45 protein-coding genes, 2 tRNA genes and 6 pseudogenes (1 of these 53 running past the window's edge) are annotated in these 57,671 nt (G+C 68.2%); 29 read left to right on the top strand and 24 right to left on the bottom strand.

Going from position 1 to position 57,671, the window contains the following annotated elements:
• Window positions 1-574, top strand: the final stretch of a protein-coding gene (locus tag AB0H32_RS04600; protein WP_361114116.1) for a serine/threonine-protein kinase. Its footprint begins 1,577 nt before the window's first position; the window shows 574 of its 2,151 coding nt (coding positions 1,578-2,151); its start codon lies beyond the left edge, outside the window; its stop codon occupies window positions 572-574.
• Between the two features lie 172 nt (window positions 575-746).
• On the opposite strand, the gene AB0H32_RS04595 is transcribed toward AB0H32_RS04600, so the two are convergent.
• Window positions 747-817: transfer RNA gene (locus tag AB0H32_RS04595), tRNA-Gly, on the bottom strand.
• Between the two features lie 162 nt (window positions 818-979).
• Between AB0H32_RS04595 and AB0H32_RS04590 the strand changes: the two genes are divergently transcribed.
• The 5 genes from AB0H32_RS04590 (at window position 980) to clpX (ending at window position 5,807) form a co-directional block, all read left to right on the top strand.
• Window positions 980-1,056 (top strand) — tRNA-Pro (locus AB0H32_RS04590).
• A gap of 179 nt (window positions 1,057-1,235) precedes the next feature.
• Window positions 1,236-2,630 carry a trigger factor gene (gene tig / locus AB0H32_RS04585; protein ID WP_361114113.1) on the top strand — a complete coding sequence of 465 codons (1,395 nt, stop codon included), beginning with the start codon at window positions 1,236-1,238 and terminating at the stop codon, window positions 2,628-2,630.
• 378 nt (window positions 2,631-3,008) lie between these two features.
• Window positions 3,009-3,614 carry an ATP-dependent Clp protease proteolytic subunit gene (locus AB0H32_RS04580; RefSeq protein ID WP_361114310.1) on the top strand — a complete coding sequence of 202 codons (606 nt, stop codon included), beginning with the start codon at window positions 3,009-3,011 and terminating at the stop codon, window positions 3,612-3,614.
• Window positions 3,615-3,684: 70 nt separating this feature from the next.
• Complete coding sequence (locus tag AB0H32_RS04575; RefSeq protein ID WP_361114307.1) at window positions 3,685-4,350, top strand: ATP-dependent Clp protease proteolytic subunit; 666 nt, start codon at window positions 3,685-3,687, stop codon at window positions 4,348-4,350.
• A 170-nt stretch (window positions 4,351-4,520) separates the two neighbouring features.
• Window positions 4,521-5,807, top strand: coding sequence for an ATP-dependent Clp protease ATP-binding subunit ClpX (clpX, locus tag AB0H32_RS04570; RefSeq protein WP_361114110.1), 1,287 nt, complete (start codon window positions 4,521-4,523; stop codon window positions 5,805-5,807).
• A gap of 195 nt (window positions 5,808-6,002) precedes the next feature.
• Here the strand turns inward: clpX and AB0H32_RS04565 are convergent, their stop codons facing one another.
• A complete protein-coding gene (locus AB0H32_RS04565) occupies window positions 6,003-6,998 on the bottom strand; it encodes a hypothetical protein (protein WP_361114107.1) in 996 nt (331 codons plus the stop codon).
• 137 nt (window positions 6,999-7,135) lie between these two features.
• Here AB0H32_RS04565 and AB0H32_RS04560 point away from each other — a divergent pair, with 137 nt between their 5' ends.
• The 12 genes and pseudogenes from AB0H32_RS04560 to AB0H32_RS04505 all read left to right on the top strand — a co-directional run.
• On the top strand, window positions 7,136-9,760 hold the full coding sequence (locus AB0H32_RS04560) for a valine--tRNA ligase (RefSeq protein ID WP_361114104.1): 2,625 nt from the start codon (window positions 7,136-7,138) through the stop codon (window positions 9,758-9,760).
• A gap of 215 nt (window positions 9,761-9,975) precedes the next feature.
• Window positions 9,976-11,490, top strand: a complete 1,515-nt coding sequence (locus AB0H32_RS04555; RefSeq protein WP_361114100.1) for a folylpolyglutamate synthase/dihydrofolate synthase family protein — start codon at window positions 9,976-9,978, stop codon at window positions 11,488-11,490.
• A gap of 9 nt (window positions 11,491-11,499) precedes the next feature.
• Entirely contained in the window at window positions 11,500-11,871 is a 372-nt protein-coding gene (locus AB0H32_RS04550) for a DUF4233 domain-containing protein (protein ID WP_361114097.1), read from the top strand.
• 62 nt (window positions 11,872-11,933) lie between these two features.
• Window positions 11,934-12,347, top strand: a complete 414-nt coding sequence (gene ndk / locus AB0H32_RS04545) for a nucleoside-diphosphate kinase (RefSeq protein ID WP_361114094.1) — start codon at window positions 11,934-11,936, stop codon at window positions 12,345-12,347.
• Window positions 12,348-12,668: 321 nt separating this feature from the next.
• On the top strand, window positions 12,669-13,688 hold the full coding sequence (locus AB0H32_RS04540; protein WP_086693298.1) for a rod shape-determining protein: 1,020 nt from the start codon (window positions 12,669-12,671) through the stop codon (window positions 13,686-13,688).
• Window positions 13,689-13,852: 164 nt separating this feature from the next.
• Window positions 13,853-14,800, top strand: coding sequence for a rod shape-determining protein MreC (mreC, locus tag AB0H32_RS04535; protein ID WP_361114089.1), 948 nt, complete (start codon window positions 13,853-13,855; stop codon window positions 14,798-14,800).
• A gap of 14 nt (window positions 14,801-14,814) precedes the next feature.
• Complete coding sequence (gene mreD, locus AB0H32_RS04530; RefSeq protein ID WP_361114086.1) at window positions 14,815-15,492, top strand: rod shape-determining protein MreD; 678 nt, start codon at window positions 14,815-14,817, stop codon at window positions 15,490-15,492.
• Between the two features lie 143 nt (window positions 15,493-15,635).
• The gene (mrdA, locus tag AB0H32_RS04525; RefSeq protein WP_361114083.1) at window positions 15,636-17,885 is read left to right on the top strand and encodes a penicillin-binding protein 2; all 2,250 of its coding nucleotides are present in this window, start codon (window positions 15,636-15,638) and stop codon (window positions 17,883-17,885) included.
• On the top strand, window positions 17,882-19,078 hold the full coding sequence (gene rodA / locus AB0H32_RS04520) for a rod shape-determining protein RodA (RefSeq protein WP_361114080.1): 1,197 nt from the start codon (window positions 17,882-17,884) through the stop codon (window positions 19,076-19,078). The genes mrdA and rodA overlap by 4 nt, the downstream gene beginning before the upstream one ends.
• Window positions 19,079-19,168: 90 nt before the next feature.
• Complete coding sequence (locus AB0H32_RS04515; RefSeq protein WP_361114077.1) at window positions 19,169-20,668, top strand: CYTH and CHAD domain-containing protein; 1,500 nt, start codon at window positions 19,169-19,171, stop codon at window positions 20,666-20,668.
• 70 nt (window positions 20,669-20,738) lie between these two features.
• On the top strand, window positions 20,739-22,700 hold the full coding sequence (locus AB0H32_RS04510) for a TIGR03960 family B12-binding radical SAM protein (RefSeq protein ID WP_361114074.1): 1,962 nt from the start codon (window positions 20,739-20,741) through the stop codon (window positions 22,698-22,700).
• A 419-nt stretch (window positions 22,701-23,119) separates the two neighbouring features.
• Window positions 23,120-23,230, top strand: a pseudogene (locus AB0H32_RS04505) (IS5/IS1182 family transposase); the annotation flags it as partial.
• A 52-nt stretch (window positions 23,231-23,282) separates the two neighbouring features.
• Here the strand turns inward: AB0H32_RS04505 and AB0H32_RS04500 are convergent.
• On the bottom strand, window positions 23,283-23,990 hold the full coding sequence (locus AB0H32_RS04500) for an SDR family oxidoreductase (protein ID WP_361114070.1): 708 nt from the start codon (window positions 23,988-23,990) through the stop codon (window positions 23,283-23,285).
• Window positions 23,991-24,122: 132 nt separating this feature from the next.
• On the opposite strand from AB0H32_RS04500, the pseudogene AB0H32_RS04495 reads away from it, so the two are divergent.
• Window positions 24,123-24,260, top strand: a pseudogene (locus AB0H32_RS04495) (IS5/IS1182 family transposase); the annotation flags it as partial.
• Window positions 24,261-24,472: 212 nt separating this feature from the next.
• Here AB0H32_RS04495 and AB0H32_RS04490 read toward each other — a convergent pair.
• Complete coding sequence (locus tag AB0H32_RS04490) at window positions 24,473-25,432, bottom strand: AraC family transcriptional regulator (RefSeq protein ID WP_361114067.1); 960 nt, start codon at window positions 25,430-25,432, stop codon at window positions 24,473-24,475.
• 82 nt (window positions 25,433-25,514) lie between these two features.
• Between AB0H32_RS04490 and AB0H32_RS04485 the strand changes: the two genes are divergently transcribed.
• Window positions 25,515-26,351, top strand: coding sequence for an SDR family oxidoreductase (locus AB0H32_RS04485; RefSeq protein ID WP_361114064.1), 837 nt, complete (start codon window positions 25,515-25,517; stop codon window positions 26,349-26,351).
• A gap of 206 nt (window positions 26,352-26,557) precedes the next feature.
• A pseudogene (locus tag AB0H32_RS04480) lies at window positions 26,558-26,860 on the top strand (transposase); the annotation flags it as partial.
• A 376-nt stretch (window positions 26,861-27,236) separates the two neighbouring features.
• Here AB0H32_RS04480 and AB0H32_RS04475 read toward each other — a convergent pair.
• The gene (locus AB0H32_RS04475; RefSeq protein WP_361114061.1) at window positions 27,237-28,124 is read right to left on the bottom strand and encodes a hypothetical protein; all 888 of its coding nucleotides are present in this window, start codon (window positions 28,122-28,124) and stop codon (window positions 27,237-27,239) included.
• A gap of 737 nt (window positions 28,125-28,861) precedes the next feature.
• Window positions 28,862-29,080, bottom strand: coding sequence for a hypothetical protein (locus AB0H32_RS04470; RefSeq protein ID WP_361114058.1), 219 nt, complete (start codon window positions 29,078-29,080; stop codon window positions 28,862-28,864).
• 485 nt (window positions 29,081-29,565) lie between these two features.
• Here AB0H32_RS04470 and AB0H32_RS04465 point away from each other — a divergent pair, with 485 nt between their 5' ends.
• On the top strand, window positions 29,566-29,922 hold the full coding sequence (locus tag AB0H32_RS04465) for a hypothetical protein (RefSeq protein ID WP_361114055.1): 357 nt from the start codon (window positions 29,566-29,568) through the stop codon (window positions 29,920-29,922).
• A 61-nt stretch (window positions 29,923-29,983) separates the two neighbouring features.
• Here the strand turns inward: AB0H32_RS04465 and AB0H32_RS04460 are convergent, their stop codons facing one another.
• The 8 genes and pseudogenes from AB0H32_RS04460 to AB0H32_RS04425 form a co-directional block, all read right to left on the bottom strand.
• Entirely contained in the window at window positions 29,984-30,808 is an 825-nt protein-coding gene (locus tag AB0H32_RS04460; RefSeq protein WP_361114052.1) for an IS5 family transposase, read from the bottom strand.
• A gap of 579 nt (window positions 30,809-31,387) precedes the next feature.
• The gene (locus AB0H32_RS04455; protein ID WP_361114304.1) at window positions 31,388-31,858 is read right to left on the bottom strand and encodes an NUDIX domain-containing protein; all 471 of its coding nucleotides are present in this window, start codon (window positions 31,856-31,858) and stop codon (window positions 31,388-31,390) included.
• Window positions 31,859-31,860: 2 nt separating this feature from the next.
• Window positions 31,861-32,295: pseudogene (locus tag AB0H32_RS04450) on the bottom strand (XRE family transcriptional regulator); the annotation flags it as partial.
• 20 nt (window positions 32,296-32,315) lie between these two features.
• Window positions 32,316-33,275 carry an IS481 family transposase gene (locus AB0H32_RS04445; RefSeq protein ID WP_361114049.1) on the bottom strand — a complete coding sequence of 320 codons (960 nt, stop codon included), beginning with the start codon at window positions 33,273-33,275 and terminating at the stop codon, window positions 32,316-32,318.
• Window positions 33,276-33,676: 401 nt separating this feature from the next.
• Window positions 33,677-34,816 (bottom strand): cytochrome P450, encoded by a 1,140-nt coding sequence (locus AB0H32_RS04440; protein WP_361114301.1) that lies wholly within the window; start codon window positions 34,814-34,816, stop codon window positions 33,677-33,679.
• 132 nt (window positions 34,817-34,948) lie between these two features.
• A pseudogene (locus AB0H32_RS04435) lies at window positions 34,949-36,319 on the bottom strand (FAD-dependent oxidoreductase); the annotation flags it as partial.
• A complete protein-coding gene (locus AB0H32_RS04430) occupies window positions 36,316-36,543 on the bottom strand; it encodes a ferredoxin (RefSeq protein WP_361114046.1) in 228 nt (75 codons plus the stop codon). The gene AB0H32_RS04430 and the pseudogene AB0H32_RS04435, both read right to left, overlap by 4 nt.
• A gap of 1,046 nt (window positions 36,544-37,589) precedes the next feature.
• Entirely contained in the window at window positions 37,590-37,874 is a 285-nt protein-coding gene (locus AB0H32_RS04425; RefSeq protein WP_361114043.1) for a hypothetical protein, read from the bottom strand.
• 298 nt (window positions 37,875-38,172) lie between these two features.
• On the opposite strand from AB0H32_RS04425, the gene AB0H32_RS04420 reads away from it, so the two are divergent.
• Together AB0H32_RS04420 and AB0H32_RS04415 are read left to right on the top strand one after the other, a co-directional pair.
• Window positions 38,173-38,661 (top strand): hypothetical protein, encoded by a 489-nt coding sequence (locus AB0H32_RS04420; protein ID WP_361114040.1) that lies wholly within the window; start codon window positions 38,173-38,175, stop codon window positions 38,659-38,661.
• 197 nt (window positions 38,662-38,858) lie between these two features.
• On the top strand, window positions 38,859-39,101 hold the full coding sequence (locus tag AB0H32_RS04415) for a DUF3761 domain-containing protein (RefSeq protein ID WP_361114037.1): 243 nt from the start codon (window positions 38,859-38,861) through the stop codon (window positions 39,099-39,101).
• A gap of 273 nt (window positions 39,102-39,374) precedes the next feature.
• On the opposite strand, the gene AB0H32_RS04410 is transcribed toward AB0H32_RS04415, so the two are convergent.
• Window positions 39,375-39,650 (bottom strand): hypothetical protein, encoded by a 276-nt coding sequence (locus AB0H32_RS04410; RefSeq protein ID WP_361114034.1) that lies wholly within the window; start codon window positions 39,648-39,650, stop codon window positions 39,375-39,377.
• 1,043 nt (window positions 39,651-40,693) lie between these two features.
• Between AB0H32_RS04410 and AB0H32_RS04405 the strand changes: the two genes are divergently transcribed.
• A complete protein-coding gene (locus AB0H32_RS04405) occupies window positions 40,694-42,304 on the top strand; it encodes an MFS transporter (RefSeq protein ID WP_361114031.1) in 1,611 nt (536 codons plus the stop codon).
• 659 nt (window positions 42,305-42,963) lie between these two features.
• On the top strand, window positions 42,964-43,764 hold the full coding sequence (locus tag AB0H32_RS04400) for an FkbM family methyltransferase (RefSeq protein ID WP_361114028.1): 801 nt from the start codon (window positions 42,964-42,966) through the stop codon (window positions 43,762-43,764).
• A 537-nt stretch (window positions 43,765-44,301) separates the two neighbouring features.
• On the opposite strand, the gene AB0H32_RS04395 is transcribed toward AB0H32_RS04400, so the two are convergent.
• A complete protein-coding gene (locus tag AB0H32_RS04395; protein ID WP_361114025.1) occupies window positions 44,302-44,772 on the bottom strand; it encodes a glyoxalase in 471 nt (156 codons plus the stop codon).
• Window positions 44,773-45,904: 1,132 nt separating this feature from the next.
• On the opposite strand from AB0H32_RS04395, the gene AB0H32_RS04390 reads away from it, so the two are divergent.
• The gene (locus AB0H32_RS04390) at window positions 45,905-47,134 is read left to right on the top strand and encodes a PP2C family protein-serine/threonine phosphatase (RefSeq protein WP_361114022.1); all 1,230 of its coding nucleotides are present in this window, start codon (window positions 45,905-45,907) and stop codon (window positions 47,132-47,134) included.
• 302 nt (window positions 47,135-47,436) lie between these two features.
• Here the strand turns inward: AB0H32_RS04390 and AB0H32_RS04385 are convergent.
• The 4 genes and pseudogenes from AB0H32_RS04385 to AB0H32_RS04370 form a co-directional block, all read right to left on the bottom strand.
• Window positions 47,437-47,583, bottom strand: a pseudogene (locus AB0H32_RS04385) (SAM-dependent methyltransferase); the annotation flags it as partial.
• Between the two features lie 125 nt (window positions 47,584-47,708).
• Entirely contained in the window at window positions 47,709-48,089 is a 381-nt protein-coding gene (locus AB0H32_RS04380) for a hypothetical protein (RefSeq protein ID WP_361114019.1), read from the bottom strand.
• A gap of 1,037 nt (window positions 48,090-49,126) precedes the next feature.
• Entirely contained in the window at window positions 49,127-49,663 is a 537-nt protein-coding gene (locus tag AB0H32_RS04375) for a hypothetical protein (RefSeq protein WP_361114016.1), read from the bottom strand.
• A gap of 310 nt (window positions 49,664-49,973) precedes the next feature.
• Window positions 49,974-51,509, bottom strand: coding sequence for a serine hydrolase domain-containing protein (locus AB0H32_RS04370; RefSeq protein WP_361114013.1), 1,536 nt, complete (start codon window positions 51,507-51,509; stop codon window positions 49,974-49,976).
• A gap of 380 nt (window positions 51,510-51,889) precedes the next feature.
• Between AB0H32_RS04370 and AB0H32_RS04365 the strand changes: the two genes are divergently transcribed.
• Window positions 51,890-52,504, top strand: a complete 615-nt coding sequence (locus AB0H32_RS04365) for a hypothetical protein (RefSeq protein WP_361114010.1) — start codon at window positions 51,890-51,892, stop codon at window positions 52,502-52,504.
• 292 nt (window positions 52,505-52,796) lie between these two features.
• Here AB0H32_RS04365 and AB0H32_RS04360 read toward each other — a convergent pair whose 3' ends face one another.
• From AB0H32_RS04360 to AB0H32_RS04350, 3 genes are all read right to left on the bottom strand, one after another.
• Window positions 52,797-53,591 (bottom strand): alpha/beta hydrolase, encoded by a 795-nt coding sequence (locus AB0H32_RS04360; protein WP_361114007.1) that lies wholly within the window; start codon window positions 53,589-53,591, stop codon window positions 52,797-52,799.
• 77 nt (window positions 53,592-53,668) lie between these two features.
• Window positions 53,669-54,574, bottom strand: a complete 906-nt coding sequence (locus AB0H32_RS04355) for an NADP-dependent oxidoreductase (RefSeq protein ID WP_361114004.1) — start codon at window positions 54,572-54,574, stop codon at window positions 53,669-53,671.
• Window positions 54,575-54,658: 84 nt separating this feature from the next.
• Window positions 54,659-55,729, bottom strand: coding sequence for an alkene reductase (locus AB0H32_RS04350; RefSeq protein WP_361114001.1), 1,071 nt, complete (start codon window positions 55,727-55,729; stop codon window positions 54,659-54,661).
• A gap of 250 nt (window positions 55,730-55,979) precedes the next feature.
• Between AB0H32_RS04350 and AB0H32_RS04345 the strand changes: the two genes are divergently transcribed.
• Complete coding sequence (locus AB0H32_RS04345; protein ID WP_361113997.1) at window positions 55,980-56,531, top strand: MarR family transcriptional regulator; 552 nt, start codon at window positions 55,980-55,982, stop codon at window positions 56,529-56,531.
• 647 nt (window positions 56,532-57,178) lie between these two features.
• Here the strand turns inward: AB0H32_RS04345 and AB0H32_RS04340 are convergent.
• Window positions 57,179-57,671 (bottom strand): DNA-directed RNA polymerase subunit alpha C-terminal domain-containing protein (locus AB0H32_RS04340; protein WP_361113994.1); only part of this gene is annotated, 493 nt, incomplete at its 5' end.

Raw genomic sequence — 57,671 nt, 5'->3', positions numbered from 1 at the left:
CAAGGGGTACGAGGTCATCCGCACGAGCATCGCCCAGCTCGACCCGGCAACCGGCAGGCCCCGGTGGTCGGTGTCCGCCAAGGGTGCGCTGAACCTCCTGGGCGAGAGCGGCGGCCACCTCGTGCTGTCCGACTCGGACGGCAAGCTGCGCACCCTGACCCTGCTCGACATCTCCTCGCACGTCCTGACGGTCGTGAAGCTGTCCCACACCGAGTCCGCCATGAGCGGCGTCTACCTGGAGAACGGGACCGTCTACCTCACCTTCACCAGCGGCAGCGTCCACGCGTTCTCGCCGCGCACCGGCCGGCTGCTGTGGCGGAGCAATTCCACCGTCGAGCAGCCCGGCGCCCCGACGGCCACGTCCACCCGCCTCTACCTGGCCTCCCCGACCGGCCGTCTGGCCGCCCTCGACGCCGCCACCGGCAAGGTCCTGGCCACCCTCCCGGGCCGCGACGACGGCGGCACCGCCGACTCGACCGGCTCGGCCGGCGCGCCCCTGGTCCGCGTCGGCGACGCCCTCTACGTGCCCTACGGCCTCCGCTCCGTGTTCACGGTGAACATCAGGGACCTGTGAGTCCGCCGGGGCGTGCGAGGCCGGTGGGGCAGGCCCTGCGAGGTCCGAGAGAGCCTGTGAGGTCCGGGAGAGCCTGTGAGGACCGCGGGAACCTGTGACGTCCGCGAGCCCCGGAAAAACGGCCAGGGGCCCGGCTCCGCCGAAGCGTAAACCGGGCTCCCGGGCCGTACAGAGCGGGCGACGGGAATCGAACCCGCGTAGCTAGTTTGGAAGACTAGGGCTCTACCATTGAGCTACGCCCGCAGCAGCGCACCGCAGGTCGGTGACCGCGGCACTGCAGAGCATCGTAGCGGGTCGCCCGCCGCGGAGGCCAACGTGTTGGACTGCGGGGATGCCGTGTGCGCGGCGGTGGACAAAGCGGCCGACGGATACGGCCGGGGCATGTACCCTACGTGTCGCACCAGACGGGGTGTGGCGCAGCTTGGTAGCGCGTCCGCTTTGGGAGCGGAAGGCCGTGGGTTCAAATCCCGCCACCCCGACCACCGGCTCACGTCACTGTCATGATCGCCTTTTGGGGCGTTGAGCGGCTGCGGTTACTATGCAAGCTGCGCGCCCGTGTGTCCCGGCCCACTCGGCCTACGAACTCCTCCGGGCGGCGAAATCCGCCGGACCAGTCTGGCTCCGGCAGAAACCAAGAAGTCAGCCACAAGGAGACCGAACCGTGAAGAGCGCCGTGGAGACCCTGAACCCGACCCGGGTTCGGCTCACTGTCGAGGTGCCCTTCGAGGAGCTCAAGGACAGCCTCGACGCGGCGTACAAGAAGATCAACCAGCAGGTCACGGTGAAGGGCTTCCGCAAGGGCAAGATCCCGGCCCGCGTCATCGACCAGCGGTTCGGCCGCGGTGCGGTGCTGGAGGAGGCCGTCAACGACGCGCTTCCGAAGTTCTACACCGAGGCGGTCAACGAGGCCGAGCTGAGCCCGCTGGGCCAGCCCGACGTCGACATCACCGAGCTGAAGGACGGCGAGACGCTGAACTTCACCGCCGAGGTCGACGTCCGCCCGGCCCTGGAGATCCCGGACTACTCCGGCATCGAGGTCGAGGTCGACGCCGTCGAGGTCACCGACGAGGACATCGAGAAGTCGGTCGAGCAGCTCCGTGAGCGCTTCGCCTCCACCTCCCCGGTCGAGCGCGCCGCCGAGGACGGCGACGTGGTCACCGTCGACCTGGAGGCCAAGGTCGACGGCGAGGTCCTGGAGGACGGCATCGCCAACGGCGTCTCCTACACCATCGGCTCCGGCGAGCTGCTGGACGGCATCGACGACGCCGTGAAGGGCCTGGAGGCCGGTGGCGAGGCCACCTTCGCCTCCGAGCTGAAGGGCGGCTCCGCCGCGGGCAAGGAGGCCGAGGTCTCCGTCAAGGTCACCCAGGTCGCCGCCCGTGAACTGCCCGAGCTGGACGACGAGTTCGCGCAGCTCGCCTCCGAGTTCGACACCCTGGACGAGCTGAAGGCCGACAGCCGCAAGCGCCTGGCCAACATGAAGCAGTACGACCAGGCCACCCAGGCCCAGGAGCGCGTCCTGGAGAAGCTCCTCGAGCTGGTCGAGGTCCCGGTCCCCGAGAAGCTGCTCGAGGACGAGATCAACACCCGCAAGCACAACCTGGAGCACCACCAGCTCGGCCAGATGGGCCTGACCCTCGACAAGTACCTGGAGATCCAGGGCAAGACCGCCGAGGAGTTCGACACCGAGACCCGCGAGGCCGCGGTCAAGGGCATCAAGACCCAGTTCGTCCTCGACGAGCTGGTCAAGAAGGAGAACCTCAACGTCAGCCAGGAGGAGCTCACCGAGCACCTCATGCGGCGTGCGGCCTCCTCCGGCATGTCCCCCGACCAGTTCGCCCAGGCCGTCGTCGAGGGCGGCCAGGTTCCGCTCCTGGTCGGCGAGGTCGCCCGCGGCAAGGCCCTGGCCGTCGTGGTCGAGGCCGCCACGGTGAAGGACACCAACGGCGAGGTCGTCGACCTGGAGGACGAGGACGAGACCGAGGCCGCCATCGAGACGGTCGAGGCCGCCGAGGGCGCCACCGAGGGCACGGACGAGGAGAAGGCCGAGGGCTGAGCCCTGCGGCGCCTCTGACGACGTACACGGGCCCCGGGGACTTCCCCGGGGCCCGTTCGTCGTACCGGCCCGGCACGGCCGACCTCGGGGGGCGGGGCCGTATCGACGGGCGGCTCCGCCGCGGGGGGCGCGACCGGCCACCGCGCGCCCGCACCCGGCGGTGCGCCGCACCTCGACGGCGCTACGCCCCCGGCGAACACCCGCTTCTCCGGGATTCCCCGAAGGGACCCGCGCGTTAGGGTCCATGAATACGGGGGCAGGGGAGTCTCCTGAAGCCCCCCGGCAGGACCTCGCGGGGAACACGCAGGACCCCGCGGGGAACAGGTGAGACGGCCCGGCGCCGTCGCAAGACGAGCAGGTGGATACGTGACGAATCTGATGCCCTCCGCCGCCGGCGAGCCCTCCATCGGTGGTGGCCTCGGCGACCAGGTCTACAACCGGCTGCTCAACGAGCGGATCATCTTCCTCGGCCAGCAGGTCGACGATGACATCGCCAACAAGATCACTGCACAGCTGCTGCTCCTTGCCGCCGACCCGGACAAGGACATCTACCTGTACATCAACAGCCCCGGCGGCTCGGTGACGGCCGGCATGGCGATCTACGACACCATGCAGTACATCCCGAACGACGTGGTCACGATCGGCATGGGCATGGCGGCCTCGATGGGCCAGTTCCTGCTCACCGGCGGCACCGCCGGCAAGCGCTTCGCCCTGCCGCACACCGACATCATGATGCACCAGGGCTCCGCGGGCCTGGGCGGTACGGTCTCGGACATCAAGATCCAGGCCCAGTACCTGTTGCGCACCAAGAAGACCATGTCCGAGCTGACCGCGCTGCACTCCGGCCAGACCGTCGAGACGATCGTCCGCGACGGCGACCGCGACCGCTGGTTCACCCCGGAAGAGGCCAAGGAGTACGGTCTCATTGACGAGATCATCACGCACGCCTCGGGTGTTCCGGGAGGCGGCGGCACCGGTGCCTGACCGGCCCGGCCACGCCATGCACCGCCACGACCCCAGCCCCCAGAACGCCACCAGGACGGTGAACACCCTCATGAACAACTTCCACGGCGCCGCCAGCGGCATGTACGAAGGGCCCCGGCCCGACAGCCGCTATGTCATTCCGCGTTTCGTCGAGCGCACCTCCCAGGGCATCCGCGAGTACGACCCGTACGCGAAGCTCTTCGAGGAGCGCGTGATCTTCCTGGGCGTCCAGATCGACGACGCCTCCGCCAACGACGTCATGGCGCAGCTGCTGTGCCTGGAGTCGATGGACCCCGACCGGGACATCTCGATCTACATCAACAGCCCCGGCGGCGACATGACCGCCCTCACGGCGATCTACGACACGATGCAGTTCGTGAAGCCCGACATCCAGACGGTGTGCATGGGCCAGGCGGCCTCCGCCGCGGCCATCCTGCTCGCCGCCGGTACGCCGGGCAAGCGCATGGCGCTGCCGAACTCGCGCGTGCTGATCCACCAGCCCGCCGGCTCCACCGGCCGCGGTCAGCTCTCCGACCTGGAGATCATCGCCAACGAGTTCACCCGGATGCGTGACCAGCTGGAGACCATGCTGGCCAAGCACTCCAACCGGCCGATCGAGAAGGTCCGCGAGGACATCGAGCGCGACAAGATCCTCACCGCCGAGGAAGCGCTCGAGTACGGCATCGTCGACCAGATCATCTCCACCCGGAAGATGAACAACGAATCCGTCCGCTGACTCTGAGCGGCGACTCGCGGGACCCCTTGGCAGGGTCCACGTCAAAGTGAACCCTGCCAAGGGGGACCCGAACACAGGCCCCGGCAAGGTACCGTCGGACATAAGGCAGCACCAGGAGCCGCTGGACTCGAAAGCGTCCGGGCGTCTCCCAGGCGAAGGGGAAGCACACCGTGGCACGCATCGGTGACGGCGGCGATCTGCTCAAGTGCTCGTTCTGCGGCAAGAGCCAGAAGCAGGTCAAGAAGCTCATCGCAGGGCCCGGTGTGTACATCTGCGACGAGTGCATCGATCTCTGCAACGAGATCATCGAGGAGGAACTCGCCGAGACGAGCGAGGTGCGCTGGGAGGAACTCCCCAAGCCCCGCGAGATCTACGAGTTCCTGGAGGGCTACGTGGTCGGCCAGGAGCCCGCCAAGAAAGCCCTCTCGGTCGCGGTGTACAACCACTACAAGCGGGTCCAGGCGGGCGAGAACGGCGGCGCCCAAGGCCGCGACGACGCCATCGAGTTGGCGAAGTCCAACATCCTGCTCCTCGGCCCCACGGGCTCCGGCAAGACCCTGCTCGCGCAGACCCTGGCCCGCATGCTGAACGTCCCCTTCGCGATCGCCGACGCCACCGCGCTGACGGAGGCGGGCTACGTCGGCGAGGACGTCGAGAACATCCTGCTGAAGCTGATCCAGGCGGCCGACTACGACGTCAAGAAGGCCGAGACCGGGATCATCTACATCGACGAGATCGACAAGGTCGCGAGGAAGAGTGAGAACCCTTCCATCACCCGCGACGTCTCGGGCGAGGGAGTCCAGCAGGCCCTGCTGAAGATCCTGGAGGGCACCACGGCCTCCGTCCCGCCCCAGGGCGGCCGCAAGCACCCCCACCAGGAGTTCATCCAGATCGACACGACGAACGTCCTGTTCATCGTGGGTGGCGCCTTCGCGGGCCTGGAGAAGATCATCGAGTCCCGGGCGGGCGCGAAGGGCATCGGCTTCGGCGCCACGATCCGCTCCAAGCGCGAGCTGGAGTCCAAGGACGTCTTCGAGGACGTCATGCCGGAGGACCTGGTCAAGTTCGGCATGATCCCGGAGTTCATCGGCCGCCTGCCCGTGATCACGAGCGTCCACAACCTCGACCGCGAGGCCCTGCTCCAGATCCTCGTCGAGCCCCGCAACGCGCTCGTCAAGCAGTACCAGCGCCTCTTCGAACTCGACGGCGTGGAACTGGACTTCGAGCGTGAGGCCCTGGAGGCCATCGCCGACCAGGCCATCCTCCGCCAGACCGGCGCCCGCGGCCTGCGCGCCATCATGGAGGAGGTCCTCATGTCGGTGATGTACGAGGTCCCGTCCCGCAAGGACGTCGCCCGAGTCGTCATCACGGCGGACGTGGTCCACTCCAACGTCAACCCGACCCTGATCCCGCGGGACGCACGGGGGCGGGGGGCGGGGGAGCAGAAGACGGCATAAGCGGTCCGAAACGAAGAGGAAGGGGCGCCCCGTGAATCCGGGCGCCCCTTCGGCTGTCACTCCCCTATGACGTGGCAGCTAATGGATCACCACAGGCCACGTCGCCCCATGCCGGCCAACGCAGTTGTCGCGGGGCTGCAACAGAGGGAGCCCCGGTCGTTGACCGACCGGGGCTCTGTCCGAGTGCGAGAGGCGCTACGCCTTGACGCGAACGTCCTTGCGGAGTTTGGCGGTGATCTCCGCGGCGTCGCTGATGGACATGCCCTTGCCCGTCATCGCGCTGGCCACGTCTGCGTTGATGGCCACGCCGATGGTGCTGTGGTCGCCCCAGATGCACACCGGCATGATCATCTGCTTCGGGCCCGAGGAACTGGCACCGGATCCACTCATGTCCAGCTTCACGGACTGGCACTTCATGACGGCGCCTCCGAGGTCCGCCGGCTCCTGCTTCTCGGGGCTGCCGACCAGCGTGCCCTTGGTGCCGTCGCCGCTCTGGTCCTTCTCGGACTCCTCCTTCATGTGGGCGAACATCGCGTCGACGACGGCCGCGGGGTCGTCGATCTGGCCATAGACGCCGCCGAACTTCAGCATCTTCATGGTGAGCGGGCTGTTCTTGTCGCCGGACTGGTATTCCGCGCCCACCGACTTGGCGTTCTTGACGCCGGCCTTCCGGGCGGCCGACACATCGCTGTCCGTCATGGCGTCATCGCCGGAGCTGGCACCCTTCTTGTACTCACCGTTGATAACGGCAGCAGGGGTGATCAGCTTGTGCGGGCCGTCGTCCGCGACATTGCTGCCCCCGCTTCCGCTGACCACGAAGTACACGCCCACCGCCACGGCCGCCACCACGGCCACCGCGCCGATGATCAGGCCCGTCTTCTTCTTGCCGCCGCCCGGCGCCGGCGGCTGCGGGACGCCGTAGGGCTGCTGGCCGTAGGGGGCGGGCTGTCCCGGCTGGCCGTAGGGGGCCTGCTGCTGCCCGTACGGGCCCGGCTGCTGCGGTGCGCCCTGCTGCGGGTAGCCGTACCCGGGCTGCGGCGGGACCGGAGGGGCCTGCTGGGGGTAGCCGTAGCCGGGCTGGGGTGCCTGCGGCGGCTGGCCGTAGGGACCCGGCTGGCCGTAGGGACCAGGCTGCCCCGGCTGACCGTAGGGCGGCTGCTGGCCGTACGGGCCCGGCTGGTTGTTGCTCATTTCGGGGTTCCCCCTTGGACGCTTATGTGTCCCTGACATCCTGGCTCAGGCCCGGAAACCACGCGGCACCGGGGGCCGCACCGTTACAGAACAAACGCGTTTCGGGACCACCCCGTGACACCTCTAAACTGACCCCCGTGACCGAGAACGCTCATCAGCAGCCACCCGCGCCCGACTCCGAACTGCCGACCCAGTACGCGCCGGCCGATGTAGAGGGCCCGCTGTACGAGCGCTGGGTAGAGCGTGGTTACTTCGAGGCGGACGCGACGAGCGACAAGCCTCCGTACACGATCGTCATCCCGCCGCCGAACGTCACCGGTTCGCTGCACCTCGGCCACGCCTTCCAGCACACGCTGATGGACGCCCTCACCCGCCGCAAGCGCATGCAGGGCTTCGAGTCGCTGTGGCTGCCGGGCATGGACCACGCCGGTATCGCCACCCAGAACAAGGTCGAGCAGCAGCTCGCCGAGGAGGGCAAGTCCCGCCACGACCTGGGCCGCGAGGGGTTCGTCGAGCGGGTCTGGCAGTGGAAGGAAGAGTACGGCGGCAAGATCCTCGGCCAGATGCGCCGCCTCGGCGACGGCGTCGACTGGTCGCGTGAGCGCTTCACCATGGACGAGGGCCTGTCCAGGGCCGTCCAGACCATCTTCAAGAAGCTCTACGACGACGAGCTGATCTACCGCGCCGAGCGCATCATCAACTGGTGTCCGCGCTGTCTGACGGCCATCTCCGACATCGAGGTGGAGTACCAGGACGACGCGGGCGAGCTCGTCTCGATCAGGTACGGCGAGGGCGAGGACTCGCTGGTCGTCGCCACCACCCGCGCCGAGACGATGCTCGGTGACACGGCGGTCGCCGTCCACCCGGACGACGAGCGCTACAGGCACCTCATCGGACGGCAGATCAAGCTGCCGCTGACCGACCGGACCATCCCGGTCGTCGCCGACACGCACGTCGATCCGGAGTTCGGCACCGGCGCCGTCAAGGTCACCCCGGCCCACGACCCGAACGACTTCGCCATCGGCCAGCGCCACGACCTGCCGGCCATGACGATCATGGACGAGCACGGCGTGATCACCGTCCACGGCCCGTTCCTCGGCCTGGACCGCTTCGAGGCCCGCTCCGCGGTCGTCGGTGCTCTGCGCGAGCAGGGCCGGATCGTCGCCGAGAAGCGCCCGTACATGCACTCCGTCGGCCACTGCTCGCGCTGCAAGACCACCGTCGAGCCGCGCCTGTCGATGCAGTGGTGGGTCAACGTCAAGCCGCTGGCCAAGGCCGCCGGTGACGCGGTCCGCGACGGCCGGGTCGCGATCCACCCCGCCGACATGTCGAAGCGTTACTTCGACTGGGTCGACAACATGAACGACTGGTGCATCTCGCGCCAGCTGTGGTGGGGTCACCGGATCCCGATCTGGTACGGCCCGGACGGCGAGATCGTCTGCGTCGGCCCCGACGAGCAGCCGCCGACGGGCGAGGGCTGGACCCAGGACACCGACGTCCTCGACACCTGGTTCTCGTCCGGCCTGTGGCCCTTCTCCACCCTCGGCTGGCCGGAGAAGACCCCGGACCTGGCGAAGTTCTACTCCACCGACGTCCTGCTCACCGGCCACGACATCATCTTCTTCTGGGTCGCCCGGATGATGATGTTCGGCCTGTACGCGATGGACGGCGAGGTCCCGTTCAAGACCATCGCCCTGACGGGCCTGGTCCGCGACGAGCGCGGCAAGAAGATGTCGAAGTCCTTCGGCAACGTCGTCGACCCGCTGGACTGGATGGACAAGTACGGCTCCGACGCCGTCCGCTTCACCCTGGCCAAGGGCGCCAACCCGGGCACCGACGTCCCGATCGGCGAGGACTGGGTCCAGGCCTCCCGCAACTTCGCCAACAAGATCTGGAACGCCACGCGCTTCGCGCTCATGAACGGCGCCACGATCGAGGGTGAGCTGCCGCCGGCCGAGCAGCTCTCGGCCACCGACCGCTGGATCCTCTCCCGCCTGAACAAGACGGTCGCTCAGGTCGACGCGTACTACGAGGACTTCCAGTTCGCCAAGCTCAGCGAGGCCCTCTACCACTTCGCGTGGGACGAGGTCTTCGACTGGTACGTGGAGCTGTCGAAGACGACGTTCTTCGCGGGCGGCGAGGCGGCCAAGGCCTCCGGCCGCGTCCTCGGCGAGGTCCTGGACGTCCTGATGCGCCTGCTGCACCCGGTCGTCCCGTTCGTCACCGAGACCCTGTGGACCACCCTCACCGGCCGCGAGTCGATCGTGGTCGCCGAGTGGCCGAAGGACTCGGGCTTCCGCGACGAGGCCGCCGAGGCCGAGATCGAGAACCTCCAGCGGGTGGTCACCGAGGTCCGCCGCTTCCGCGCCGACCAGGGCCTGCAGCCGGGCCAGAAGGTCCCGGCCCGCCTGGACCTGGCGGGTACGCCGCTGGCCGCCCACGAGGGTGCCATCCGCCAGCTGCTGCGCCTCCAGCCGGAGGGCGAGGGCTTCAGCGCCACCGCCACCCTGCCGGTGGCCGGCGCCACGGTCGCCCTCGACCTCTCCGGCACGATCGACGTGGCGGCCGAGCGCAAGCGCCTCGCGAAGGACCTGGCCGCCGCCGAGAAGGAGAAGGCCCAGGCCACCGCCAAGCTCGGCAACGAGGCGTTCCTGGCGAAGGCCCCGGACAACGTGGTGGACAAGATCCGCACGCGTCTGTCCAAGGCCGACGAGGACATCGCCCGCCTCCAGGCCCAGCTGGACCGGCTGCCCCCGGCGTAAGGGTCTGTACGGCGTCAAGGGTTTGTACGTGGATGAAGGCCCCCGGTGCGAAGCAGGCACCGGGGGCCTTCGCCGCCCCTCAGGGGCGCGGGGAACTGCGCGGTCGACCACGGACGCCCCGCACCCGCCCGCCGGGACAAGCCAGCCCACCCCTTGGGCGCACGACCCCCCAAGCCACCGCACCCTTTGTCACCCCGGCTCCGTAGACTGGCCCCGTGAGCGACCTCCCGGACGACAACGACCAGCCCGACCCTCTCGACCCCTTCGAGGACATCATCGCGGCCGAGACCGACCGCGACCCCGACCTCGCGGTGATCGAGGCCGGCAGCCGCACCCTGCGCACGCAGGGCGGGCCGCAGCAGGCCGACGTACCCGCGCGCCCGGAGGACCCGGAGGTCGACAAGGCCCTGCGCGAGGTCGAGGCGGAGCTGGCCACCCGCTGGGGCGAGACCAAGCTGGAGCCGTCCGTCAGCCGGATCGCCGCGCTCATGGACGTGCTGGGCGAGCCGCAGCGCTCGTACCCCTCGATCCACATCACGGGGACCAACGGCAAGACCTCCACCGCCCGCATGATCGAGGCCCTGCTCGGTGCCTTCGAGCTGCGCACCGGCCGGTACACCAGCCCGCACGTGCAGTCGATCACCGAGCGGATCAGCCTGGACGGCGCCCCGATCTCCGCCGAGCGGTTCATCGAGACGTACCAGGACATCAAGCCGTACGTCGAGATGGTCGACGGCCTGCAGGAGTACCGGCTGTCCTTCTTCGAGGTGCTCACCGGCATGGCGTACGCGGCCTTCGCGGACGCGCCGGTCGACGTCGCCGTGGTCGAGGTCGGCATGGGCGGCAGCTGGGACGCGACGAACGTGATCGACGGTGATGTCGCCGTGGTCACCCCCATCGGTCTCGACCACACCGACCGGCTGGGGGAGACGCCGGGGGAGATCGCCGGTGAGAAGGGCGGCATCATCAAGCAGGACGCGACCGTGATCCTGGCGCAGCAGCCGGTGGACGCGGCGCAGGTGCTGCTGAAGAAGGCCGTCGAGGTGGACGCGACCGTGGCCCGGGAGGGGCTGGAGTTCGGCGTCGTGGCCCGGCAGGTCGCGGTCGGCGGGCAGCTGGTCACCCTGCGCGGCCTGGGCGGCGAGTACCCCGAGGTGTACCTGCCGCTGCACGGCGCGCACCAGGCGCACAACGCGGCCGTGGCGCTCGCCGCCGTCGAGGCGTTCTTCGGGGTCGGCGCGCAGCGTGCGGAGCGGCTGGACATCGACAGCGTGCGCAGGGCCTTCGCGGCCGTGTCCTCGCCGGGCCGCCTGGAGGTCGTACGGCGGTCTCCCACGGTCGTCCTGGATGCCGCGCACAACCCGGCGGGCGCCGAGGCCGCCGCCGAGGCCGTGCGCGAGGCGTTCGATTTCAGCCGGCTGATCGGTGTGGTCGGGGCGAGCGCCGACAAGAACGTGCGAGGGCTGCTGGAGGCCTTCGAGCCGATCTTCGCCGAGGTCGTCGTCACGCAGAACTCCTCGCACCGGGCGATGGACGCGGACGAACTGGCCGCGATCGCCGTCGAGGTGTTCGGCGAGGACCGGGTCCAGGTCGAGCCGCGACTGCCCGACGCCCTGGAGGCCGCGATCACGCTGGCCGAGGAGGAGGGCGAGTACGCGGGCGGCGGCGTGCTGGTCACGGGGTCGGTCATCACGGTGGGCGAGGCCCGCCTGCTGATGGGGAAGGGCTGAGATTCCGTCGTGCGTACGCTCTGTTCATCGACGCTGATCGGTGAGTTCTGCATCATCGGGTTCGCGGGGCTCGTGGCCATGAAGGACCCGGACCTGTCCGCGTCGACGGTGTGGCTGGTCAGCGGCATCGCCATGGTCCTGTGCGTGCTGCTGTGCGGCATGGTGACCCGGCCGGGAGGCGTCGCCCTCGGCTGGGCCCTGCAGCTCGCCCTGATCGCCTCCGGCGTCTTCGTTCCCACCATGTACTTCATGGGCGCGGTCTTCGGTGCCCTGTGGTGGGCGTCGGTGCACTTCGGGAGGAAGGTGGACGAGGCGAAGGCCAGGTTCGCGGCGCAGGCCGAGTCCTCTGCGTCTTCCTCCACCACACCTGATGCTGTGTGACAGGTGCACGGACACGCCCTGTAGCCTCGTTTCACCGCACACGTCAGTCGTAAGGAGCCCCCGTGACTCAGCGCACCCTCGTCATCCTCAAGCCCGACGCCGTCCGTCGTGGCCTGACGGGCGAGATCATCAGCCGGATCGAGCGCAAGGCCGGCTGGCAGATCACCGCGCTGGAGCTGCGCACCCTGGACCGGGGGACGCTGGAGCAGCACTACGCCGAGCACGTCGGCAAGCCGTTCTACGAGCCGCTGGTGGAGTTCATGTCCTCCGGCCCGGTGGTCGTCCTGATCGCCGAGGGCGAGCGGGTCATCGAGGGTGTGCGTGCCCTGGCAGGCCCGACCGACCCGATCGCGGCCGCCCCCGGCTCCATCCGCGGTGACTTCGGCGTGATCGTCCGCGAGAACCTGATCCACGCGTCCGACTCCGAGGAGTCCGCCGAGCGTGAGGTGAAGATCTTCTTCCCGGGCCGCGGCTGAGTCCGGCGGACAGATTTTCGCTAAATTTTCTGACGGGTCGTCAAGCCTTCTCGGGCCTTCCGGGCGACCCTGACCTGGGGCGGCCGCACGTTTTCGGCCGTCCTTTGGCATATGCGTTGCCGATCGGGGGAACGTGTGCCCCCGATGGGCCGTCTCCAGAAGCGAGGCGGAGCGCCATCTGATGACAATGGCGAAGACCCTCGCGCAGTGTTCGTGCAGGCGCGTTTACGATGGAAGCCTTCACGTCACAGCACCCGCCTCGCCGTCCTGACATGCCCTCAAAAGTTCGGGAAGGCCCGATGAATCCGGATGGGGAACTCAATGTCGTTCATCGGCCGTGACATGGCTGTCGACCTCGGGACCGCCAACACGCTGGTGTACGTCAGGGGTCGCGGAATCGTTCTCAACGAGCCGTCCGTCGTCGCGATCAACACCAACACCGGTGGCATCCTCGCGGTCGGTGCCGAAGCGAAGAAGATGATCGGCCGGACGCCGGGCAACATCGTCGCGGTGCGTCCGCTGAAGGACGGCGTGATCGCCGACTTCGAGATCACCGAGCGGATGCTCCGTTACTTCATCCTGAAGATCCACAAGCGGCGGTACCTCGCCCGGCCGCGGGTCGTCGTCTGCGTGCCCTCGGGCATCACGGGCGTCGAGCGCCGTGCGGTCATCGAGGCGTCCTCCCAGGCCGGCGCCCGCCAGGTGCACATCATCGAGGAGCCCATGGCCGCGGCCATCGGCTCCGGCCTGCCGGTCCACGAGGCCACGGGCAACATGGTGGTGGACATCGGCGGCGGCACCACGGAGGTCGCGGTCATCTCGCTCGGCGGCATCGTCACCGCCCAGTCCATCCGCGTCGCGGGCGACGAGCTGGACAACGCGATCATCCAGTACATCAAGAAGGAGTACAGCCTTCTGCTGGGTGAGCGGACCGCCGAGCAGATCAAGATCACCATCGGTTCGGCCTACGAACTCGACTCCGACGAGCACACCGAGGTCCGTGGCCGGGACCTGGTCTCGGGACTGCCGAAGACCGTCGTCATCTCGGCCGCCGAGGTCCGCAAGGCGATCGAGGAACCGGTCAACGCGATCGTCGACGCGGTCAAGACGACCCTCGACAAGTGCCCGCCGGAGCTGTCCGGCGACATCATGGACAGGGGAATCGTTCTGACCGGCGGCGGAGCGCTGCTGCGCGGCCTGGACGAGCGGCTGCGCCGGGAGACCGGCATGCCGATCCACATCGCCGAGGACCCGCTGGACAGCGTGGCGCTCGGCTCCGGCAAGTGCGTCGAGGAGTTCGAGGCACTCCAGCAGGTGCTGGACGCCCAGCCGCGCAGATGACACAACTCTTCGGTTCCGCCGTACGGGATGATCTCCTCTCGTACGGCGGATCGTTGATATAGAGGCATAAGCTCCCACAAACGGGCCCCCAGGACTTGCGTCTCGCGAGTGGCGCCTTGAGGGGTCCCCGAATTCCTACTTGAGGAAGGGCACGGCCGCCGCACGTGAGGGACACGAAAGAGAGCCGGCTGCTCCTGGTCCTGCTGATCGCCATCGCGTTCGCGCTGATCACGGTGGACATCCGCGGAGGCCGGAACTCACCGGTCGACGGCGCCCGGCAGGCCGCGGCCACGGTGTTCGGCCCGATCGAGAACGGGCTGTCCTCGGCGGTCGACCCGGTCGGCAACGCCGTCTCCGCCATCCGCGACTCCGGCAGCCGCCACGACCGGCTCGCCACGCTGGAGAAGGAGAACGCGGCCCTCAAGGCGAAGCTCGGCAGCGACGACCGCAACCGCAGCCGGCTGGCCCAGCTCGACAAGATGCTGAAGATCGCCGGAGAGGGCCAGTACGGCATCAAGGGCGCCCAGGTCATCGCCATAGGGTCGGCGCAGGGCTTCTCCTGGACCATCACCATCGACGTCGGCGCGAACGACGGCATCAAGCGGGACATGACCGTGCTGAACGGCGACGGCCTGGTCGGCCGGGTCACGACGGTCGGCCCGGACACCTCCACCGTGCTCCTCGCCAACGACCCCGACTTCACCGTCGGCACCCGCATGGAGGGCAGCGACGAACTCGGCTTCGCCTCCGGGCAGGGCGACCGCCCGCTGCGCGTGGAACTCCTCAACGGCAAGGCCGAGGTGAAGAAGGGCGACCGGCTCGTCACCTTCGGCTCCCAGGCGGACAAGCCGTTCGTGCCCGGTGTGCCGGTCGGCGTGGTCTCCCGCGTCGACCCGTCCGGCGGCGGCCTCACCCGCACGCTGTACGTCACGCCGTACGTCGGCTTCACCAAGCTCGACATGGTCGGCGTCGTCGTCGAGGCCCCGAAGAAGGACCCGCGTGACGAGGTACTGCCGGTCAAGCCCAAGCCGACCCCGACGCCGACGGTGACCGTCACGGTCACCCCCTCGGCCAACGCGACCGCAGACGACCAGCAGCAAGAGCAGCAGTAGGAGCTGACTTCCCCATGCGTGTCAACCGGATCCTGCTCTCCAGCGCGCTGGTCGTCGTCGCCCTGGTGATCCAGGTCAGCGTCCTGGCCCGGCTGCACCTGCCGGGCGCCGTCCCCGACCTGATGCTGCTCACCGTCCTCGGCCTCGCCATGGTGTACGGCCATGTGGGCGGCGCCCTCGTCGGCTTCGGCGCCGGCCTGCTCGCCGACCTGGCCCCGCCCGCCGACCACGCGGCCGGCCGCTACGCGCTCGTCCTGTGCGTCATCGGCTACTTCGCCGGACTCATCAGGCCGGAGAACGGCCGCCTGAAGTCGGCGACCGGCCCGATGGCCGTCGTGGTCGCCGCCGCCGTCGGCTCCACCCTGCTGTACGCCGCCGTAGGCGCCCTGGTCGGCGACACGGCGGCCCGCCACGTCGGCCTGACCGGCCTGCTGTTCTCGGCCGCCCTGTACGACCTGCTCCTCGCACCGTTCGTGGTGCCGGCGATCATGTGGGTGGCCCGCCGCTCCGACAACGACCCGCTCGCCGGGGCAGGTTCGTCCACCAAGGCCGGCGACATCTCCTCCGGGTGGCTCTCCTCGGGCACCGGCCTGCGGATCGGCAGCCAGCGCGGCGGCCTCGGGGCCCTGAGGGCCAAGGCCCGCACGCGCTCGACCCGGGTCGGCCGCATCAAGGGGGTCAAGCGGCTGTGAGCAGGGGCGCCCACGCGCGGAGCGCGCTTGTGGACACAAGCACCCGAACGGGGAAGCTCCGGCGGAACGAGGCCTCACAGGCTGGTCGTTCATCATTCGTACGCGCACACGCATCCGCGCACTGAGAGGGGGAGACAGCCGCAGTGACCAACATTCCCGAGACCGGACGGACCCCACGGGTCCAGATTCGTCTCGTCGTGATCCAGATCCTCGTCCTCTCCCTCCTCGGCACGCTCGGCGGCCGTCTGTGGTACCTCCAGATCCGCCAGGGAGCCGAGTACCAGAAGGAGGCTTCCGGCAACCACGTCCAGCAGGTCGTGGACCCGGCCGTGCGCGGTGACATCCTGGACGCCCGGGGCGTGCCGCTCGCGGACAACGAGACCCGCCTGGTGGTCTCCGCGTCCCGCACCGACCTGCTGAAGCAGAAGGACGACGGCAAGGCGGTCCTGACCAAGCTGGCCGGCGTCCTCGGCATGAAGCCCGAGGAGGTCAGGCAGAAGGTCCGGCTGTGCGACGCCAAGACCCCCCAGCCCTGCTGGAACGGCTCGCCCTACCAGCCGATCCCCATCACCGACGAGGCCACCCCCAAGCAGGCCCTGCAGATCCGCGAGCGCTCCGAGGACTTCCCCGGCATCACCGCCGAGCCGGAGGCCGTGCGCCGCTACGCGGGCCCGGGCAAGTCCAACACCGCCCAGGTCCTCGGCTATCTCTCGCCGGTCACCGACGACGAGATCCAGAAGGCCAAGGACACCGAATCGCCCTATCTGCGCTCCGACATGGTCGGCCGCTCCGGCCTCGAGCGCCAGTACGACAAGGTGCTGCGCGGCAAGGCAGGCGTGACCCGCTACGAGGTGGACAACCTCGGCCGGGTCATCGGCAAGGCCAGGTCGGACGCCGCCGAATCCGGATCCAACCTGGTCACCAGCATCGACTCCCGGGTGCAGCGCGTCGCCGAGTACGAGCTGAACAAGGCCATGAAGAAGGCCCGCGAGCAGTTCGACAAGATCACCGGTGAGAACTACAAGGCCGACTCCGGTGCCGTCGTCGTGATGGAGGCCAAGACCGGCCGGATCGTCGCCATGGCCTCCGCACCCACCTACGACCCGAACGTGTGGGTCGGCGGCATCTCCGCCAAGGACTACAAGGCCCTCACCGGCAAGAACTCCGACTACCCGCTGCTCAACCGGGCCATACAGGGTCAGGCGGCCCCCGGTTCGACCTTCAAGGTGGTCTCCACGGCCGCCGCGGTCCAGGCCGGCTACGTCTGGGACGGTGGCTACCCGTGCACCAGCTCGTACTCGGTGGGCGGCCAGGTCTTCAAGAACTTCGAGGGCGAGAACTTCGGCCCGATCTCCCTCGGCCGCGCCCTTGAGGTCTCCTGCGACACCGTCTTCTACGGCCTCGCCGACAGGGAGTGGAAGAGGGACGGCGGCATCAACCCCAAGAAGGGCCGGCCCAAGGACTACTTCTTCAAGACCGCCCACCAGTTCGGCCTCGGCAAGGAGACCGGCATCGACCTGCCCAACGAGGTCACCGGCCGGGTCCCCGACCGCCAGTGGAAGCTGGACTACTGGAAGGCCAACAAGGACGCCTGGTGCAAGTCCGGCAAGAAGGACGGCACCTACGTCGAGAAGATCGCGTACGAGAACTGCCTCGAAGGCAACAAGATGCGCGAGGGTGACGAGATCAACTACTCCATCGGCCAGGGCGACACCCTCGTCACCCCGATCCAGGAGGCAGTGATGTACGGCGCCGTCGCCAACGGCGGCACCATGTACCAGCCGACCATCGGCAAGGCGGTCGTCAGCGCGGACGGCAGGACCGTACGGGAGATCAAGCCGACGAAGACCGGCAGGCTGCCGGTCAGCCAGGCCACCCTCAAGGGCATGAACGACGCCTTCGCGGGCGTCATCACCCGCGGTACCGCCGCATGGAAGTTCGGCGGCTGGCCCCAGGACAAGATCCCGCTGCACGCCAAGACCGGTACCGCCGAGGTCTACGGCAAGCAGACCACCTCCTGGCTGGCCACCTACTCCAAGGACTACACGGTGATCATGACGATCGCCCAGGCCGGTACGGGTTCCGGAGCCTCCGGTGAGGCCGTGCGCAACATCTACAGCGCGCTCTACGGCGTCCAGAGCGACGGCTCCGTCGACAAGAAGAAGGCGCTGCTGCCCGAGCCGCAGAAGAGCCTGCCGAAGGTCCGCACCGACGGCACGATCGACGCCCCGAAGATCACCGGTGACCCGGGCAAGGACGCCGAGGCCTCCCAGAAGGACAACCCGACCAACGGGGACGACCAGCAGCCCGCCACCAGCCCCTCGCCCACCACGGGCAACAGCAACACCCGCAGGCGGCCGCGCCGGAGGGGGAGCCGGAGGATGCTCACATGACCGGCAACAGCTTCTCCGTCTCCGGATACGGCCCCGAGCGGGCCGGCTGGACCAGGGTCTTCGCCCGCGACTCCCTGGCCCGCCGGCTCGACTGGCCGATGCTGCTCGCGGCGATAGCGCTGTCGCTGATCGGCTCCCTGCTGGTGTACTCGGCGACCCGCAACCGCACCGAGATCAACCAGGGCGACCCGTACTACTTCCTGATCCGGCACATCATGAACACCGGCATCGGGCTCGCCCTCATGATCGCCACGCTCTGGCTCGGCCACCGCGCCCTGCGCAACGCGGTGCCGATCCTCTACGGCCTGTCGGTCTTCGGCATCCTCGCCGTGCTCACCCCGCTCGGCTCCACCGTCAACGGTGCCCACTCCTGGATCGTGCTCGGCGGCGGCTTCTCGCTGCAGCCCTCCGAATTCGTGAAGATCACGATCATCCTGGGCATGGCGATACTGCTCGCGACCCGGGTCGACGCGGGCGACAGGAAGCACCCCGACCACCGCACGGTGGTGCAGTCCCTGGCGCTGGCCGCCGTACCCATCCTGATCGTGCTGCTCATGCCCGACCTGGGGTCGGTCATGGTCATGGTGGTCATCATCCTGGGCGTGCTGCTCGCCTCCGGGGCCTCCAACCGCTGGGTCTTCGGGCTGATCGCCGCGGGCGCCATCGGGGCGATCGCCGTCTGGCAGCTGCACATCCTGGACGCCTACCAGATCAACCGCTTCGCCGCCTTCGCCAACCCCGACCTCGACCCCGCGGGCGTCGGCTACAACACCAATCAGGCCCGTATCGCCATCGGCTCCGGCGGCCTGACCGGCGCGGGCCTGTTCCACGGTTCGCAGACCACCGGCCAGTTCGTCCCCGAGCAGCAGACGGACTTCGTGTTCACGGTCGCGGGGGAGGAGCTGGGCTTCCTCGGCGCGGGCCTGATCATCTTCCTGCTGGGCGTGGTCCTGTGGCGGGCCTGCCGCATCGCCCGTGAGTCGACCGAGCTGTACGGCACGATCGTCGCCGCCGGCATCGTCGCCTGGTTCGCCTTCCAGGCGTTCGAGAACATCGGCATGACCCTCGGCATCATGCCGGTCACCGGTCTGCCGCTGCCGTTCGTGTCGTACGGCGGCTCGTCCATGTTCGCGGTGTGGGTGGCGGTGGGACTGCTCCAGTCGATCAAGGTGCAGCGGCCGATGTCCGCTTGACGTGTTCACCGGGTGAATGACGGGAGTTTTCCCGCCATTCACCCGAGATGACCTCTGCCCTCGGGAGCGGTCTGCCACTAGATTCGGTTCATGGCGGATACGAAGCGCGAGATCGAGCGCAAGTACGAATCCGACGACAGCGGGCTGCCCGACCTGACCGGCGTCGGCCCAGTGGCGAACGTCCTCGACAAAGGCCTGGTCGAGCTGGACGCCACCTACTACGACACCGCCGACCAACGCCTGGCCGCCGCCGGGCTCACCCTGCGCCGCCGCACCGGAGGCTCGGACGCCGGCTGGCACCTGAAATTCCCGGTCGCCCCAGGGGTCCGCGACGAGATCAGGTCGCCCCTGTCCGAGACCGTGCCCGACGAGATCGCCGCACTGGTCCGCTCCCGGGTCCGCTGCGCCGAACTGATCCCCGTCGTCCGGCTCCGCTCCGGGCGGGACGTACGCCACCTCGTGGACGCCGAAGGCGCGCTGCTGGCCGAGGCGAGCGTCGACTCCGTGACCGCCGAGCGGCTCGTCGGCAAGGGCGGGAGCACCCAGTGGACCGAGATCGAGGTGGAGCTGGCGGACGACGCCGATCCGGCCTTCCTCGACCAGGTGGACAAGCGCCTGCGCAAGGCGGGCGTACGCCCGTCGAAGTCGCCGTCCAAGCTGGCCCGGGCACTGGAGCAGACCGGAGGCCGACGCCCCGGTTCCGGGCGGAGCGCGAAGCCCGTGACCGCCGGCGACCACGTCCTCGCCTACCTCCGTGAGCAGCGCGACGCGATCCTCGCGTACGACCCGGGCGTCCGCCGGGACGTGCCGGACTCCGTCCACCAGATGCGGGTGGCCACCCGCCGCATGCGCAGCACCTTCCGTACCTTCGTCGCCGTCCTCGACCCCGCCGTCACCGACCCGATCGCCGCCGAGCTGAAATGGCTGGCGGGCGAGCTGGGCGTGGACCGCGACCAGGAGGTCCTCGCCGAGCGCCTGACGAGCGCCCTGGACGTCCTCCCGCCCGACCTGGTCCTCGGCCCCGTCCGCGAACGGCTCGCCACCTGGTCGAACGCCCGGCACGGCAGCGCCCGCGACCGGCTCATCGCCGTCCTCGACTCCGCCCGCTACCTGGCCCTGCTCGACACCCTGGACGCCGTCCTCGCCGACCCGCCGCTGCAGAAGAAGGCCGGCGGGAAACCGGAGAAGGCGCTCGCCAAGGCCGTACGGAAGGATTTCGCGAAGGTCTCCCGCCTGATCACCGAGGCACTCGGCCTGCCGCCCGGCGGGGAACGCGACGTCGCCGTGCACGAGGCCCGCAAGAAGGCCAAGCGGACCCGGTATGCGGGCGAGGCGGCCGTCCCCGCCCTCGGCGGCCCCGCCCGCTCCCTGGCCAAGGCCATGAAGTCCCTGACCAGCCTGCTCGGCGACCACCAGGACAGTGTCATGGCCCGCCGCACCCTGCGTGAGCTGGCCGAGGCGGCACACGCGGAAGGGGAGAGCGCCTTCACCTACGGGCTGCTGCACGGCCACGAGGAACAGCGGGCGGCGTCCGTGGAGGCGGAGCTGCCCGGACTCTGGCGGGAGATCACGTCCGGGGCATCCGTCTGAGCGTACGAGGGAGGGCTCGGGCCGGGTTAGGCTTGATGGTCCCCCCTGTCAGCTCATGAAGGTTCGCGAGATGCCTGTCGAGTCGGTTTTCCCGCAGCTCGAAGCTCTGCTCCCGCACGTGCAGAAGCCGATCCAGTACGTCGGCGGAGAGCTCAACTCCACCGTCAAGAACTGGGACGAGTGCGACGTCCGCTGGGCGCTCATGTACCCGGACGCGTACGAGGTCGGTCTGCCCAACCAGGGCGTCATGATCCTCTACGAGGTCCTCAACGAGCAGGAGGGCGTCCTCGCCGAGCGCACCTACAACGTCTGGCCGGACCTGGAGGCGCTGATGCGCGAGCACGGCGTCCCGCAGTTCACCGTGGACAGTCACCGCCCGGTGAAGGCCTTCGACGTGTTCGGGCTGTCCTTCTCCACGGAGCTGGGCTACACCAACATGCTGACCGCCCTGGACCTGGCGGGCATCCCCCTGGAGTCGAAGGACAGGGGGCCGGACGACCCGATCGTGCTGGCGGGCGGCCACGCGGCCTTCAACCCGGAGCCGATCGCGGACTTCATCGACGCGGCGGTCATCGGTGACGGCGAGCAGGCCGTGCTCGACATGACGAAGATCATCCGTGCCTGGAAGGCGGAGGGCCGCCCCGGCGGCCGCGAGGAGGTCCTCCTCCGCCTGGCGAAGACCGGCGGGGTGTACATCCCGGCGTTCTACGACGTCGAGTACCTCCCCGACGGCCGTATCGCCCGCGTCGTCCCCAACAGGTCCGGCGTCCCGTGGCGCGTCTCCAAGCACACGGTGATGGACCTGGACGAGTGGCCGTACCCCAAGCAGCCGCTCGTCCCCCTGGCCGAGACCGTCCATGAGCGCATGTCCGTGGAGATCTTCCGCGGCTGCACCCGCGGCTGCCGCTTCTGCCAGGCGGGCATGATCACCCGCCCGGTGCGCGAGCGCTCGATCACGGGCATCGGCGAGATGGTCGACAAGGGCCTCAAGGCGACCGGCTTCGAGGAGGTGGGCCTGCTCTCCCTCTCCTCCGCGGACCACTCGGAGATCGGCGACGTCGCCAAGGGCCTGGCCGACCGCTATGCGGAAGACAAGATCGGCCTCTCCCTCCCCTCCACCCGCGTGGACGCGTTCAACATCGACCTGGCGAACGAACTGACGCGCAACGGCCGGCGCTCCGGCCTGACCTTCGCCCCTGAGGGCGGCTCGGAACGCATCCGCAAGGTCATCAACAAGATGGTCTCGGAGGAAGACCTCATCCGGACGGTGGCCACGGCCTACGGCAACGGCTGGCGCCAGGTGAAGCTGTACTTCATGTGCGGCCTCCCCACGGAGACGGACGAGGACGTCCTCCAGATCGCCGACATGGCGATCCACGTGATCCAGAAGGGCCGCGAGGTCTCGCGGTCCAACGACATCCGCTGCACGGTCTCGATCGGCGGCTTCGTCCCGAAGCCCCACACCCCCTTCCAGTGGGCGCCCCAGCTCTCCGCCGAGGAGACGGACGCGCGCCTCGAGAAGCTCCGCGACAAGATCCGCGGCGACAAGAAGTACGGTCGCTCGATCGGCTTCCGCTACCACGACGGCAAGCCCGGCATCGTCGAGGGCCTCCTCTCCCGCGGCGACCGCCGCATCGGCGCGGTCATCCGCGCGGTCTACGACGGCGGCGGCCGCTTCGACGGCTGGCGCGAGCACTTCTCCTACGACCGCTGGATGCAGTGCGCCGACAAGGCGCTGGCCGTCTTCGGCGTGGACGTCGACTGGTACACGACGCGCGAGCGCACGTACGAGGAAGTCCTCCCCTGGGACCACCTGGACTCCGGCCTCGACAAGGACTGGCTCTGGGAGGACTGGCAGGACGCCCTCGACGAGACGGAGGTCGAGGACTGCCGCTGGACCCCGTGCTTCGACTGCGGCGTGTGCCCGCAGATGGACACCCACATCCAGATCGGCCCGACGGGCAAGAAGCTGCTGCCTCTGACGGTCAAGAACGCAGGTCCGACGCCGGCTTCGAGTGGTCACGCGCACTGAGGTGGGCGAGGCACTCGATCGGGTGTTCAGGCGCTGGCGGGGGTGAGCGAGGAGGAGGTGGCTGCGGCGTTGGCTGCGGTCGTCGCTTCGCCCCCTCGCCCGTCGGCGCCGCTGGCGTCGTCTCGGACGCCGTTGCCGGCTCCGGAAAGTGCCCCGCACATCGTTTCCGAGGTGGAGTGGGTCTGAGCCGCTCCCGGGGCGTGCACCCCTGTGTGATCTGTCGAGCCCCTTCCCTGACCGGGAGGGGGCTCGTTGGTGTCTGATGGCGTGTGAGCCCGTGATTCGGCTGAGGTGACGTCCTTCAACCGCGGCTGAGTTACCACTTTCTCTACGACTTTCAAGCCCCGCCCTTTGGGCGGGGGAGAGGATCCCTCCACCACGGCCCGCACGGTCCGGCGGAGTCCCGAGCCGTCGCGCACATCATCAAGATCAAGCAGTGGCGCGGACTGGCCACCCGCTACGACAAGACCGCCACCATCTACCTCGCCGGACTCCACCTCGCCGCCATCTTCATCTGGTCGGCGAGATGACCCGAAAGAAACGGCCAGCGGGGCCTTCGCGGCGGGATCACCGGATTTTCCTTTACCAGGCCAGGGGTTCGCCCTTCCGGAAGAAGCCGCCGGTAGGACCGGAGTCCGGCAGGGTGGCAGCCCAGACGACGCCGGCGGCGCCTTGGTCGACGGGGTCACCGCCCGGGCCGCCCATGTCGGTGGCGATCCATCCCGGACAGACGGCGTTGACCAGAATCCGCTCGGCGCGCAGTTCGTCGGCGAGCTTGCGGGTCAGGGCGTTGAGGGCGGCCTTCGAGATCCCATAGGCGGGGGTGCCACCGGACATGAGCTCCAGGGAGCCGGATTCGCTGGAGACGTTCACCACACGGGGGTGGGGTGAACGGCGCAGCAGCGGCAGGAACGCCTGCGCGGTCCGCCAGGCGCCGAAGAGGTTTGTCTCCAGGGTGTGGCGGACCTCGTCGAGGTCGGCGGAGACGGCTCGCTGGGCGGTGTCGTAGTTGATAGCCGCGTTGTTGACCAGGACATCGAGGCGCCCGAACTCCTCTTCCACGCGACGGGCGAGGGCACGGATGTCGTCGGCGTCGGTCACGTCCAGCCGGCATGGCAGGAACATGCCGGGCGCTTCGGTGGCCAGATCGCCTACGGCTTGTTCGGCGTCCTCCGGACGGCGGGCGGACAGCAGGACGGTGTGGCCGAGTTCGGCAAGCTGGCGCGCGGTTTCGCGGCCGATGCCCCTGTTGCCGCCGGTGACCAGCGATACCGGTGCAGCGGTGCTCATGCTCTCTCCCCTTACGCGGACGATCCGGAGTCGGGCAGCACGTTATGCCGTCGCCCCGCGTGTAGGGATCAGGCCCGAGGCGCAGACGGGCCGCGGCCTTGGACGTAGTCCTCACGGACCACCACGGCCGGACAGCAGCACAACACGGTCGAACGCTGCATCAACAAGATCAAGCAGCGGCACGGACTAGCCATCCGCTACGACAAGACCGCCACCATCTACCTGGCCGGACTCCACCTCGCCGCCATCTTCATCTGGTCGGCGAGGTGATCCGAAGGAAACGGCCTAGTACTCCAGTGCGACTTCGTGAGCTATCCGGTTGGAGGGGTCGGCTAGGCGTCGCCGCCAGTGGCTGCGGCAGGCTGTGGCTTGGCCGTGTCTGCGCCAGTTCGATCAGTGCAGCGGCCTGTGCGGAGACGTGGTCGGTGGGGTCGGCAAGGGACTGAGCAGGCGGCGGATCGGCCGGCTCGTACGATCATCCGTCATGACCTGACCCGCCATCCCGACCGCACCTGGCGCCGCCAGTTCGACGGGCTGACCCCGCGCGCCCGCTTGAACGCCACGCTGAACGCGAACGCGTCCTCGTACCCCACCTCGCGCGCCACCGCGGCGACGGTCTCCTCCGTGTCGCGCAGCAGATCCGCCGCCAGGGCCATCCGCCAGCCGGTGAGGTATGTGAGCGGGGGCTCGCCGACCGCGCCGGTGAAGCGCGCGGCGAAGGTGGCCCGAGATTGGCCGACCCGCGTGGCCAGTTCGGCGACCGTCCATCGGTGCGCCGGGTCCTCGTGCAGCAGGCGCAGCGCGTCGCCGACGGCCGGGGTGGCCAGTGCCCGGTACCAGGAGGGGGGTTGGGCCTGCGGCCGGGCGCACCAGGCGCGCAGCGCGAGTGCCAGTAGGAGGTCCAGCAGCCGGTTCAGGATGGCGTCCTGGCCGGGCTCGTCGTGGGCTACCTCGGTGGCGAGCAGGTCCAGCGCCGCCCGGGTGCGTGGCCCGGCGGGCACGACGGCCAGCTGCGGGAGCATGTCCAGCAGGCGCTCGCCCACGTCGCCGCGGAGTTCGTAGGCTCCCCGGAGCAGGGTGGTGGCGCCGGGCAGTCCGTCGCCGTACGTGCGGGGTCCCAGGTTCTGTCGGGCCGCCGTCCCGCTGTCGATGACGTGCTTCCTTCCGCCGCGGATCACCACCTGCGGCGGGGTGTCCGGGGCGTCGGCGATCGTGTACTGGTTGGTGCCGCTGATCAGGGCGATGTCCCCGGTGGCCAGGCGCACTGGTGCGGTCTGCGGGTCGTCGCCGAGCCGGACCGACGCGTGGCCGCCGAGGGTGGCCACGACCGTGAGCAGAGGGGCGTCGGCGAAGGTCATCGACCATGGTGGTCGCTGGATCAGCTGCCGGATCTGCGCGTTGCTGGCGCGGGCCCGGTGCAGCAGATCGCTCAGGACGTCCATGCCAGCCACGCTAGACGATCACAAAGGGATAGGCGACGTTCTCCCATGGATCGTCTGCCTCCACCGGGGTTGTCTGGAGGGCATGAAGAACATCCTCGTTCTCGGCGGCACCGGCACGACCGGCCGCCGCATCGCCCGCGGCCTGATGGCCAAGGGCCGACCGGTCCGCACGGCGTCCCGCACCGGCGGCGACGCCCACTTCGACCTGGACGACCCGGCGACCTGGGCGCCCGCCCTCGACGGGGCCGCCGCCGTCTACCTCGTGGAGCCCAACCTGCAGCCCGGCGTGGACCGGCAGGCGCGCATCCCGCGCTTGGTGGCCGATGCGGTCGCCGCGGGCGTGCGGCGGCTGGTGCTGCTCTCCGCCCACGGCGTCGGCCGGGCCGACAACGGCCACCCGCTCAAGGCCGCCGAACAGGCCGTCCGCGACTCCGGCGTCGACTGGACCATCCTGCAACCCGACTGGTTCGCGCAGAACTTCAGCGAGTCCTTCTGGCTGCCGGGCGTCCTGGCCGGAACCCTCGCCCTGCCCACCGGTGACGGGCGCACGCCGTTCGTCGACGCCGAGGACATCGCCGAGGTCGCCGCCGCGGCGCTGACCGAGGACCGCCACAGCGGACAGACCTACCAGCTGACCGGCCCGCGGGCGATCGGCTTCGGCGAGGCGGCTGACCTGATCGCCGCCGCCACCGGCCGGACGGTCCGTCACCTCGACGTCGACCCCGACGTCTTCGTGGACCGCATGGTCGCCGAAGGCGTGCCCGCCGGCGTTGCTCGCCTGCTCACCGGCCTGCTCGTGGACGTCCGCGACGGCCGGGGCGCGGGCGTCTCCGACGGCGTGGAGCGGGCGCTCGGCCGGCCGCCCAGGTCGTTCAAGGGCTTCGTCGCCGAGGCCGCCGCCGCAGGCCGCTGGAGCTGACCCCGTCCCCGGCCGCCGGGCGCGCCCGGCGCCCGGTGACGATGCTGGCACTCCGGCGTGAATTCACGATCTTGCGTCGGACCCCGGAGCGAACGGGAACGGCCACCGCGTGATCATCAAGGATTGTGTGGACTCCTGAAGATCGCGCGGTGGCCGCAGGTCACAGCATAGATACCGCCCTCTGGCGGTCGATGTTCGACCAGGCCATGGCCCGGATTGCGGGCCGGTTCCGGCGGGTGGAGCCGCGTGCCGCGGCCCGCGCCTTCGTACTCGGCCTACTGTCCGGCGTCGAGCGGAAGAACTGCTGGCGGCTGGCTGAACAGGCCGGCCACGCCCGCCCCGGGCCGATGCAGCGGCTGCTGCGAAGTGCCCGCTGGGACGCCGACGCGGTCCGTGACGACGTGCGCGCCTACGTTTTTGAGCACCTGCGATCCGACGACGGCGTGCTGATCGCAGACGAGACGGGATTCCTGAAGAAGGGCACCGCCTCGGCGGGCGTGCAGCGGCAACGGCGACTGCCATGCCCATAGTTCGCATCGAGGGGCTGTGGCACGGTCCGCGAGTCGTGCCACTCTCGTGCCAGAGCGGACGGGGTCTCACGGGGAACCGCGGTACGGCACGGCACTCAGCGCCAGACGCACCCGAGACGGCAAAGCCGCGGGTCACCCGAGCATCTACCCAACCTCGCTCCTAAGCGGTGGGCGGCAGCAACCATGCCCTTCGCGTGCCCGGTCCGGCGGGAAACCACGGGGACTCGCGGCGAACGACGGTCACGGCAGCGCTCCGCTTCAGGTCAGGAAGTCGGCAGTTCAGCCCGGACCCGCGTACGCGATCTTGCAAACTGGCGCTCCAGGACAACTAGGGCAGCGGCGCTTGACACTGTCATTAAAAATCACCTTCGCGTAGACGGCGCTCGCGCTCCAGGCGCGTGTCGATTTTGTCGATAAATTCCTCATACTGGGGAGACGTGACTATTTGCGTGACGATCGCTTGCACCAGCAAATCGTTGGCCTGACGGATTGTTACGAAGCCGCGAAAGCCAAGGAAGGCCATGGGGAGACATAGGAGTGCCCACAGCGCATGCACTTGCGCGGCCATAACACAGCTCAGGGTGATGCCTGCCAGCCCTGCGTTTACCTTGAGGTCGGCTTCGGCCGCCAGCCGGTCGTAGTCCCCATACATGCCCTTGCTCGCGCTATACAGACGCGTGCGAAGCTGCGGCAGGTCATCAATCAGGTGCAACATAGCGCTTGCAACAAGGTCGTTGAACGCGGGATCGCCCGCTGCCCGTGGTTGCTTGTGCTGAATCCTTTCCATGCTGTAGATCTTTAGGCTTTTAACAGTCCCCTTGGTCAGCTCAGCTGTAGCACTGAACCTTGTTGGGCTCTTTTCTAGCAGGTAAATTTCAATGGGCCTATGATCGTCGGCCATATTATTCTGTTTCTTATCTGGCGGTACCACCCTCCTGCTTACTGACATCCAGACGTCCGACGTAGTGAGGTGGCCGATTACGTTCCGGAGCGCGCGACTGAGGGTTGTGGTGCGGACTTCGAGCATGCTTCCCAGCAAGTAAGAAAGGAAGGCGACGGCTGCCAGAGCTGCCGGCTTCCCAAGCCAGTGCTCCACGTCGTAGAGCGGCTTCAGATGCCCGCTTGCCTCCGCCTTTGTCGGGATGCTCGCGCCAAGCAGTAAATAGAGGGCTAGGCCGTAAAAGTATCCGATTGCCAGAGGGGTGCGGATTTCGCGGAGTCCAGGTAGCAGAGAGGCGAGCATAAGATCATGGTCGCCGTCGGGCGCTGTCGAGGACTGGGGACACGCGGATGTGAAGCAACACCGAGTCGGCATCTTTTAACGGAGGATTACCCATGACCACACTCCTTCGAGATTCACCAGGTGCCATCGACACCTCGAACTTGATCATCGATGGGAAATGAGGCCGCCCAGCGCCGATCTGTCGAAAGTTCATCCGCATGAGGAGAGCACGCCTGTATTGATCTGATCTGGTTGACGCTGTCGATCGGAACGCCGGCACGCACATGCCCAGTCCCGTTGATCTGATCGGGACCCCGCGAGCGTCCGGACCTCATGCCCCAGCTGTTCCGCACGCACGGCGGCCCAGACCGTTGGCCTCGGTAAATGGTCACGGCAGCCGCATACGCCTGCCACAGTGATTTTGTTCTATGCCCCCAGACTGCGCAGAGTCGTACCTCGAGTCCAGGATGACCTGCCCAGCCATCCTGGACTTCCCCAACGATGGGGGTGCGCGACCCCTGAGTACGTCTGCGTCGTGGCAAACGCAGGTGCCTGAGCAACGAGCCTGGATCAAACAAGATCAGCAGCAATCGACGTCGCTTGCTGTACAGCAGCCAAGTACAGCAACCCCAGCAACTGCCAGCGGCGAGTAGCGCCTCTCACAGGCCTCGTCGCGGCCTGTATGGCCTTCGATGACCTATCCACATAGAGCTACGCACCATAATGTTTGGGCCTCGCCGCGTATCGCGTCGAGGCCATCACGTCTCCGGACCCCAGCGCCCCGGCCCAACGCCGCGCCAGTCGATCCACGGCACCTCCGCAACCTCCGCCGGGTCGATCTCCAGCCCTGCGCGGCGAAGGAACTCAGCGACGTCGACCACGTTGTGGGCCAGGCCGAGGATCTCGCCATCCACGCGTACGCGCCGGCCACCCGTCGGCGACGGCGGATGCACGATCACACGTATCGGGCCGGACATGCCTTCAGAATCATCCGGGATGTACGGCCCCGCACTCCGGCCCGTCATTCAGACACCGACGTAGCTCGGTACGGCCAGGGCGCTCGGCGAGCTGCCGGTAGGTAGCGCTCCATTCCTGCTATGCCTGGGTCAGGTCGGCGGGAAACGATCGCATAGTTCAATTCAAGCACGTGTTCGATTTACTCGTCCATTGACGCTGCCACGCAGCTGGTCACCCAGGCACTGTGCCGATCATGATCGGACACGCCCTCAAGCAGCGCCCTCCAGTAGAGGTGGTGCCGAAGGCGTGCCAGATCGTAGGGGAAACCACGGGAAACACCGGGAAACCAATGACCCCACCCACCAGGCGTCGACACTCTTGAGCTGCAGGTCAGCCCCGCAGCGAGCCCCAGAACACCTCAAATTCCGAAGCTGATGGCGCCCTCGGCTGAGAGACCGGCCCACCAGCGTGCCGGCCTGTCGGTGCCGTATGAGAACCTCCGGGCATGAGCTACGACTTGGCCGTGTGGGAGGGCGAGCGCCCGGCGGACGACAAGGCGGCCGGGCGGACCTTCACGGACCTCTATGACCGCTACGTCGACACTGAGGTGGAACACCCGCCGACCGAGCGCATTGCGGCCTACGTCGCCGCGCTCTTGGAGCGGTGGTGTGACTTGACCGAAGACGTGGACGAGACCTCGCCTTGGTCGACCTCGCCGTTGATCGGAGAGGCCAGCGGCCCGCTCGTCTATTTCCCGATGCAGTGGAGCATGGCTGAGGAGGCCTCCACATATGCGGCGGCCCTCGCAGACTCCATGAGGCTGGTCTGCTTCGACCCTCAACAGAACCGGCTCCGGCCGTGAAGTAAGGAGCGCGACACCGTCTCAGTGAGCGTTTGATTCTCGGTTGTCTGTTTCATTTGGCTTAGGTGTCACGCCAGTTGGTGGTGGCTTCGTGGGTGAGGCGGCGGGTCATGAGGTTGATGGCGGCCAGTTGGATCATGGCTGCTGATTGGTGTGGGTGGGTTTCGTAGTCGCGGGCGAGGCGGCGGTGGTGCATGAGCCAGCCGAGGGTGCGTTCGATGACCCAGCGGCGGGGCTGGACGTGGAAGCCGCGGGTGGTGGGGTCGCGTTGGACGATTTCGAGGTCGATGCCGAGGTGGGCGGCTTGTTCCACGGCTTTGGTTTTGTAGCCGTTGTCGGCCCAGGCTTTGATGATGGTGGGGTGGCGCTGGCGGACTTGAGTCAGGAGTTGGGTGCCGGCGGCGGAGTCGTGGACGCTGGCGGCGGTGATGGCCACGGCCAGCAGGAGGCCGAGGGTGTCGGTGACGATGTGCCGTTTGCGACCGATGATCTTCTTGGCGGGGTCGATGCCTTGGCTGGCCAGGTGGACGGTGGCGGAGGTCTTGATGCTCTGGCTGTCGATCAGGCAGGCGCTGGGCTCGCTGGAGCGGCCCTCGGCCTGGCGGACTTTGCCGCGTAGCAGGCCGGTGAGCTGGTCGAAAATGCCGTCGGTTTCCCAGAGGGCGAAGTATCCGTAGGCGGTCTGGTGGGGCGGGAAATCGTGGGGCAGGTAGCGCCAGGGGATGCCGGTGCGGTCGATGTAGAGGATGGCGTTCATCAGGCCGCGCAGGTCGTGGGTTGGCTTGCGGATGCCGTTGCGGGCCTGGCGCCAGGCTTCGAGGGTGGGGCGGATGAGTTCCCAGCGGGCGTCGGACAGGTCGCTGGGGTAGGGCCGTGAGGGGTGCATGATGCCTGGTTATGCGGTGGCGGTCGGCCTGAGCAGGGCGTGTGCGGGGGTGTCGGTTGCACCGGGGCGTGCATTCTCATTCTCGTGTGAACCGGTAGATTTCTGAATGAGACAGGAGTTCTTGTGTGGTAACCGGCGCATAACTGGTCTACTGATTGCCGCAGAAGCCATTTTTCCGGCGGAACACTTGGGTTGATGCTCGTGCCTGACCTCCGAAAATCACCATCAACCATCTGACAAGCGAATCAAACGCTCACTCAGTTCCGGTCTCATTTAGCCCCGTTCAGGGGCAATCAGGCGAGACCCGCAGCCCTCCACGCATCGCCGACCAGCTGCCCATGAACACAGGTGAACGCCCCCGCACACAGCCCACCCGCACAGTTGGAAAGCGTGTTGGGTCCGAGCAACGCGGATGCATGCCGTGCGACATAACAAACCTGGCGACGGGCCATGAGCCGTGGCAGGGATCGGGCAGCGTGTTGTGCGGGCGCTCGGCCCTCCTCCGGACTGATGGTCGTGTTCAAGGGCCTATGTGTGCCTTCGTTTCCGGCAGACTTGCTGTCACCTCGATCTACGAGGTCAGCCGAGATAGGGCCGCCCACGGTGCTCCAGGAAGTGACGGATCCGGAGCCGCTGCGTGTGGTGCATCGGCAGTTGATCAATCTCCTCCGGCTGGACGAATCGCAGCTCCGTGGACTCGTCCGAGATCGCGAGTCGGCCGCCAATCACGCGAGCGGTGAAGCAGATGTTGAACTGTCTGCGCACCTCACCGTCCGAGTACGCGATGATGTGGCGAGGGTCGGTGTAGGTGCCCACGAGTCCGGTGGTCTCTACGTCCAGACCCGTTTCCTCCTTCACCTCGCGGACGGCCGTTCCCGGGAGGGAGTCGGTCATCTCCATACCGCCGCCAGGGAGCGCCCAAAGATCGTTGTCCCGTCGGCGCTGAAGGAGGATGCGCCCTTCGTCGTCGGTAACTACGGCGGATGCAGCGACCACCAAGCTGTTCGGCTCAGGTGCCGCTGGGTCGTCGTAGTACTCGGTCCGTGCCATGTTCACCCTTTTCGGACTGGCGTCGCGGTCGCCCATACCGCAGCAAAGCTGTCAGCGTACGTGTCGAACATGCCCCCTTCCCCACTTCGGCGCAGGTGCCAGACAGGGGCACCGTAGGCGTTCACGCCCCAGACATGAGCGTTGACCAGTGCCTGATCATCGGCCCGGTAGATCGAGTTGTAGAGCGTGGTGGCATGGGTCCGCACCTCGATGCCAGGTACCCCGACAAGGGGGCGATAGTGCATCAGTGCGAGACGGCAACGGGACTGGATCCCGTGGCCAAACTTCTCTTCCTCGCCACGCTGCTGGACGTTTGAGCTATCCGCATCGCCGAGTGCAATACGGACTGCGCAGCCCTCAGCCGCTCGCTCCTTCAAGAGCTCGTTGAGTCTCGGGTACGCCTCGTGCAAGAAGATGGCGGCGTACACCAACACGTTGTGCCACTGACGATCACCGATTACGCCTGGGTCGTGGTCTTCTGCTTGAGGCGTTCGTAGGGTGTCTGGCCGCCGAGGCCGCCGTGGGGGCGATGGTAGTTGTAGTAGTCCTCCCACTCACGCAGCTTGTCGTTGAAGACCTCGGCATCGTCGATGATGACGCCGTCCAGAAGCCGGTAGAACTCCTCGGCGTCGATGCGGTGGGAGCGTTCGACCTTGCCGTTCAGCCGCGGTGTGCGGGGCTTGATGTACGTGTGGGCGATGCCCCTGTCGAGCACGTGCCAGTGGAAGGCGGATTGGAACTCGGCGCCGTTGTCGGTCTGGATGACCTCGACCTGGAACGGCAGGCGCTGCAGCACGTAGTCGAGGAACTGGATGGCTGTGGCCTGGTTCAGCGTCGGGTAGATCCGTAGGACGCGCAGGCGGGTGCAGTCGTCGATGGCGGTGAACTGGTAGTACTTGTTACGGCCGCCGCGTCGGCCTTGTGGCATCGAGGCGAGCGGCTCGATGAACTTCACGTCGATCTGCACGCGGTGGCCGGGCAGCTGCTTCTCGTAGCGCTTCCATCTGCGGTCGTGGCGCTTGTAGCGCTGGGAGGTCGGCAGGCGGCCCATGTCCAGGCGGTTGAGGATGCGCCAGACGCCCGACTTGCTGATGGTGACGTCGTGGTACCGCTTGAGGTACATGGCGATCTTCTCGGGGCCGAAGTGGTAGTTCTGCCGCAGGTAGATGATCTTCCCGACCACTTCGACATGGGCCGCGTTCGGAGAGGTCTTGGGCGCCTTGGAGCGGGTGCGCAGGCCCTCGACGCCCTCGGCCTGGTAGCGGCGGTACCAGGTGTAGTAGGCCTGCCGGCTGATCCCGAAGTATCGGCAGGACATGGCAACGTTCCCGCTGACCTCTTCGACGTGGCGTATGACGGCCAGGCGCCGCTTGGCCTCACGGTCAAGCGGCGGGGCGGGGGGAGTGGACTTCGTCATGCGGATCTCCGTAGTGATCGGAGACCCAGGTGTCAACGATGATCGTCAGTTTTAGACGTCCTTCAACCGCGGCTGAGTTACAACTTTCTCTACGACTTCAAGGGCCCGCGCGCGGGCTGGCCCCTTGGGCCCGACCCCTCTGCGCCTACGGCGCCGGGGCCGTGCCCTGGGGCCGCAAGCGAGTTACGGCCGTGAGTAGAAACCTAGACGAACAAGGCCACGGTCAGAGCGATGTCTCCGGCGGGGGATCGGCCGGCACTGGTATGGAGGGGCGCCGTTCGCGGCTGCGGGTCCGAAGTGGCGGACGGGATGAGAGCTGAGGAGGGTAACGGGTTGCTGTCGAGTGCAGAGCCGGCCGGGCCGTCCCCTGCGCGACCTTGCAACTGCCCTCGGCTACCGCGTCAACCGTCACTCTGCTCGATGTCCAGATGGATCGGACCCCGAAGAACGGGGCTGGGCCGGTACGGTGGCGGGTCGGCGACCAGCCTGGGGCGGTCGAGCCGGCGTACCAGCTCGGTCAGCGCGATCTGGGTTTCCAGCCGGGCCAGCGGTCCGCCGAAGCACAGGTGGATGCCGCTGCCGAACCCCAGGTGCTGGTTGTCACGCCGATCCGGGTCGAAGCGGTCGGGATCGTGGAAGCGCTTCGGATCGCGGCTGCCCGAGGCCAACATGAGCATGATCTGCGAACCCTTGGGGATGACGGTGTCGCCGACGGTGATATCGCTGTACGCCGCCCGCCAGGGAATGATCTGCACGGGGGGCTCGTAGCGCAGCAGTTCCTCGACCAGCGGCACGACCAGGTCCGGGTCGTCGCGCAGTCGCTGCAGCACCTGCGGGTGGCGCAGCAGCGTCAGCATCCCGTTGGTGATGAGGTTGACGATGGTCTCATGGCCGGCGATGAGCAGCAGTTTGGCGGTGGCGACGATGTCGGCGTCGGCCATCCGACCGTCGGGCCCGTCATCGTTGGCCAGCCGGCCCAACAGACCGTCGCCCGGCCGGCCGTGGCGCTGTTCCACCAGGCCGCCGAGGCACTGGCGCAAGTCCTTGCGGGCCTGTACGCCCTTGTCCAGTTTCTCCTTCGGGTCGGTCTTGGGGTTGTAGTCGATCGAGTTCATGATGTCGTTGACCCAGAGGTGGAACCTCGGCTCGTCCTCGCGTGGCACGCCGAGCAAGTGACAGATCACGGTGACGGGCAACGGGAAGGCGAAATCGTCGACGACGTCGATCTGCTCCTTGCCCGCGAAACCGTCGATCAGGCTGCCGACGGTGGCGGTCAGGAAGCCTTCGAACCCGGTCACCAGCCCCGGGGTGTGCGGGGGGCCGAAGTGACGCATCGCCATACGCCGCAGGCGATCGTGCTCGGGCGGGTCCATGTGGATGAACGACGACGTGGCCCCTCCCTCGGACGTGGCTCCTCCCTCGACCGAGGGCATCGGACGCGACAGATTGCGAAAGTCGGAGCTCAGATGCGGGTCATTCAGTACGTCCGTGATCTCACGAAAGGTACTGATGACGTAGCTGCCGTCCTCCTGGCGAGCCACCGGCGTCTCGCGCAACTCGGCATACAGGGGGTACGGGTCGGCCCGGGCGGAGTAGTCGAAGATCCGTTGCAGCGTGCCGGGCGTCTCGGTCGTGGTCACCCGGCCGTCCTCCTGCCGATGCTGGTGTACGGCCGTGACGCGGCGCTCACCCGGGTCATGGCCTGTGACGACCACGGTGGCGCCCTGAGCGAGCAGGGTGGGGTCGGGGAGGTCGACGGGCACCGGTCTCATGTCGGCCGGCTGGTCCGGCGTGGGGCAGGGGGGCGGGAAGGGTGCGGCCGTCTCGATCAACCGTCGGTAGTGGTCCAGCCACTTGCCGTTGTTGAAGCTCACGGCAGCTGTGACGCGGCCCCGATAGCCGTATGCGGTGACGAAACGGTGGTCGTCCAGCGATCCCTGGGTGACGGCCACCTCGTCGGCGAAGGTCGGCACGCCGACGGACTTGATGTTGACGCCGAACTGGATCGACCAGAACAGCGGGATGGACAGGTGGGGCCAGTGGTCCGCCTGGGCGCTGACCATGTTGTGTGCCGCGACCTCTGCCTGCTCCACGGCGTTGGCCCAGTGCTCCAGTGAGATGAGCCGGTATTCGTAGATGGGGTTCGGGCAACGGGCCACGTCTCCCGCGGCGAATACGTCGCCGGTGACGCGGCCGTTGAGGTCGAGGGCGCGGCAGCCCGTGTCGCAGGTGATTCCCCACACGCCCGCCGCCAGTCCCGATTCCCGCAGCCACTCGGTGTTGCGGATGCTCCCGAGTGCCACCACTGCCACGTCGGCGTCGAGGGTGCTGCCGTCGTCGAAGTGAGCGCGGCGAAATCGTCCCTGCGCGTCGCCCTCCAGCCGGGTGACCTTGACGCCGCAGCGCAGGTCGACACCGTGAGCGCGCTGCATGTCGGCCGCAACCTCACCGATCACGGCACCCAGCGCCCCGACCAGCGGGGCCGCCCCGAGTTCGGCGACGGTCACCGGGATGTCCCGCTCTCGGCAGACGGAGGCGATCTCGGAGCCGGTGAATCCCGCACCGATGACCAGGACGCGGGAGGGCCCGGCGGCGAGGGCTCGCTGCAGGCCCTCGGCGTGCTCGCGCGTACGCACGACGAACACTCCGTCCAGGGCCGCCTCGGACTCGACGAACCACGGCCGGGCCCGTACCCCGGTGGAGATCAGCACCCGGTCGAAGGGAACCTCGCGTCCGTCAGCGAGTCGCACGTGGTTCGTCGCGAGGTCCAGCCCGCTGGCGGGCACGCCCAGCAGCCACTCCGCATCGATGTCACGACGGCGGGGCAAAGCGGTGCCCCCGGTCGGCACCCACTCGGTCAGTAGCTGCTTGGACAGGGGAGGCCGGTCGTAGGGCTCGCCCAGTTCGTCGCCGATCATGGTCAGCGATCCGGTGAAGCCCTCGTCGCGCAGCGCCTCCGCGGCCCGCAGTCCCGCCAGTGACGCCCCGACGACCACGATGCGGCCATCGCGCTTGAACGCCTGCCAATTGTCGGCACTGGTCATGACGGCGACGCCTCCGCCGGTGCGTGCCGCGCTTCCAGCTGGTCGACCAGGATCGCCTGGACCGGGCAGGCCGCCGCGGCGCGTAGCACCTGGTCGCGCCGGGCGTCGTCGGGGTTCGGGTCGTACATGAGCGCTTCCTCACCGTGCATCCGGAACGCCTCCGGAGCCAGGAACGCGCACTGCGCATACCCCGCACATCGGGAAAGATCAACGACAACTCTCACCCAGACCTCCGCAGGGAGTGGGAGCTGCAGACCCTCAAGTCGGCGCCACTCCGGCGCGCAACGAAGGGGGATTCGGCCGCTGCCCCCTGTGAAGTGCGAGGGGGCGCACCGCGCTCGCCGGGTCTCCATGGAAAGAATTGATCATCGCGGCTAAGGCGATCGACTCCTGACTAGGGACGTATCCCTGGTTGCGGCTACTTTTTGGTTACGTGAGCGGCGCTGTGTTGGATTGCCCTTTCGACGGAAACCGTTTGGCACGGTGCGCCGGAATGCCGTCAGAGGATCAGCGTGACAGCGGCACCGATACCGGCGAGTCCGATGGCCCGGGAGACGAACGCCTGACATCCAACGTTGACATCAACGACGCTGGTCAGCGGCGTGCCTTGGTAGAGAACCGGCGTACGCGGCACGGCAACGAGACCCCGAGTCTGCAGAGGTCGGATCGAACTCCTCATGCGGTGCTCATGCACGAGCGCCCTGGCGGCCCGTCCTGGGGCCGTGGAAGGCGCTCGATGGTGACCGACGTCGACAGCTGCCGACAGCTCATCAGCAGGTCAGAGCGGTGATCGATTGGACGGCCGCAGGTCACGGCCGCCGGTGGTCAGTTGTGGCTGTGCAGAAGCCAAGGACAGCAACTGGGCCGCCCTTGTCCAGCCGACCGCTCCTCACCGAGCAGTCCGCACGTTGGCCATCAGGGCCACCATGCCGTCGTCGCCGCATCAGCGTCCTGTGGCCATCCTCCGGCCAGATTCCCCCACGCGAGCCAGACCGAGGCAGCGAACGCCCTGGTCAGCGCACCGTGGGCTGTGGACTCTTGGGCGGTCTTGAAAGCAGTCGTGGCGCGAGTCAGCGTGGGTTCGAATCCCACACCCACCGCCACATCTCAGCGAACGTGCTGATCAAAAGGGGCGCCCCTCACCAAGGGCGCCCCTTCGTCATGGGCCCTGTCTCGTGTTGAACCGTCCCTGTCACGCCGTTGATCAGCCCGTGTGAACCAGACATGGACCACACGGTGCTCCGCACGGGGTCCGGAACGGGCCAGTAGGTCAGACGCCAGCTGCGGTGACGACGGCGTCGGTGGCGAAGCCGAGGAACACGCCGAGGAGGATCATCCAGGTGGTGAGTTCCTTGACGCCCGCGCGGCGGGCGACGGCCAGGAGCTCGATGACGACGTAGAGGATGGAGCCGCCCGCGAGCCCCAGGAACGCGATGGAGAGCGTGTCGTTGACGACGTGCTGGCCCACGAGGGTGCCGACAAAGGTGGGGCCGCCGCCGATGAGCCCGAGCAATGCGAGGGTGCCCCACGAGGGGCGGGTGCCCTCAGCGGCCAAGGGGGGCGGTGATCCCGAAGCCTTCGGTGGCGTTGTGCAGGCCGAAGCCGATGACGAGCAGCACCGCGAGTGAGATCAAGCCCTAAGGGCGCGGCTCGGGGCCGTCCCTGGGCCGTCCGAGGCCGCTCGACAGCAACCAAAATCGACCAACGACGACCAGCAGGCGCACGGCCCCACCGCCCCTGGCCAGCAAATACCCAGCTCACCAAGATCTCCGACAAGACCCAGGGCAAGAAGAAGCCGAGGTCGCAGCAACAATCGGCTGGCCAGGAAGTCTCATTGCTCCCACGATGGGCGCATGGACAGGTTGCAGCACAGCGCTTGGCAGTATGCGGCTGAAGTGTTCCCATCCCAGGAGCTGCCGATGCTCGCTGCTCATGCACTCGTCGACGGGCGTGATTCCCCCGCCCTGCGCGAACTGGCCGGCCTGCCACGCAGGAGCGACAACGCCGAGATCCGTGAGCTGTACGTCCAAGCCCTGCACGAACTCGGCATACTCCTTCCCGACGAGGAGACGGCCGGCCGCTGTCTCCTCGTGAACCTCGCGTTCGGTCTCGCGAAAGGCGAGCTGAGCCCCAAGGACGTGGCCGACCGGCTTTCGATGACAGTCGCAGCCCGCACCCCGGAGGAGACACATTTCCTCTCCGTCGCAGCGGATTACAGCGAATGGATCAGCCTCGACGAACTCCCGGGATGGGAGAACGATCTCAGGACCGCGGCCCACTCGTTGACCGCCGCCACAGACCTCGGATCCCTTATCGGCGTGCCAAGTTCACGGCACGGCTGACTGACCCGCCTGAACGCACCCCGTGCCAGATACTGCGGGGAGCCACGGGGGCCAGCGAATCAGACCCGGCGACCCACCGCGTGCCCGGCAATCCCATACGAGCCACCGAGCGGTTGAAAGCCGTATAGAGTCCCCTTGCACTTGCTCGACTTCAAAAGGGGGGGGTCCTTTTGCGTGCTCGTCTTGCCGCCTCAGCCGTGGCTGTCGCCGTGGCCGGCGTCTTCTTCAGCGCACCGGCCGCGTCTGCCGCGACGTTGCCGTCCACCAACACCGCCCACCACTGCGTCCACCACACCACGGGCGTGTGTGGCTGGACACACCATCAAAAGCCCAAGGACAAGTACGAGACCGCGAAGTGTGTGGATGCCACGCTGTCCTACTCGCGGCACTCGCAGGGCACTTGCTCCCACCACCATGGTGTCCGCTACTGGTTCAAGTAGGCCGCCGAGCAAGCGCTGCAAGGGGCGGGGCATGAAGTGCGGGTGAGTGTCTAACTGCGTGACAACGCCCGCGCACGGCGGCGGACAAGCACGGACGTCTGCGGACCGTCAGCGCAGGTGACAGGCGCTCTAGCCCAAGGCGGAAGCCCCACCCAAGTTGCTTCGGGACGAAGGGGTCGTGGGTTCAAATCCCGCTACCCCGACGCTGATCAAAGGGCCAATCGCATGATCGCGATTGGCCCTTTGTCGAACTCGGGGGCCAAAGGGTTCTGATCAGGCCTCGCAGGCCGTCGCCTCGCGCCGCTGGGCAAAGATCACGTCCATGGCTTCCGCGCCCTCAGTGATGACCGGCCGAAGCTGCTTCCGGTAGACGGCCTCCGCGCCGGGGTCTGCGCTCATCGACTCGGCCTTTGCGCGATGCCCGTCAGACAGCCGGACCGCCTCCGGGGCCGCTTCGGTCCGCTGGACGCTGTTGCCGCTGATGGGGCCACTGGGGTGCCGCCCACGTCGGTTGGCATCGGTCGTGGTCACAATTCCGGTCTCATGCACACACGGACCGCTCCGTCCGGATGAGTGCCAGGGCGAGTCGAGTTCCAAGGCGCCGGCCGCACATGCCCGCAGGTGAACGACTCCAGGCGGCCGCCCGATGGGCACAAGCACACTTGGAAGGAGTGCAGCGACGATCATAGGTCCTGCTCTCCCTCGTCCGGGAGGACCGTAAGGGGGAGGGGCAGCGGAGTCCTTCCACTGCCCCTCCGCGAAGCTGGAGCAGAGGGGATACAGCCAGGACCCATCCGCCGGAACCCGGCCCCGTAGGCGTGGGGACGCGGCCTGATGCCGAGGTGGACGCAGGGGTGTATGTAGAAGCGATCTTCGGACTCGGAGTCACGGGCGGCGGGCTCTCCGCTCCGCCGGAAAGTGTGCCGGGTGCCATGTCTGGTGGGGCTGGGCCGACCGGCCCAATGATCCCTTGGAGGCCTGCCAGATGCCGGAGCCGTCCGTTGACATCCAACTCCGACATCAACGACCACGGACGGCAGCGACAGTCAACAGCCACGTGTGGCACCGGTACGCGAGGCGGGGCCCAGCCAGGCCGAGGGGAGATCGAACTCCTGAAGCGGTGGTCGGCGCAGCGTGCACCAGGCTGCTCCAGGGGCGCAGCGCGAGTGTGGGTGTCTACCTGCCCGCAGATGGACACCCACATCCAGATCGGCCCGACGGGCAAGAAGCTGCTGCCTCTGACGGTCAAGAACGCGGGTCCGGCGCCTGCTGCGAGTGGTCACGCGCACTGAGGTGGGCGAGGCACTTGATCGGGTGATTGAGGCGCTGGCGGGGTGAGCGAGGAGGAGGTGGCTGCGGCGCTGGCCGCGGTCGGTGCTTTTCGTCCTCGCCCGCCGTCGCCGGTGGTCTCCTCTCGGACGCCGCTGCCGAGGTCTGGAGGTACCCCGCAGATCCGCTCCGAGATGGAGTGGGTCTGAGGAGCCGTTTGGCGGATTCCGCCGGACCTGCTTCGGCTATGTCGTGTCCGCCAAGTGGCTGATCACCGTGGCGGGTCGAGGATCTGTCTCCTGGGCGGCTGAAATGCTTCGTCAATGACACCCGGGACAGGCACTGCCGGAAGTTCGGCAAGAGCGCGGCTCGTCCTGTGGACACTCGCGGCTGGTCAGTTCCTGATGGCGCTCGACAGCTCCGTGATGAACGTCTCCATCGCAACGGTGGCCGGGGACGTGGGCACGACGGTGACCGGGATCCAGGGTGCCATCACGGCTTACACGCTCGTGATGGCGATGTTCATGATCCCAGGCGGCAAGGTCGGGGCGCTGATCGGCCGCAGACGCGCGTTCATGATCGGCTGCTGCATCTATGGATGCGGCTCTCTCACCACAGCGCTTGCGCCGAACCTTCCCGTGCTGCTGCTCGGCTGGTCATTCCTGGAGGGCATCGGGGCGGTGCTCATCCTGCCTGCGATCGTGGCGCTCGTGGCCAGCAACTTCGTTGCTGAACAACGTCCTGCCGCTTATGGACTCGTCGCAGCCGCGGGTGCCGTGGCGATCGCGCTCGGGCCGCTCATCGGGGGTTTCGCCACGACGTACCTCTCCTGGCGCTGGGTCTTCGCCGGTGAGGTCCTGGTGGTACTGGGCATCCTGGCGCTCGCCCGCCACATCGCTGACGTTGTGGGCGGCAAACACCCGCGCATCGATCTCATCGGCACCGTGCTGTCCGCCCTCGGGATCGGGATCTTCGTCTATGGCGTGCTCCGCTCGGACGAGTGGGGATGGTTCCGGCCGAAGCCCGATGGGCCTTCGTGGCTCGGAGTCTCGCTGGTCGTGTGGCTGATGCTGGCGGGTCTGCTACTGGTGTGGCTCTTCCTCGGCTGGGAGACCCGGCTTGAGGAACGGCGCAGGGAGCCGCTCATCGACCCGGCCCTGTTGCAGAGCAAGCAGCTCACCGGGGGCCTGACCATGTTCTTCTTCCAGTACCTCGTCCTGATGGGTCTCTTCTTCGTCGTACCGCTCTATCTGTCGGTCGCTCTGGGCCTGTCCGCGCTGGCGACCGGTGCACGACTCCTGCCGCTTTCACTGACCCTGCTGGCGGCCGCGACCCTGATCCCGCGCTTCTTTCCGGACGTCTCACCAAGGCGGGCGGTGCGGCTCGGGATCCTCGCGGTGATCGTCGGCGCGGTGGTCCTGATGGCCGCGCTCGACGCGGGCGCCGGGGCGGAAATTGTCACCGTCCCCCTTCTGCTGATCGGGTTCGGCATGGGGGCCCTGGCGTCCCAGCTCGGGTCTGTCACCGTCTCCGCGGTGCCGGACGAGCAGAGCGCGGAAGTCGGCGGCATCCAGAACGCCGTCACCAACCTGGGCTCCTCGATCGGGACGGCGCTGGCCGGATCGATCCTGATCGGCGTGCTCGCGTCTTCCTTCCTGACCAGTGTCGAGCAGAATCCGGCGGTCCCGGCCGAGGTCAAGAGCAAGGCGGCCGTCGAACTGCAGAGCGGTGTGACGTTCCTGTCGGACGCCCAGCTCAAGACTGCTCTCGACGCAGCAGGCACGAACGAGCAGGTGGCCCAGGCCGCCCTGGAGGCGAACGCCGATGCCAGGCTGGACGGCGTGCGCGCCGCGCTCGCGATCCTCGTGTTCGCCTCCGTCCTGGCGATGTTCTTCACGTCGAGGATTCCGGCGACACAGCCCCGATCGACGTAGCCAGGGCCGGCTTCGCTGCTGTCCGTGTCTGGTGCGCAACAGGGCCGAGTCGGCTTTGGTCCACTCGGTCTCAGCGTCGCACGTCGCACGGTCAGTTGCCGTGCGCGTCCTGGTTCGCTTGGCGATGACCAGCACGGTAGCGGTTTGACCTTGTTGGTGAGTGGCTGCAGATGGACACCCGCATCCAGATCGGCCCGACGGGCAGGAAGCTGCCTCTGACGGTCAAGAGCGCTGGTCCGGCGTCGGCTTCGAGTGGTCACGCGCACTGAGGTGGGCGGGGCGCTCGATCGGGTGTTGAGGCGCTGGCGGGGGCGAGCGAGGAGGAGGTGGCTGCGGCGTTGGCTGCGGCCGGCGCTTCGAGCTCTCCGAGGTGGAGTGGGTCTGAGGTCCGTTCCAGGTCTGTGCGCGACTGCCTGGCCCCGCGAGCCTCCTTTCCTGAGGCGCAACTGAGTTACACCTTGCTGTACGTCGTCAAGGCGCCGCGGCAGGGGCAGGCAGTGACGGCCCGGTGCGACCAAGGTCACCGGCCGGCGACCTCTCTCACAGGGCACCTGTCACTGCCATGAGAATGGGCGGATGTCACACCCTGTGGATCAGGGACGCCGAAGTGAAGCGTGCGGGCTGGATTGTTGACTCCAACCCTGATAAATGACCTTGTCATGGCCATGAATGCGATTGAACTGTACAGTATCAATCGTTGGGAGGCGTCCTTCCTGCGCGAGGAGGTGGGCGGCTACTTCACCCACGGCGTCGAGTGCACGCCGGGCGCGACGGTACTCGACGTGGGCGCCAACATCGGTGTGTTCTCGGCGGCCGTCTATGAGCGGCTGGACGGGGACGTGCGGATCTACGCCTTCGAGCCGCTGCCGCCGCTCCACGCGACACTCGAACGCAATGCTCGCGAGTTCTTCGACGGACGCCTGACCGTGCTCCCTTACGGCCTGGCATCCCGTGACGAGGAGCTCGATTTCAGCTACGTTCCGGCCGCCACGATCTTCTCGTCCTCCTCGCGGGACCAGGGGAACATCGAGGCTGAGCAGCGGCGGGTCACCGCCAGCGTTGTCGAAATGATCCGCCAGGGCGGCCTGGGACCGGCCCTGCGCCGCGTACCCGCCCCCGTCCTCACTCTTCTCGTCAGCCGCAAGCTGCGGGTGATGCGGCGGCTTGAGACGCACCGGGTGCAGGTCAGGCCCCTGTCGTCAGTGCTCGATGAGCAGGGCATCGACCACATCGACCTGCTCAAGGTCGATGTGGAAGGCGCCGAACTCGATGTGCTCAGAGGCATCGAGGAACGGCATTGGCCGCTGGTCCGCCAGGCCGTCGTCGAGGTGGAGCGCTGGCAGCAGAACCGCGACACAGTCTGCGAGGTCCTCCTCACGCACGGCTTCACGGTCAGCACCGAGCAGGACCCGGTGCAGCAGGCCGGCGACATCGGCATGGTGTTCGCGGTCAGGCCCTGAGGCAGCACCCGGCACTCGATTGTCAACGGACTTGCCGATCTCCCGGGCCGGGCGGCGACTCACGGATGGATCCTCGGCGCGGGGGGAGTAACGGCAGGAGGCCAGCCCGCAGCACACATGCCCCCAACCACCTCGATGACCACCAACCCCGCTCCCGGAGCGGGCGATCTCGACCTCTGCTGTACAGCAGCGGAGCTGCGGTCGTCGCTTCGCACCCTCGCCCATCGGCGCCGCTGGTGTCTTCTCGGACGCCGCTGCCGGGTCCTGGCGGCGCCCTGCACATCGTCTCCGAGGTGGAGTGGATCTGAGGGCTCGTTCCAGGCTTGTGCGAGGCTGTGTGGCCTTTGAGCCTCTCCCCGTCTGGGAGGGGCTCTCGGCGTGGCGGCGTCCTAGCCCGTGAATCCGGCGCTGTGAGGCCCTCGACGGAGCCGAACCTCAGCTTTCTCCAAGAGGCAGGCACGCGGTGCATGAGGTCGGAACCGTCGTTGCTGGGGCGGTCGGCCGCACGACGACGGCGCACGTGCGGAACGCGGTGGGTCAGGCCGGGGTGTCGGCGTCCTGCTGGGAGGCCGCGAACGCCTCGGGGCCCTGCTCCGCCGCGGCCGGGTCCATCCACATGACCTGCCAGCCGTGGCCGTCGAGGTCGAAGAAGCTGCGTGAGTACATGAAGCCGTAGTCCTCGGCGTCATCTGCCTTGGAGCCGCCCGCCGCGAGCGCAGCGGCGCTGACCGTATCGACCTCATCGCGGGACGACACGCTGAAGCAGTACAGCGCCAGCGTGTGTGTGGTGGGATCGGCCAGCGGCAGTTTCGCGAACTCCGCGAACTTCTCGCGGCTGAGCAGCATGACGAAGGCGTGCTCGCCGACCAGCATGCAGGCGGCGGTCTCGTCGGTGAACATCGGGTTGAAGCTGAACCCGAGCTTGGCGAAGAACGCCTTGCTGAGCTCGAGGTCCGCCACGGGGATGTTCACGAACAGCATGCGGCCGGGGTGTGCGGGATTGGTCATGGTGGGTCTCCAGTCGGTGGCTCGATGGCGTGCGTCCTGGTAGACCGGCCCAGCCGGCGGAACTCATCGGTGGATCTCGGTCAGGTCGCAGTCGCAGCGTTGATCAAGTCCACAGCCGCAGCTCAGAGACCCGGCCCTTCACTTCTTCGGCTCCTGGTGGAGGTGTCCCGCCCGTCGACACACGTGCCGTGCCTGTGCGTGCTCTTGCCCGGCCGGGACCCTTGTCCGTTGCGCGCCCGGTCCGGCGGGACGCAGCGGGCGGCGCGATGCGGCCTGTGTCGTGTCCGGGCAGCTACTTCCGCCTCCTGCCTACCACCCTCACCAAGGATTTCGGGCCGCTCCTCTCCTCGTCCGCGCAAACGACACGGGGCAGTACCCGCTCGCCGTCCGAAGGCTTTGACCAGGGTCTGGGCGTGAGTGTGGGTGACCAGCTGCCGCAGATGGACACCCACATCCAGATCGGCCCCACGGGCAGGAATCTGCTGCCTCTGACGGTCAAGAACGCTGGTCCGACGCCGGCTGCGAGTGGTCACGCGCACTGAGGCGGGCAGGGCGCTCGATCGGGTGGTTGGGGCGCTGGCGGGGGTGAGCGAGGAGGAGGCGGCGGCTGTGCCGGCCGCGCCCGGCGGCGCCCGCACTCATGGCTCCGCCCCCCTCGGCGCCGTCGGCCGCCCGCTCCCGCCCAAGAGGCAGGAACACGGAGCATGAGGTCAGACCACGTCGTGGCTGGGGCGGTCTGCTCCACGGCTTTAGGCAGCCACTTTGGCGCGAACCGCGAAGGTCATGGCCCCAACGTCGTGCTGCACCGGGCAGGCCCACAGACTGCCCGACGCGCCGGAAGGCCCACGGGGCCACGATCACTCGCGCCAAAGCAGCTCCCGGCCAAAGCCGTTCCACCGACCTCACGTGTGCGTCGCCTCGGGGAGGCGGTGCTCACGGTGGACACGGGCCTGGGCTCACCGTTGGACCGCCTGGTCAGACTCTGCACCAGGTCGAGAGCCCGGAGCCCGGCATTGGGCTGGGCCCGACATGCCGCGCATGGCCTAATAGGCCGCTCGGGCGGGCTTCCCAGGTCACGTTGTGCGCAGGCGGTGACCAGGGTGAGCGCCGGAAAGAGATGGTGAACCGAGCCATGGGCGAGGAGATCCCGGAGGACCGCTCGGAGGGTTTCGGCGAGCGGCTGCTCGGCGTGCTGCTGGACAGAGCGCCGTATTTGCCGCCGCAGCTGATCGCCCCGCTGATCGCGGAGGAGGTGGCCAGGATCGGAGGCCGTGACGTCTCCATCCTGCTCCAGGACTACGCGCAGGAGCTGCTGGTGCCGCTGCCCGGCAGAAAACTGCACGTCAGCGAGCCCCAGCCGGTGATTGACTCCCCCGCCGGCCGGGCCTTTTTGCGCGGGCAGGTCGTCGAGGTGCCGCAGGCCCGCGGCGGCGTCCGGATGTACCTGCCGCTGCTGGACGGCAGCGACCAGGTGGGCGTGATGGCCCTCACCCTGAAGGTCGTCGGCGCCGACGACCGGCGCCTGCTGCGCAGGCTCGCCAGCCTGGTCGCCGACATGCTGGTCACCAAGAACGCCTACACCGACCAGTTCTTCCGGACCCGGCGCCGGGAGCCGATGAGCGTGTCCGCGGAGATCCAGTGGAGCCTGCTGCCGCCGCTGTCGATGTCCGTGCCGCAGGTCGAGGTGGCCGGCATCCTGGAACCCGCCTACCGCGTCGCCGGAGACAGCTTCGACTACACCCTCAACGACAACATCCTGCACGTCGCGCTGATCGATGCGATGGGCCACGGCCTGGACGCCGCCACGATGGCGACCGTGGCCATCGGCGCCTACCGGCATGCCCGGCGCGTGTTCATCGACCTGGCTGAGAAGTACGCGTTCATGGACGATGCCATCTCCCGGCAGTTCGGCCCCGACCACTTCGTCACGGCGCAGCTGATGCACATGAACATCGCCACCGGTGAGATGGAACTGGTCAACGCGGGCCACCCCGCGCCACTGCTGATCCGCGACGGCCGGGTGGTGCAGCAACTGGAGAGCGCGACGACACTGCCCGTCGGCTTCGGCGGTGAGGTGCCCCGGATCAGAGAGCACACGCTCCAACGAGGCGACCGCGTGCTGTACTACACCGACGGCATCATCGATGAGCACGTCGCCGGCGGGGAGCTGTTCGGCGAGGAACGCCTCACCCGCTGCGTCAACCGCCTGGGGGAGAAGCCGTCAGAGGGGCTACGGGCGGATCTGCGCCGGCTCTCCCACCTGCTGAAGAGGGAACGCGGCGGGCACACCACCGACGATGCAACGCTTTTCATGATCGAGTGGCGCGGAGGGGCCGCCGACCACCTCGCGGTTCTTGACTGAACACCGTGGCGCGGATGGGGGTGGCTACCTGTCCGCAGATGGACACCCACATCCAGATCGGCCCGACCGGCAGCCGGCGTCGTCTCGGACGCCGCTGCCGGGCCTGGAAGTGCCCCGCACATCGTCTCCGAGGTGGAGTGGGTTTGAGTCGCTCCCGGGGGCGTGCAGCTCTGTGTGACCTGACGAGCCCCTTCCCTGTTCGGGAGGGGGCTCGTTGGTGTCTGCTGGCGTGTGAGCCCGTGATGCGGCTGAGGTGACGTACTTCAACCGCGGCTGAGCTACGACTTTCTCTACGACTTCCCGTCGGCGGCCTCTACCTGCACGGCTCCGGTGCGCGTCCAGTTACGACGCCACCAGGCGGGGAGTGGAACGCCCAGAATTCCGGCTCCCGACGTGGCTTCAGGTGCTCCGGAGGCTCGGTGCCCTCCGGTTCCCCGGAGTGCGGGTACCCCGTAGCAGGATCTGCCGTCACGGTTCGGGGAGTGGAAAAGGGTCTGTGCGCATACGCCCTTCATGGCACGGCAACTCTTGCCGTCGTGCGCCTCTGGCACCGCCCATGACCGCCGGACAGTCTCTAAGCCTGATCCGCCTCAGTCAGCGCCGAGACAAGCGCCTGCCCACTGGCACGGAAATGGAATCCAGGCCCCGCGGTCATCGGGCGAAGCCGTGCCACCAACTGCACCTTGACTCTCCGACCGTCAACACTAATGACGTCGACCCTGACTTCCTCGCGCCCCAGAACGGCTTCCCAGCTCACATCGCGAGAGTCCAGGAACTCCAGGGCGAAGCCCTTCAGAGATGCCTCCACGAGGTGGTCACCATGGGCGTTCGTTGCGATCCGGTTATCGAAACGAACTTCTTCCTCGATGACGATCTCACCTTCGCTGGTGTGAGTCGCCTCCCGGAATTTGGCCACCCTGAAGTCGGGCAGAAGACGGACGAGTTGAGTCGTCATGGGCCGGTTCCCTTCATTGCTCGAATCGCGTCACCAGAGTGGTGAACCGCCTGCCGCACCCGGCCAACGGTGGCCGGCTCTGCGGGCGTGTGTTCCAAGCAGGGATACCCGTTCGATCCGTCGCGACAGCTACGCCGTCCGGGGGTATTAGGCGATGGCGCCCATACCTGTGGCGCTGGATACGGTCAGGCAGGCCAGCGTTGAGCTGCACCATTGCGACGCCATGGAGGGAGCAACAGCTCAGCCCCCAGAGAACCGCTGAATTATCTTGCTGGGCCGGAGGAGAGGACATCCGGGAGCGCGCGGTCGGCGCCGTTGCAGTACAGCAACCCCAGCAACCGCCCATGACCGATAGCCACTCCGAGAGGCCGAACGTCGACCTCTATTGGCTCCGCCGAGCATGTTGGTAGAACTCGACCCGCGCAGCCCGGTATTCGCTGAAAGCCTGGGCCCACGATGATGCGCTGCCAGCCAACTGACCGCGGGCCAACCACTCGAGATGCCAAAGGCACCTATTGAGTTTCCTCACTGCTTCAGCTGTCTCTGCAGTGGTGAGAAGCCTGAGGGTCTCCACCATGGCCGACCGCCGGGCCTCGGTTGTCGCAGCCTCCTCCAACAGCTCCTCGGTCGGTTCCAGGGGAGCCGGATGGTCAGTGAGACCGCGGTACGCAGCGAGCCGCTGGTAGCGAACGGCGCACTCCTTCACTGCATGGCCGTAATCGCTGTACGCCTGAAGGAGCTGCGGATCCCAGCGGGTCTCCTGTTGCCTACGCCATCGGCTGCGCTCGGCGAGCGCTCCAACCACGTAGGACATGAGGCCACCGACTACCACCCCTAGCAACGTCGGTAATTGGTCAACGATCCCACTCATGTGCCCCCAGCGCCGAGACGTCTGAGACCTGCATACCCGCACCAGAACCGTCAACATCAGTTGGCGTCGGAGCGCTGAGCGTGCGGACCATCAGCGCAGGTTGAAGGCACACGAGCCTGAGGCGGAGCCCCCGTTCAAGCTGCTTCGGGACGAAGAAGTCGTGGGTTCACGTCGTGTATTCCGTCGGCTCACGGAATATCGGGCCTCGGGTACCCAGCAGTCCCGGCACGCCCTGCCACAGGGTCGCCCCGTTCGCCTGCTCCCACCGCGCGGTCGCTCGGGACCGCGCCCAATGGGTCAAGGCCATCGGCACCAGCATCACGGGTGGCATCACCTCCTGGAACATCAGGCCGATGAGCGTCATCCAGCAGGCTGTCGCGCTGACGAGTCCCACGGTGCGCCGTAGCGACAGCCGCCGCGCGGCATCCTGGCCGGCGTGCGGTTCATCGAGGCCGTCCATCTGCGCGGCATGCTCGTACCTGCGGCGAAGCCGGGCGGGCAGACGGGAACCGAGCGGCAGCAACGCCAGGCACACAAGAGTGACCGCAACCATTCCCACCAGCAGGGTCTCCAGCCGGTATGCCGTACCGATCAGGGCAAGCAGCACCCCTTCGGACAGCAACGCGCCCGCGCCCATCATCAGGGCGGACGTCTGCTCGAAGCTCACCACCCTTATCAGCCCGGGTCTGGCGTCCTCAGTCATCGTCCCAGCTCTCTGCCCGGACACCGCACGGGCAGGGAAGATCCAACGCTCCGCGGAAGCCGGGGTCAACAGGCCGTGTGTCAGAACATTGCCAAGACTTCCTGCCCAGCGCCCGAGCTCGCGCAAGGCAGCCCGTGCGAAGTGAGCGCCGGTCGCCACCGAGGGCGCTCCCGATCGAGCACGATCGAACCGACACCGACACCGACACCGACACCGACACCGACACCGACACCGACACCGACACGGACACCCGACACGGACACCGGCACCGACGACGGCCCGTGGCTGCAGGTCCGCGGTGCCTGCGTCGTCAGGGACACAACTCTCCCCACAGGTCTGGCCTGCCCTGGCCTGCCCTCCTGTCTTCGCTCGTCCGCATGGTTGTCCCGCGGGCCGACGCCGTGAACAGCGCTGGTCGGGCGCTCCGGAGGCCGGAGCAGTCGGGCTGCGCCAGGGCCCTGAGGCGTGGCCTCACCGGAGCGGCCCAACCGGCGCCGGTGGGGAGGGAGAGGCCGGTGTAGATGTGGTTGAGGACGGTGGGCAGCAGCGCTTGGGCGGTGGTCCGGCCGTCGGGGGACAGGGTCAGGTTCGTCCAGATCACGAGGGTGACGTCGTTGTCCGGGTCGTGGCCGATGAAGGAGTTGTAGCCCGGCAGTTCACCGCCGTGGTAGTACATCGCGGCGTGCGGGCCGAAGCGCTGGTGGGCGATGCCGTAACCGTACTTCTGTCCGCCGGGTGCGGCCGGGTCCTCGGCCTGCGGGCCGTGCAGCCATTGTCGCTGGAACGTGGGGCCGAGGATCTTGCCCCTCACCAGGGCTCTGGTCCAGGTGGCCAGGTCGTCGGCGGAGGAGATGGCGCCTCCGGCGGCGGTGGCGTAGGAGGGGTTCTGATGGGTGTAGTCCCGCGGGTGGAGCTTTCCGGACCGGGCCGCCGCCTGCATGTCGGCGGGGTAGGGCCGGTCGACCAGTGCGTAGGCCGATCCGCCGTACATGTAGCCGTGTGAGTAGGGGGCGGGGAGGGACAGATCGTGGGCGCCGGGCAGCGAAGTCTCCGTCAGGCCGAGCCGGGCGAACAGCCGGTTCCGGAACTGCTGGGCCAATGGGTGGCCGCCCGCTTTCTCGGCGACGAGGCCCAGCAGGGCGTAGTTGGTGTTGTTGTACTCGTAGGACGCGTCGGGCGCGAAGTTCGGCGGGTGCCGGAACGCGATGTCCAGCATGTCCTGCGGCGTCACGGCTTTGCCCGGGTCGGCGTCCATCCTCGCCGCGAGTTCGGGTGCTTCGGTGTAGTTGTAGAGTCCGCTGCGCATCTTCAGCAGCTCGGCGATGGTGATGTGTTCGCCGCCCGGCACTCCGGGAACGTAGGCGGACACCGGGTCGGTCAGTCGGAGCTTGCCGTCCTGGGCGAGGAGGAGGATCAGGGCCGAGGTCATCGTCTTGGTGTTGGAGGCGATCCGGAAGTGGTCGGCCGTGGTGGGGGGTCCGGCTGTGCCCAGCTCGGTTGTGCCCGTGGTCGCCCGGTAGGTTCCCTGCGGGGTGCGCACCAGGACCATCGCGCCCGGGACCATGAGTTTCTTCGCCGCTTGCTCCACGGCGGATCGGAGCTCGGCCGGATCGATGGGCTTCAGCGCCGAAGCGGTGGGGTCGGGCGCGCTCGCCGTCACCGCAGGTGTGAGCGGCGCGTCCGACAGGGCGGTGGTACCTGCTGGGGGCAAGGTGCAGCCCGCGATCAGCAGGACCGCGGACGGCGCCAGCACAGCCGGGCGGCGGGCGGTACGCGACGCCCCGCAGCCCGCTCCGAGCCGGCGCGTGTGGTCATGGGGGTCGTCGTCGCCTCGGGAACTCCTCATGCCGGCTTCCCGCCCTCATGCTCGGTGGTCACGGCCAGGGCCCTACGGGGTGATTTTATTACCTTCCCGTACGTATGTTCCCTTGGAGGTGTAGTGGCTCGTAGTGGCTGTACGTGGCCACTGCCCGCAGATGGAGGCCCCCGTCCAGATCGGCCCGACGGGCAAGAAGCTCCAGCCCCTGACGGTCGGGAACGCCGGTCCGGCGCCTGCTTCGAGTGGTCACGCGCACTGGGGTGAGCGGGGGCTGGGGCGGGTGGTTGAGGTGCTGCTGCTTGGCGGGTCGGAAGACTGCCGAGGTTGCGTCTTCAAGCTGTGCGGCGAGATTTCGGGGTGGCTGACTTCGCCGTTTGCTGTTTCGCCGACTGCGCCTCATGGGGTGTGTGCACGTCGTCGCCTTGGGCTGGCCGGTTGTTCTTTCGGCCTGGTGGTCGTGCTGGGCCGGGCGGGAGTCGGGTGCAGTCGCGGCGCCGAAGGATTGCGGTGATCCTGTCAGGGAGACGCGGCTGGCTTCGCACGGCCATTGTGCGTCGGTGACCGCGCTGTACAGGAAGGCGACGGCCATGACAGCGATGTCCAGCAAGACACAGCGAGGGCACGGCGGGCCCGACAGCAGCAGAACGATCAACAGTGCGTCCCTGGCCGCCGGGGCCATGATGATGCTCAGCGGACCGCTCAGCATTCTCATGGGCGCATCAGGCATCGCGCAGGACAGCCTGTTCGCCGTCTCGTCCCACTACGCCTACCGTTTCGACCTGACTGCCTGGGGCGTCATCCACCTCGTCGTCGGAGTGGCGCTCGTCGTCGCCGGCCTGGGAGTCCTGACGGACAAGAGCTGGGGCCGCGGGGTCGGCGCAGCGGTGGCGGGGATCAGCCTGATCACCCAGTTCATGTTCGTTCCGTACTACCCGGTGTGGTCCATCACCGTGATGACGCTCGACCTCCTGATCCTGTTCGCGCTGACGAGATACCACATCGAAACCAGCGCCGGCCAGTGAACGCAGGCAGGGCCATTGCCGGTGGGAACCTGGACGGAGCAGACCCCGCGCACTTGTACGCGGGTCGTCAGAGCCGGAGCGGAAGCTCAGGTGCAGCGTGACCGGTCGAGCCCCTTCCCCGGTCTGGAAAGGGGCTCAGAAGCGCTGACGGTGACTGAGCCGGATGTTTTGCTCCGCTGACCGCTCGCCCCGGCACCTCCGGCCTCGGCAGGGCACAGCACGGACAACAGCAGACCTGGGCGGAGCCTCATTGGTGGAGCCTGTTGCCGGTGCGGACCGTACGAATGTGTGCTCAGGCGTTGTGCTGGTCGAGGAAGACGTTGATGAGCTTCTGCCATTCCTCGGGCCGTTCCACCATGGGCAGGTGGCCGGTGTGGATCTCCACGAGCTGGGCGCCGGGGATGGTGTCGGCGAGCTGGTGGTGCAGGCGGGTGGAGGTGAACCAGTCCTGGGTGGTGGAGATGACCAGGGTGGGGGCCTGGATCCGCGCCAGATCGTCGCGGACGTCGACCCGGGGAGCCAGTTCAGCGTGCTCGGGGGTGCCTTCGGCGACGCCGGCGGCGGTGAATCCGATGGCCTGCTGGAGCTGCTCGTCCGACATCGCTTCCAGCGCGTCGGCGCCCAGGGCCATCATCGTGAGGAACTCGGCCAGCAGTTCTCGGTCCCCCCTCTCGGCCAGCTTGCGCCAGATGGGCAGGGCGAGAGCGAGGCGGTTGTCGCGGTGGGGGAAGGTTGCGGTCAGTACGAGAGCGGTGACGCGATCGGGGTGACGGGTGGCCGCGCGGATGGCGACGGGGCCGCCTAGGGAGTAGCCGGACAGAGCGAAGGTGTCCAGGCCCTCGGCGACGGCGGCGGCGACGAGCTGGTCGGCCAGGTCGTCCAGCGAGAGCGGCGTGGCGGAGCGGGGGGTGTCGCCGCTGCCCGGGTAGTCGATGCCGACGACGGTGTGGCGGTCGGCAAGGCCTTGAAGGATCGGGCCGTAGGTGCCGGCCACGCTGCTGCCGGCGCCGTGGGCGAGGGCGAGGCCGGGGCCGGAGCCCAGGACGGTGCGGGCGAAGACCGCTTCGGGCAGGTTGCGGGTGGACATCGCGGTTGGTCCCTTTTCGGATCGTGAGGTGAGGTCGGTGCTGCCTCTGGCGCGGGCGTACCAGGGCGATGGCTGGGTCAGGGCAGCAGGACGGCCTTGCCGCGGTTGCGGTGGGCTTCCAGGTCGCTGTGCGCCTGTGCCGCTTCCGCGAGCGGGTAGGTGCGCCAGATCGGCAGGGTGAGCCCGCCGGCGGCGGCCAGCTGCACCAGCTCCGGCAGGGATTCCTCGGCCTGATCGGTGCTGCCGGCGCTGAATCGGACGCCGTGCTGCGCGGCGGACATGTCGGCGATGGTGATGACGTGTGAGCTGTCACCCGTCAGAGTGACGGAGTCGGCGAGCACCCCGGCGCCGGAGGCGTCGAAGACGAAATCGACTCCCTGGGGGGCCGCGGCCCTCACCCGCTCCGCCCAGCCGTCGCCGTAGGGGATGGCAGTGGCTCCGAGTGCGGTGATGCGCTCGATGTCGTGCTCGCCGGCCGTCCCGATGACGGTGATGCCGCGGGCGGCGGCCAGCTGCACCGCGACGGTGCCCACACTGCCGCCCGCGCCATGGACGAGCAGGGTCTGACCCGCCTGCACGCCCAACTGCCCAAGGACACGGAACGCGGTCCGGCCGACGGTGACCAGCGAGGCGGCGGCTTCCCACGACAGGGCTTCGGGCTTGGCCACCGGCCGGTCGAGCAGGGCGTATTCGCTGTAGCTTCCGCCGACGGCGGAACCGAGGACCTCGTCCCCCACGGCCGCATCGGCTCCCTCGCCGACGGCATCGACGACGCCGGCGGCGTCCAGGCCGGGGGTCACGGGAAACCGGGCGGGGACGGCGCTGGCCATCAGCCCGGATCGGATCTTCATGTCGAGGGGGTTCACGGAGGCGGCCCGCACTCGGATCCGGACCTGGCCCGGGCCGGGCTCCGGCGTGGTGACCTCCGTCAGCCGCAGCACCTCGGGCGCGCCGTACTCGGAGAATGTGATCGCTCTGGACATCAGGAACTCCCTGTTAGAGGTGGGTGGGGAAGGGAGCCGCACGTGCTCTGACTCACTGTGCGGCCATGTCGACGGCCTCGCCGCTCAGGCGGTGAGGGCGGGGTAGTCGGTGTAGCCGCGGTGGTCGCCGCCGTAGAAGGTGGCCTGGTCCGGGGTGTTGAACGGACCGCCGGCGGCCAGACGCCGGGGCAGGTCGGGGTTGGCCAGGAACAGCGCGCCGTAGGCGATCATGTCCGCGCTGCCGTCCTCGATCAGCTTCAGCGCGTCGGGGCCGGTGACGTCGGGGTGGGTGAACGGGTTGAGGACGAACGTGCCGGGCCAGGCCTTGCGCAGTCGCACGGTCAGGTCGCGGTCCGGGCCCTCCAGCAGGTGCAGGTAGGCCGGCTCCAGGCCGGCGAGCCGGTCCAGCAGCGCCTCGTAGACCTCGACCGGGTTGTCCTCGGAGATGCCGTTGTACGGGTTTCCGGGCGAGATCCGCAGGCCGACCCGGTGGCTGCCGATCGCCTCGGCCACGGCCGTGACGACCTCCACCGCGAAGCGGATCCGGCCGTCGGTGGTACCGCCCCAGGCGTCGGTGCGCCGGTTGGTGTTGGGGGCGAGGAACTGGTGGATCAGGTAGCCGTTGGCGCCGTGGATCTCCACGCCGTCGAACCCGGCCTCGATGGCGTTGCGGGCAGCGTCGGCGAAGTCGGCGATCGTCTGCCGGATCTCCGCCTCGTTCAGTTCCTGCGGCGTCACGAACTCCTTCGGTCCCTCGTGGGTGAAGACCTGGCCCTTGGCGGCCACCGCCGACGGGCCCACCGGTACGAGACCGTCGGGCAGCAGGCTCGGGTGGCCGATCCGGCCGGTGTGCATCAGCTGGGCGAAGATCACGCCGCCCTTGCGGTGCACGGCGTCGGTCACCGTCCGCCACGCCTGCACCTGCCCGGGCGTGTGCAGGCCGGGGGTGTCGGGGTAGCCCTGGCCGACCGGCGAGGGCTGGACGCCCTCCGTGACGATCAGCCCGGCACCGGCGCGCTGCGCGTAGTACGTCGCCATCAGCTCGGTCGGCTCGGCACCGGGTCCGAAGGCGCGGCTGCGGGTCATCGGTGCCATCGCGACGCGGTTGGCCAGGCGCTTGCCGCCCAGGTCGATCGGATCGAAAGCAGTGGTCATGGCTTCTTCCTCGGGTGAGTGCTGTTGCGCGGTCCGGGCGCTCTGGTGTTGCCCGCACCGAGTGGTTACCTGTCCGAACAAGTAAATCACCTGTCCGAACAGGTAAATCCGCCGCAGTCATTCCCTGTGTCGAATGTGAAGCGCGTCACATGCCCCAGTCTCACGGTCTCTCTGTTGAATCCTGGGCGGACCGCCGGGTGGCCTACCGGGAGGTAGAATTAAGTTGCTCGGGCAGGAAAGTGAGGAAGAGATGGCGCAGTCCACGCCGGAAGCCGGATCTGGATGGGGTCCCGGGGGGTCGGGGCGGGAGGCCACCGTCCCGGTGCCGGCCGCAGCCGGCGGCGGTCCGATCAGTCACGCGATCTTCCGCCTGGCGCGCCTGCATCGCATGTTCGCGGGACAGCTGCTGCGCCGCATCGGCCTGCACCCGGGCCAGGAGCTGGTCATGATGCACCTGTGGGAACTCGGGCCTCAGCGGCAGGCCGACCTGGTGCGGCTGATGGACTCCGACGCCGCCACCATGACCCGCACAGTCCGGCGCCTGGAACAGGCCGGCTTCGTCCGCCGCCGCCCCTCACCCACCGACAAGCGCGCATCCCTCATCGAACCCACAGTGGCCAGCCATGCCCTGCGCCGTGAGGTCGAGCAGGTCTGGGCCCAGCTTGAAGACCTCGTGACGGCGGACCTCGACTCCGACGAACAGACCGCGGCCTTGCGCACGCTGGAACGCCTGGAGCGCAACCTTGTACAGGCCGTCACCGATCCCGCGGGCACGGGCACGGGCACAGGCGCGGAGCGCTGACACCCGTCTCCTGGGGGCGAGCCGAAGGCGGTAGGTGCTTCGTGGCCTCTTCTGTGGGCGCCGTCGGTGTCCTCGCGGACGTCGACACCGTCCCGGCCGCCGCTGCGGCTCCCTGAGCCACGCCCGCTCAGGGCCCGATGCGGACTGCGCAGCAGGAGATCCCTGCCATACGCCAGTTGGCGCTTCGGCGGCGTCTTCGAACGGCGTCTTCGTCGGCCTGATGCTGGAGTTCTGGCGGGCGGGCACCCTCGCTCTGCGGGAGCCCGGCACCCTCGACCCGGCCCCGGCGAGGCTGGGGGAGATCGAACTCCCAAAGCGGGGTCGCAGGTTCGAATCCTGCCGGGGGCACCATGCCTGACCAGGCAGTATGCATTGAGCAGCCCTCTCGGAATGATCTCCGAGAGGGCTGTTTCGTGCCCCGGGGTACCAACGGGGGACAGCGCGGCAGGCGGCGTTCTCGGCCGCACCCGGGGGACAGTAGGCAGGACAAGCCAGAGATGGCCTCCGCCATCGCCGTCTTGATCAGGCTCGGAGGGCTTGGACGTCCGCATCCCCGCCGGTGGGCCCTCGGGGAGCCAGGGGCGGTCGGCCGGTGCTCATCGCCGGCTTCCCTGCCTTCCTGGCTCCTCCGTGACCCGGCGCAGCGTTCAGTACTGCTCGGTCTCCATGTAACCCGTGCCCCCGTTGTCGTCCGCGTCGAAGACGGCGGCGGTCGGGTCGAATCCGGGCGGGCTGTCCTTGAGGGCCAGGCCCATGCCGGCCAGCTTCGCCTTGACCTCGTCGATGGACTTCGCACCGAAGTTGCGGATGTCCAGGAGGTCGGCCTCGGAGCGTGCGACCAGCTCACCCACGGAGTGGACGCCCTCACGCTTGAGGCAGTTGTAGGAGCGGACCGTGAGCTCCAGCTCCTCGATCGGCAGCACGAGGTCGGCGGCAAGGGCGGCGTCCGTGGGGGACGGGCCCATGTCGATGCCCTCGGCGTCGATGTTCAGCTCGCGGGCGAGACCGAACAGCTCGACCAGGGTCTTACCGGCGGAGGCCATCACGTCACGGGGACGCATCGCCTGCTTGGTCTCGACGTCGACGATCAGCTTGTCGAAGTCGGTGCGCTGCTCGACACGCGTGGCCTCGACCTTGTAC

It is taken from the genome of Streptomyces sp. NPDC020362 (assembly GCF_040642095.1).
Classification (GTDB): Bacteria; Actinomycetota; Actinomycetes; order Streptomycetales; family Streptomycetaceae; genus Streptomyces.
This window is presented reverse-complemented; position numbering and strand designations above follow the sequence as displayed.

Excerpts from the sequence above, each read along its gene's own strand:
- AB0H32_RS04380 (WP_361114019.1), bottom strand. The coding sequence starts at position 48,089 with ATGACGACTCAACTCGTCCGTCTTCTGCCCGACTTCAGGGTGGCCAAA.
- AB0H32_RS04420 (WP_361114040.1), top strand. The coding sequence starts at position 38,173 with ATGGACAGGTTGCAGCACAGCGCTTGGCAGTATGCGGCTGAAGTGTTC.
- AB0H32_RS04360 (WP_361114007.1), bottom strand. The coding sequence starts at position 53,591 with ATGTCCACCCGCAACCTGCCCGAAGCGGTCTTCGCCCGCACCGTCCTG.
- AB0H32_RS04350 (WP_361114001.1), bottom strand. The coding sequence starts at position 55,729 with ATGACCACTGCTTTCGATCCGATCGACCTGGGCGGCAAGCGCCTGGCC.
- AB0H32_RS04540 (WP_086693298.1), top strand. The coding sequence starts at position 12,669 with ATGTCGTTCATCGGCCGTGACATGGCTGTCGACCTCGGGACCGCCAAC.
- AB0H32_RS04515 (WP_361114077.1), top strand. The coding sequence starts at position 19,169 with ATGGCGGATACGAAGCGCGAGATCGAGCGCAAGTACGAATCCGACGAC.
- AB0H32_RS04345 (WP_361113997.1), top strand. The coding sequence starts at position 55,980 with ATGGCGCAGTCCACGCCGGAAGCCGGATCTGGATGGGGTCCCGGGGGG.
- AB0H32_RS04510 (WP_361114074.1), top strand. The coding sequence starts at position 20,739 with ATGCCTGTCGAGTCGGTTTTCCCGCAGCTCGAAGCTCTGCTCCCGCAC.
- rodA (WP_361114080.1), top strand. The coding sequence starts at position 17,882 with ATGACCGGCAACAGCTTCTCCGTCTCCGGATACGGCCCCGAGCGGGCC.
- AB0H32_RS04355 (WP_361114004.1), bottom strand. The coding sequence starts at position 54,574 with ATGTCCAGAGCGATCACATTCTCCGAGTACGGCGCGCCCGAGGTGCTG.
- AB0H32_RS04395 (WP_361114025.1), bottom strand. The coding sequence starts at position 44,772 with ATGACCAATCCCGCACACCCCGGCCGCATGCTGTTCGTGAACATCCCC.
- AB0H32_RS04470 (WP_361114058.1), bottom strand. The coding sequence starts at position 29,080 with ATGTCCGGCCCGATACGTGTGATCGTGCATCCGCCGTCGCCGACGGGT.
- AB0H32_RS04475 (WP_361114061.1), bottom strand. The coding sequence starts at position 28,124 with ATGCTCGCCTCTCTGCTACCTGGACTCCGCGAAATCCGCACCCCTCTG.
- AB0H32_RS04400 (WP_361114028.1), top strand. The coding sequence starts at position 42,964 with ATGGCCATGAATGCGATTGAACTGTACAGTATCAATCGTTGGGAGGCG.
- AB0H32_RS04445 (WP_361114049.1), bottom strand. The coding sequence starts at position 33,275 with ATGACGAAGTCCACTCCCCCCGCCCCGCCGCTTGACCGTGAGGCCAAG.
- AB0H32_RS04375 (WP_361114016.1), bottom strand. The coding sequence starts at position 49,663 with ATGACTGAGGACGCCAGACCCGGGCTGATAAGGGTGGTGAGCTTCGAG.
- AB0H32_RS04405 (WP_361114031.1), top strand. The coding sequence starts at position 40,694 with ATGACACCCGGGACAGGCACTGCCGGAAGTTCGGCAAGAGCGCGGCTC.
- AB0H32_RS04460 (WP_361114052.1), bottom strand. The coding sequence starts at position 30,808 with ATGCACCCCTCACGGCCCTACCCCAGCGACCTGTCCGACGCCCGCTGG.
- AB0H32_RS04455 (WP_361114304.1), bottom strand. The coding sequence starts at position 31,858 with ATGGCACGGACCGAGTACTACGACGACCCAGCGGCACCTGAGCCGAAC.
- AB0H32_RS04565 (WP_361114107.1), bottom strand. The coding sequence starts at position 6,998 with ATGAGCAACAACCAGCCGGGCCCGTACGGCCAGCAGCCGCCCTACGGT.
- AB0H32_RS04465 (WP_361114055.1), top strand. The coding sequence starts at position 29,566 with ATGAGCTACGACTTGGCCGTGTGGGAGGGCGAGCGCCCGGCGGACGAC.
- mreD (WP_361114086.1), top strand. The coding sequence starts at position 14,815 with ATGCGTGTCAACCGGATCCTGCTCTCCAGCGCGCTGGTCGTCGTCGCC.
- AB0H32_RS04580 (WP_361114310.1), top strand. The coding sequence starts at position 3,009 with ATGCCCTCCGCCGCCGGCGAGCCCTCCATCGGTGGTGGCCTCGGCGAC.
- AB0H32_RS04485 (WP_361114064.1), top strand. The coding sequence starts at position 25,515 with ATGAAGAACATCCTCGTTCTCGGCGGCACCGGCACGACCGGCCGCCGC.
- AB0H32_RS04575 (WP_361114307.1), top strand. The coding sequence starts at position 3,685 with ATGAACAACTTCCACGGCGCCGCCAGCGGCATGTACGAAGGGCCCCGG.
- AB0H32_RS04390 (WP_361114022.1), top strand. The coding sequence starts at position 45,905 with ATGGGCGAGGAGATCCCGGAGGACCGCTCGGAGGGTTTCGGCGAGCGG.
- AB0H32_RS04490 (WP_361114067.1), bottom strand. The coding sequence starts at position 25,432 with ATGGACGTCCTGAGCGATCTGCTGCACCGGGCCCGCGCCAGCAACGCG.
- AB0H32_RS04370 (WP_361114013.1), bottom strand. The coding sequence starts at position 51,509 with ATGAGGAGTTCCCGAGGCGACGACGACCCCCATGACCACACGCGCCGG.
- AB0H32_RS04500 (WP_361114070.1), bottom strand. The coding sequence starts at position 23,990 with ATGAGCACCGCTGCACCGGTATCGCTGGTCACCGGCGGCAACAGGGGC.